Consider the following 57,671-nt stretch of genomic DNA (forward strand, 5'->3'; position numbering starts at 1 on the left):
TCGTGAGGTCCGGGGCGAAAGCCGTGTGCCGAGGCGGTCGCCCCGTCAGACGCGCTTGCCGGCGCGGCGGCGCAGCAGCCAGACCGCGCCGCCGCCGATGGCGCCCGCGGCCAACAGCCCGCCGCCGATGGCCACATCGGCCTTGGTGGCGCCGGTGGTGGTACCGCCGCCGACTCCCCCGTTGACGCCGCCGACGACGGTGAACGCCGCCGGGCGGGTCAGGGAGCGGCCGCCGCAGTCGGCGGTGATGTCGTAGCTGCCGGGGCGGGCGTCGAAACGGATCGTGGCGGTGCCGCGTGCCGTCTCGCCCGCCGCGCCGAAGGGCCTGAGCGGCGTGGGGGCGAAGGCGCGCGAGGACGCGGTGCCGCCGCCGCGGCAGCCGTCGACCGAGATCGTCAGCCGTCCGCCGCGGGCGATCGCGCCGGGCAGGGCGGTGATGTTACGGACGCCGCTCCCGCCGCCGACGCCGCCGCCCGGGCCGCCGCCGGCACCGCCCGCGCCACCGGACCAGCCGCCGCCGTTGCCGAAGCCACCGCCGTGCCCGCCTCCCGGGCCCACCTGACCGTTGCCGAAACCGGACCCCGGACCGGCGCCCTCCTGCCCGTGGCGGAAGCCGTGCCCGTGCCCGCGGCCGTTCTCCACACCGCCCCGACCGTTGCCGGGGCCGTTCCCGAACCCATTTCCCGGTCCGTTCCCGAAGCCGTTCCCCGGTCCGTTCCCGAAGCCGTTCCCCGGCCCGTTCCCGAAGCCGTTCCCCGGCCCGTTCCCGAAGCCGTTCCCCGGCCCGTTCCCGAAGCCGTTCCCCGGTCCGTTCCCGGGTCCCGGGCCGACTCCCCAACCACCGCCCGGCCCGACCCCGGGACCACCGCCCGGTCCGCCCCCGGGACCGCCTCCCGGGACGTTCCCCACGCCGCCTCCCGGAACGCTGCCGACGCCGCCCCCGGGAACGACCGCGACGCCACCTCCCGGCACGTTCCCGAAGCCGCCGACCTGTCCGTTGCCGCCGGCGGGCCCGTTGCCGGGGCCGCCTCCCGCGTTGGCGCCCGGGACGTCGCCGCCCTTGGCGACGGCCGCCGGCGCCGCCAGCCCGACCGCCGCGAGGGCCGCGAGCAGGACCGGCAAGGGGGTACGAGTAGTGCGCATGGTTCCTCCGCGGAAGGCGCCCCGGGACCCGTACCCGGACGTTCGGCGAGAAAGCACCTCCCGAAAGGAACCCTCGGACGCCCTGTTGTCGGCCGCATTTCGGAGCTGGTCCGTCCTGGTGAGCCCCTACCCCGGCGGAATTCACCCCGTTGGCCAACGGCGCAGGTCACGAGTTGCGGAATGCACCCGCCCGGCTCGTCCCGGATGGCGCACGGGAAAGGCGCCCGCCACCCGTTCGCCGCCGTCCCGTCGCCGGTTGCGCGTGCGGGACTTAGCGTTCTCATATGCGCGAGCGACGGGGCGACGGCCGCGTCGAGAGGGGATGGCGAATGTCTGTGAGCGAGCTGTCCGACGGTGCCGGCGAGGCGGAGCACGAGGCGCGGCGCACACGTGCTCCGTGGGGTGTGATAGCGCTGGTTCTGCTCACCGGGCTCGCGCTCATCCGCAACGGTTCCGGGGAGTTCGACGTCGGTCCGCCCCAGCCCGCGAAGGCCGTCGCACCCGACCTCACCCACGCGCCGCCCAGCGCGCCGCCCGCGGTGGGGGGACAGGCGCTGGACCGCTCGGCGCCCGAGCGGGTCAGGATCCCCGTCATCCAGGTCGACGCGCCCGTCACACCGGTCGGCGTGGACGCGGACGGCTGGGTCGCCGCGCCGCCCCCGGACGACCCGAACCTGGCCGGCTGGTTCAACGGCGCGGTCACGCCCGGGGAGAAGGGGACGGCGGTCGTCGTCGGCCACGTGGACAACAAAATGGGGCCGGCGGTGTTCTACGGACTCGGCGCCCTGAAAAAGGGAAATCACGTCGAGGTGAGCCGCCAGGACGGAAAGACGGCCGTGTTCGAGGTGTACGGCGTGGAGGTGTTCGAGAAGGACGACTTCCCCGGCGACCGGGTGTACGGCTCGAAAGGAACTCCGGAACTCCGGCTCATCACCTGCGGCGGCGACTACACCAAACAGACCGGATACCAGGGAAACGTCGTCGTCTTCGCCCGTCTGATCCAGACCCGCTGACCGTTCCGGCCCGGCGGGTCAGGTGTACGTGCGGCGCGGCACGGTGAAGCGGAAGCCCTTGTCCAGGAGTTTGGGCAGGTATTTCTTCAGCGCCTTGACGGTCTGTGTGCGGTCGCCCCCGGCGTCGTGGGAGAGCACCACGACGCCGGGGCCCGCGCCGCGTTCGACCCGGCGGACGATCGTGCCGGTGCCCGGGGTGGTCCAGTCGAGGCTGTCGACGCTCCACGCCAGCGGTTCCATGCCCATCTGGGCGTTGAGCTGGAACACGGTGCGGTTCCAGGCCCCGTAGGGGGCGCGGAACCACAGCGGCCGGGAGCCGTACGCCTTCTCGATGACGTCGCTGGTGCTCTCGATCTCGTCGCGGATCTCGCTGCGGCTGAGCTGGGTGAGCAGCGGGTGGGTCCAGGTGTGGTTGCCGACGACGTGCCCCTCGTCGGCCATCCGGGCCAGCAGGTCGCGGTTCCAGTCGGCCATCTCGCCGCACACCATGAACGTCGCCCGGATGTCGTACTTGGCGAGGGTGTCCAGGATGTGCGGGGTGTACTCGGGGTTGGGTCCGTCGTCGAACGTCAGCAGCATGGTGTTGCCACGGCCCGGGAAGCGCAGGATCGGCGCGGTGCGCACCTTGGTCGGCAGCGGCTGGGCGCGCTGCGGTACGTCTCCGGTCAGGGGACGCAGCCGGTAGGTGGAGGACTTGAGCGGGACGCGCGCCTGGGGGCCGGCGGCGGGAGCGGCGGACCGGGTGTCGGAGGAGCCGGTGAGCAGCAGGCCGGCCGTGCCTGCCGCGCCCGCCCCGAGAGCGGCGGCGCCGGCGAACAGCATCCGGCGCCGTGTGAGCAACTGATCCTTCTGCATGACTCATCAGTGACCGGAGCGTCACTCCCGCACCGGCACGGCGGCACGAAAGCACCCGCCCGGCCCATTCCCGGCGAACCGTTTCGCGAACCGCCCGGCCGGGGCCGTCCCCGCGCCCGCCGGCGCCGCCCCGGACCTCAACGGGAAGGCTTCCTTCCGATAACCTCGCGGCGTGACGGAACAGCACGAGGAGCACGAGCGGCAGGAACACCGTTTCGAGCGGGGCACGGACGGGCCCAAGGTCATCGTCGCCGGGGTGGACGGTTCGGAGTCCTCGATGCGGGCCGCCGCGTACGCCGCCGGACTGGCCCGGCGCCAGGGCGCGTTGCTCGCTGTGGTGTACGTCCAGCCGGTGATGACGGCGGGGGCCGCGCTCGGCGCGCCGGTGGCGGAGACGACCGACGAGATCGCCGAGGACCTGGTCCAGCAGATCCGGGAGTCCGCCGAGCGGCTGAAGGGGATATTCGCCGTGCGCTGGGAGTTCCACACCTTCCGCGGCGACCCGTACAACGGTCTGGTGAAGGCGGCGGACGAACTGACGGCGGACGCGGTGGTGGTCGGCGCCTCGGAGCAGGCCGGCCATCGGATCATCGGCTCGGTGGCGGTCCGCCTGGTGAAGGCGGGACGATGGCCGGTGACGGTGGTGCCGTAGACCGGGGCGTCCGGCCGGGCGCCGGGTACGGCGGTCCGGACGTGCCGGGGTCTTCCGGGTCCCGCGGCCCCGGGCCATCATGATCCGCCGTCAGCCGACTGCCGTCTGCGAAGAGGTGAGGCTCATGGCCCGACTCCGGATGGGTGAGGGAATCCTCCGCCGTAAACCCATCGAACACATCGAGGAGACGGAAGCCGCCGAAGGCCCCCGGCTCGAACGCACGCTCGGGCTGTTCCAGCTGACCGCGATCGGTGTGGGCGGCATCATCGGCGCGGGCATCTTCACCCTGGCGGGCACGGTCGCCAACGGCACGGCCGGTCCCGCCGTGCTGGTGTCCTTCCTCATCGCGGGCGTCGCGAGCGCCGCCGCTGCCCTGTCCTACGCCGAGTTCGCGGGCATGATCCCGAAGGCGGGCTCCGCCTACACCTACGGCTACGCGGTGCTGGGCGAGTTCGCCGGCTGGTTCATCGGCTGGGACCTGCTGCTGGAGTACACGGCGATCGTGGCGGTGGTCGCCATCGGCATCTCCGGCTACTTCAGCTTCCTGGTCCAGGACATGGGCGCGCAGCTGCCCGCCTGGATGCTGGGCGCGCCCGGGACCGGCCCCGGACACAAGGTCGACCTGTTCGCCGCGATCCTGTGTCTGCTCATCGCCTGGCTGCTGACCCTGGGCATCCGCAGCGCCGCCCGCTTCGAGACGGTGGTGGTGGCGCTGAAGGTGATCGTGGTGCTGGTGGTGATCATCGTCGGCGTCTTCCACATCAACACCGCCCACTACCACCCGTTCTTCCCCTACGGGATCGGCGGGGCGTTCACCGGCGCGGCGACCGTGTTCTTCGCGGTGTTCGGCTACGACGCCATGTCGACGGCGGCCGAGGAGTCCAAGGACGCGCAACGGCACATGCCGAAGGCGATCATCTACTCGCTGGTGATCGCGATGGTGCTGTACGTGGCGGCCTGCCTGGTGCTGACCGGCATGCAGAACTACAAGGACATCGACAAGGAGAGCGGCTTCTCCACCGCGTTCAAGTCGGTGGGGCTGAGCCGGCTGGCGGACGTGATCGCGGTGGGCGCGATCATCGGCATCCTCACGGTGATGTTCACCTTCATGCTGGGCGTGACCCGGGTGTGGTTCGCGATGTCGCGGGACGGGCTGCTGCCCCGGTGGTTCGCCAAGACCCACCCCACCCGGCACGTGCCGACCCGGGTGACCTGGATCGTCGGGGTGGCGTCGGCGGCCATCGCCGGGTTCCTGCCGATCGCGGAGGCGGCGGAGCTGACCAACATCGGCATCCTGCTGGCGTTCGTGGTGGTGTGCGTGGCGGTGATCGTGCTGCGCTACCGGCGGCCCGACCTGCCGCGCGCCTTCCGCACGCCGTGGATGCCGTTCGTGCCGGCGCTGGGCGTGGTGTTCTCCCTCTGGCTGATCACGTTCCTGCAGTGGCAGACGTGGCTGCGGTTCGTGGTGTGGTTCCTGATCGGGTGCGTGATCTATTTCGGGTACTCGTACAAGCGGTCGGCGCTGGCCGGCCCCCGGCGCACCGGCGACTGACCGGCCGCCGCGCCCCGTCCCGAACCGGCCCGCGCCCCGTCCCGAACCGGCCCGCGTCCCGTCCCGAACCGGCCCGCGCGCCGCCCCGCCCGGCCGCCCGCTTCACCGTCCCATCAGCAGCCCGTCCTCCGCCGCGCCCCGGGCGAGCACCGCGGTGCGGATACGGTCGCGTACGCCCTCCAGGTCGGCGCCGCGGGCGATGGCCTCGTCGAGGTTCACCACCCGGCCGGCGTCGCTGTCGTACAGCGCGGGGACGAACTCGGCGCGGGTCACCTCCCAGCGGCCGCCCGGCCGGACGGGCGGGGCGAAGGTGAAGCGGGCGAGGGCGCTCTCGCCCGCGCGCGGGTCGGCCGCCCGGGGGTCGTCGGCGCTCGGGCCGGCGATCTGGTCGCCGGTCCCGTAGACCACCCAGGTGCCGCCGACCTTCTCCCAGGGCTGCGGCAGGCGGGCGCCGCCGCCGAGGATCAGGTCGACGGCGGGGCGGTCGCCGGCGCGGGCGGCGGTCAGCCGCCGGGCCAGGTCCAGTTGGCCCGCGTCCGGGGCCTCCTGCCACCGCGGGCCCCACCGCAGGAGGACCACGACCACGTCGGCGCCGGCCTGCCGGGCGGCGCGGGCGTCGGCGACGATCCGGTCGGCGTCGATCAGGTTCAGCGCCCACGGCTGTCCGGGCGGGAACGGCCGGTCCGTGCCGTCGCCGTAGGACAGCGGGGCGACCAGGGCGCGCCCGGCGCGCAGCAGCGTGACGCCGCGCGCCTCGGCCTCGGCGCGCGCCGACCCGGCGTGCCGTACGCCGGCCCCGTCGAGGGCGTCCAGGGTGCCGCGCACGCCGTCCGCGCCGCCGTCCAGGGTGTGTTCGGAGGCGGTCGCGCAGCCGTCGTAGCCGGTCTCCGCCAGGGCCTGCGCCAGCTCGGGCGGCGCGCCGCCGCCCGTCCCGGGGGCGCCGTCGCCGAGGACCGTGTCCAGCTGGCACAGCGCCAGGTCGGCGCGGGCGACCGCGGGCCCCACACCCGCCAGCATCGGCCGGAAGTCGTGCCCGGCGCCGCCCGCGTCGAAGGCGGCCCGGTCGACGACGGAGCTGTCCGCCAGGATGCCGCCGGAAGCCAGCAGGGTGAACGCGCCCGCGGCCGGGCGCGATCCGGGCGCCGCCGGCGCGGGCCGGGGCGGTGCGGCGTCCCGGTCCAGGAGTTCGGCCCGGCAGGCGGCGCCCGCGGCGAGGAGGGCCGTCACGGTCAGGGCCAGCCGGTGTCTGCGGGCGATCATCGGTTCACCTCACTGCGAGCGTGCGCCGGGGCCCGGGAGGGGGCGCGCGGACGGGCGATGTAGGTCATATGGACAGACAATGGGTACGAAGTCGTCCGCCCTCGCAAACGGTCCGGGCCCCGCCGTTGGCCCGTCCGGGTCAGGGCGCGGTCCTGACGGACCGTTCGTCGTACCGGCTCGTGGCGCCCCGTGCGTCGTACCGGGTGCTGACGGACCGTTCGTCGTACCGTTCGCCGACGCCATCGACCGTCCGCCGCACCGCCGCGTCCGCCCCCTGTCCCCGCGCGGCCGGCTGCGATGCCATACGGCCATGACGGCCGGAACCACCCTCTCCCGGGTCCCCACCACCGCCGAGCACGAGCTCGCCGCGCTCCAGCGCGAGCACGGCAGGCCCCTGTTCGCCCTGCTGCTCAGGCTGTGCGACGGCGACCGGCAGCGCGCGGAGGACCTCGTGCAGGAGACCCTCGTACGGGCCTGGCAGCATCCGGAGGCGCTGCGCGCCGACGCGTTCGACTCGGTGCGGCCCTGGCTGCTGACCGTCGCGCGCCGGCTAGCCATCGACGCGCGCCGGGCCCGGCGGGCGAGGCCGCCGGAAGTCGGCGACGCCGTCCTGGAGAACGCGCGGGTGATCGCCGACCACGCCGAACGGTCGGCCGCGACGCTCGACGTGCGCGAGGCTGTGAAGACACTCACGCCGCGCCACCGTGAAGTCCTGGTGCTGGTGTACTTCCAGGGGGCCAGTGTGGCGGAGGCCGCCGCAACCCTGGGCATTCCGCCCGGTACCGTGAAGTCCCGCGCGTATTACGCGCTGCGCGCCCTGCGCCGGGTGCTGCCGGGTTACGCGGCCGACCTGCGGTGAAACCGGGGACACCGTCAAGCCTTCGCAAAGCGCCTTGCTGTGGACCACGGTTGAGTAATCGGCTGTCCTCAGGCGCGTTCCGGACGGGGTCCCAGGAGCCGGGGCCGGGTGACGCGCACGCACCGGAGGAAGGCGGGAAGGGATGCTGCACAGAGGTCACGAGAACACGGACGGCGACGGCGACGCGGCCGTCCCGATGGCCTGGTTCTACGCCGAGTACATCGCCGACGAACTGCTGCGCACCGGCGACCTGATGCCGCCGGCGTCGGTGGAGTTCCGCGCGGGGCGGGACGCGCTGGCGCTGACCGTCTTCCTGTCCGACACCGGCGGCGAGCTGCCCGGCATCCGGGTGGTGTCGCAGCTGGAGACCTGGCTGTCGCTGACGGCGTACGACCAGCCGTGGCAGGACTGGGTGGGCGAACGGATGGCCGCGCTGGCGGCCGGCCCGCGCGGCGCCGGGTCGCCGGACCTGGCGCTGGCCGAGGCGGCCTGGCGGTGGCTGGTGGAGACCGAGCTGCTCGCGCCCGACCTGGACGCGGTGCCGGACGGCGCGGGCGCGCTGGGCGAGGACGAGGGCCCGAAGGTGTGGACGCCCGCCTGGCAGCTCGGGCTGCCCCTCGGCCATCTCGCCATCCACCTTTTCTAGCCTCCGCTCCTGGCCTCCGCTTCTGGCCTCCGCGGCCCGCTCCGCCGCGAGGTGGAGCACGGGGGCCGGGGCCGTGCGTCCGGTTCCGCTCGCGGCCTCGGGGCGCGGCTCGCGGGCCGGTCGAGGCCGCGGCCGGCCCGGGGGCGGGACCGGCGCGCGCCCGCAGGTCACGATTCGGTGCGTGGCTTGAGTGATTCGCCGGTGCGGCGCGTACGGGTGGGAGCAAGGAGTAACCCCGCCCGCACCCACCGCGAGGAATCGGCATGAGGTCCCTGGAACGGCATCGCGACGTCGGCGCGTACGCGCTCGGCGTGCTGGACGAGGCGGACGCCTTCCGCTTCGAGGACCACCTCGCCGAGTGTCCCGGCTGCGCGGCGCACGTCACCGGATTCGGTCCCACGGCGCGGCAGCTGCTCCTGTACCGGCGCGCGACGCCGCGTTTCGTGCACCCGGCGGCGCGGCCCGGTCCCCGGCTGCTGGAGCGGCTGACCGGCGAGGTGGCGCGGCGTCGGCGGGCCGGCCGGCGGCGGCTGCTGTGGGCGCTGGCCGCCTGTGCGGTGCTCGCGGTGGGCGGCCCCGCGGCGACGGCCCTCGCCCGGCACACAGGCGGCGCGGGACCGCTGTCGGCGGCCGCGACCGACGCGCGCACGGGGGTGCGGGCCGAGGTGCGGGCGACGGACGCGGGCTGGGGCAGCGAGGTGTGGCTGCGGGTCGCGGACCGGACGGGACCGCACGCGTGCCGGCTCGTGGCGGTCGGCCGGGACGGATCGGAGCAGACGGTGGCGACCTGGGCCGTCCGTCCGGGCGCGGTGCGGCCGGCCACCATGACGGGGGGCGCGGCGCTGCGGCCCGGGCAGATCGCCCGCTTCGAGGTGCGCACCACGGACGGGCGGCGCCTGGTGACGCTCGGCCCGCCCTGAGCGGCGGCCCTGAGCGACGGCCCGCCCCGCTCCTACTTGAGCAGCCGGGACAGCCGGCGGTCGGCCAGCGGTCTGCCGCCGGTCTGGCAGGTGGGGCAGTACTGGAGCGAGGAGTCGCTGAAGGAGACCTCGCGGACGGTGTCGCCGCACACCGGGCAGGGCTCGCCGGTGCGGCCGTGCACCCGCAGGCCGCTCTTCTTCTCGGCCTTCAGCCGCCCGGCCGCTACGCCCCGCGACCGTTCGACGGCCTCCGTCAGCGTGCGGCGCAGCGCCGCGTACAGGCCCGCGACCTCCTCGGGGGTCAGCGAGGCGGTCAGCTTGAACGGGGACATCCGCGCGGCGTGCAGGATCTCGTCGCTGTAGGCGTTGCCCACGCCCGCGATCAGTCCCTGGTCGCGCAGGGCGCCCTTGATCTGCCGCCGCTCGCCCGCGAGCAGGCCGGCGAAGCGCTCCTCGTCGAAGTCGTCGGCCAGCGGATCGGGGCCGAGCCGGGCCACGCCCGGCACCTCCCGAGGGTCCCGGACGACGTGGACGGCCAAGCGCTTCTGGGTGCCCGCCTCGGTGAGGTCGAAGCCGGCGCCGTTCTCCAGGGCGACGCGCAGCGCCAGGGGGCCCTTGCCGGGGCGGGGCACGCCGTCCGGGAGGCGGTCCTTCCACTGGAGCCAGCCGCCGCGGGCGAGATGGGTGACCAGATGCGGGCCGCCGGCGGTCCCGACGTCCAGGAACTTGCCGTGCCGGCGCACCGCCGTGACCTCATGGCCCTCCAGGGCGGTGACGGGAGGGTCGTACGTCTTCAGGACGCTGACGGCGACGGGCAGCACCCGTACGATCTCGTGGCCTACCAGGTTGTCGGTCAGGAAGTCCCTGAGCGCTTCCACCTCGGGCAGTTCGGGCATGCCTCCAAGAGTGCCACCCGGCGCCGACGACGGCCCGCCTCTCGTCCGGTCCCGTCCCGCGCCCGGCGCGGCCGGTCAGTCGCGCTCGGGCACCACGAACTCGCACCACAGACACTTTCCGCCGCCGCGCGCCTCCACGCCCCACACGTCGGTGAGCCGGTCGACCAGGAGCAGGCCGCGGCCGGAGACGCCCTGCTCGCCCGGCTCGCGGCGGCGCGGCAGCGCGCTGGAGGAGTCCTCGACCTCGACGCGCAGCCGCCGGTCGGTGCCGCTGAGCACGCGCAGGGTGACCACGGCCGCGCCCTCGGTGTGCATGAGGGCGTTGGTGATCAGCTCGTCTGCCACCAGTTCGATCTCGTCGGAGCGTTCCCGCGCGCCCCAGGAGCGCACCGCCGCCCCGACCATGTGCCGGGCCTGGGTCAGGGCCTCGGGGTCGCCGGGCGCCACGTGCTGCTGGAGCCGGCCGACGGGCCGGCGCTCGGTCAGCGCCCGGCGGCGCAGCACCAGCAGGGCCACGTCGTCGTCGCCGCCGCGCGCCTCGGCCAGCGCGATCAGCCGGTCGGCGAGCGCGCGTACGTCGTCGGGGCCCGCCGCCACGGACGCGGCCAGCGCCCGCATGCCGTCGTCGAGGTCGGCGCCGGGCTGTTCCACGAGCCCGTCGGTGCACAGGATCAGCGACTGGCCGGGGTCCAGCTCCATGGCGCACACCGGGTACTCCAGGCTGCCGAACTCCGCGGACAGGCCGAGCGGCAGCCCGCCCTCGACCTCGACGCGGCGGCAGGCGCCGTCGCCCGTGCGGACCAGCGGGTCGATGTGCCCGGCGCGGACCACCTGCACGACACCGGTGGACAGGTCGGCCTCCGCGTACAGGCAGGTCGCGAAGCGGTCGGTGTCGAGTTCGCGCAGGAAGATCGAGGCGCGGGCCATCACGGTGGCCGGGGCGTGGCCCTCGGCGGCGTAGGCGCGCAGCACGATGCGCAGCTGGCCCATGACGGCGGCGGCGTGCGTGTCGTGGCCCTGGACGTCGCCGATGACGGCGCCGACCCGGCCGCCGGGCAGCGGGATCAGGTCGTACCAGTCGCCGCCGATGTCCCGGCCGAGCGAGCCGCCCGCGTAGCCGGAGCGGTAGCGCACGGCGACGTCGGCGCCGGGGACGCTCGGGATGGTGCGCGGCAGCATGGCCTGCTGGAGGCCCTGGGCGAGGTCCTTCTCCTGCTCGTAGAGCATGGCCCGTTGCAGGCTCTGCGCGATGCTGCTGCCGAGCGCGACGAGGACGTTGCGCTCCTCGGTGCTGAAGCCGTGCCGGCCGCTGTAGAGCAGGCCCATGCCGCCGATGGGGCGGCCCTGGGCGATCAGCGGCAGGTAGGCGGCCGAGGTGATGTCCAGGCCGGTGATGTGCGGCCACAGGATCGGGTAGAGGTCGGCGAAGTCCTGGGCGGACTCGATGAAGCGCGGGCTGAGGGTGCGCACCGCCTCGCTCATCGGATACGGCTCGTCGATGCGGGTGATCCGGGTGCCGGGCACGGAGGCGCCCTCGGGGCCCTCGGCGACGAGTCGGATCCTGCCCGCCTCGACCAGCCCGAGGACGAGGCTGGTGGAGCCGAGCAGGGGCAGGCCGTGGGTGTCCTTGACGACGTCGATGACGTCCTGGACGGTGTGCGCGTGGGCGAGGGCGGCGGTGGTGATCTGCACGACGTTGGTCTGGTCGCGCCGGGCGGCCTCGCGGGCGGCGCGCTCCTCGCGGCCGGCGATGTCGTCGAGTTCCTCGGTGGCGTCCCGGATGATGCCGAAGACCCGGCGGGGCCGGCCGCTCTCGTCGCGGCGGATGTAGCCCTGGGTGTAGACCCAGCGCAGGGTGCCGTCGCGGCGGCGCAGGCGGATGTAGGTGCCGTAGTTCTCGCGGCCCTCCTTGATCGCCCGGGCGACCAGGGCGTCCAGCCGGTGGCCCTCGCCGCCGGGGACGCGGGGGGCCAGGCTCACGGCGTGGCCGTCGTACTCCTCGGGGGTCACGTCGAAGATCTCGTGGGCCTGGGCGTCCATGCTGAGCAGACCGGTGTCCAGGTCCCAGTCGAAGCTGCCCATGCGGTTCAGCGCGAGGATCGGATCCCGGTTCGCGGGCCAGTCGGCCGGGAGTGACAGGGTGGGCGCTCCCCGTTCAGCCATGGGGCCACCTTGCCAGGATTTGTCTGATTCTTCGAGCGGGGAGCGGGGTAACCGGAGCCCGTGGCCGGTGCCCGCCTTCACGCACCGGTCCTCACGCACCGGCGCCCCGCGGTCCGGGCGGCGGGCGCGGACTGCGCGGCCCGCGACCGGCGGCACCGTCGTCACCAGGGAGTGCACAGCGTGGGTTGGTTCACCGCACCCGAGTACTGGCTGAGCCGGCTGGTCTTCCAGCGGGCGCTGGCCGCGGTCTATCTGGTGGCGTTCCTGACGGCGGCGGTGCAGTTCCGGGCGCTGCTGGGCGAGCGCGGGATGCTGCCGATCCCCCGGTTCGTGGCGCGGGTGCCGTTCAGGCGGGCGCCGAGCCTGTTCCACCTGCGCTACAGCGACACTCTCTTCGCCGTCGTCGCCTGGACGGGCTGCGCGGTGGCGGCGGCGCTGCTGGCGGGGCTGGACGCGTGGCTGCCGCTGTGGGGCGGCATGCTGCTGTGGCTGGTGCCGTGGGCGCTGTACCTGTCGATCGTGAACGTCGGGCAGACCTGGTACGGCTTCGGCTGGGAGTCGCTGCTGCTGGAGACCGGGTTCCTCGCGGTGTTCCTGGGCAACGACGAGGTGGCGCCGCCCGTCGTCGTGCTGTTCCTGCTGCGCTGGATCCTGTTCCGGGTCGAGTTCGGCGCCGGGCTGATCAAGCTGCGCGGCGACGAGTGCTGGCGCAAGCTGACCTGTCTGCACCACCACCACGAGACCCAGCCGATGCCGGGCCCGCTGAGCTGGTTCTTCCACCGGCTGCCCGGACCGCTGCACAAGGCGGAGGTGGCCGCCAACCACGTCACGCAGCTGCTGGTGCCGTTCCTGCTGTTCGCCCCGCAGCCGGTCGCCACGGCCGGCGCCGCGCTGATGATCCTCACCCAGCTGTGGCTGGTGCTGTCGGGCAACTTCGCCTGGCTGAACTGGCTGACGATCGTGCTCGCGCTGTCCGCGGTGCGCTTCCCGGCGAGCGCGCCGCCCCTGCCGGCGGCGCCGCCGTGGTACGAGGCGGTGGTCCTCGCGGTCGCCGCGCTGGTGCTGGTGCTCAGCTACCGGCCCGCGCTGAACCTGGTCTCGCGCCGCCAGGTCATGAACCGCTCCTTCGACCCGCTGCACCTGGTCAACACCTACGGCGCGTTCGGCAGCGTCAGCCGGGTGCGGTACGAGGTGGTGGTGGAGGGCACCCTCGACGACACCCCGCGCCCGGACTCCGACTGGCGGGAGTACGAGTTCAGGGGCAAGCCGGGCGACCCGCGGCGCCAGCCGCGCCAGTTCGCGCCGTACCATCTGCGTCTGGACTGGATGATGTGGTTCGCCGCGCTGTCCCCGGCGTACGCCGGCGCCTGGTTCGGGGCGATGGTGGAACGGCTGCTGGAGAACGACCGCCCCACCCTGCGGCTGCTGCGCCGCTCCCCCTTCCCGCCCGACCGGCCGCCGCGCTACGTGCGGGCGCGCCTGTTCCGCTACCGCTTCACCACCTGGCGGGAACGGCGCGAGAGCGGCGCGTGCTGGCACCGGGAGTACGTCCGCGACTTCCTCCCGCCGACCCGGCTGGACCGGGCGCCGCGGGCGGACTGAGCGGGCGCGGTGCGGCGGACCGAGCGGGCGCGCGACGGGGCGGACCGCGTGGGGGCCCGGGGGCGGACCGAGCGGGCGCGACGGCGGCCGGGGTCGGAGCGGGCGGTGGCCGGGTGTGTCCGCCGGAGTCTCGACGTACGGCTCCGGGCCGGGCAGAGTGCTCCTTACCTACTCGCGAGTACGACCCCGGTGCGGGGTCGTACGTCCCGTTCCGAGGAGCACCCGTGACCCGTTGGGCCGGCCGCAGTGCCGCCGAGATCGCCGCCGCCGTCCGCGAGAGGCGGGCCGCGCCCCGCGCGGTGGTGGCCGAGCACCTGGCGCGGATCGAGCGGCTGGACGGCCGGATCGGCGCTTTCCGCACCGTGCGCGCCGAGGCGGCGCTCGCCGAGGCCGACGAGGTCGCGGCCCGGCCCGATCTCGGCGAACTGCCGCTGGCGGGCGTGCCGGTGGCCGTGAAGGACAATCTCGCGGTGCGCGGCGAGGCCACCCGCGTCGGCTCGGCCGCGACGCCGGACACGCCCGCCGCCCAGGACCACGTCACCGTGGCCCGGCTGCGGGCGGCGGGCGCGGTGGTCGTCGGGCTGACCAACGTGCCCGAGCTGTGCGTCTTCGGCACCACCGAGGGCGTGTTCGGCGCCGCCCGCAACCCGTGGGACCGCACCCGCACGGCGGGCGGTTCCTCGGGCGGCAGCGCCGCCGCGGTGGCCGCCGGGATGACGCCGGTCGCGCTCGGCAACGACGGCATGGGCTCGCTGCGCATCCCGGCCGCCAACTGCGGCCTGGTCGCGATCAAACCGGGCTACGGGGTGGTGCCCGCGGGCATCGGCGAGGGCGACTGGTTCGGCATGTCGGAGAACGGTCCGCTGGCCACCACGGTCGAGGACGCGCGGCTGACGCTCTCGGTGCTGGCCGGCGCCGGGTTCGAGCGCGGCAGCGCGGGCGGCGCGCCCGCCGTCGCCGTGTCCGTGCGCAGCCCGCTCGCCGGGACCGCGGTGAGCAGGCCGTACGCGCGCGCCGTGCGGGACGCGGCCCTGCTGCTGGCCGGGTCCGGTCTCCTCGTGCGGCGCGCCGACCCGCCGTACCCGCTCTCGCTCGGACTGACCGCGGTGCGGCACTGGACGGCCGGCACCGCCGTCGACGCGGCGGCCCTGGACCCGCGCCGGCTGGCCCGGCGCACCCGGGTGCACGCGGCCGTCGGGCGGCGGTTCGTGGCCGGGGTGCGCACCGGCGGCATGCGGGAGCGGCTGCGCGAGCGGCTGGAGCCGTTCTTCGCCGAGCACGACGTGCTGCTGACCCCGGCGCTCGCCCGCCGCTCCCCCGCGGCCGGGCCCTGGCACGAGCGGGGCTGGCTGCGCAACGTGCTGGCCAACACCGCCTATTCGCCGCTGACTCCGCCGTGGAACCTGACCGGCTGGCCGGCGATGGCGGTCCCGTCCGGCACGCTGCCCTCGGGCGCGCCCTGCGCGGTGCAGTTGGTGGGGCGCCCCGGTTCGGAGGCGGTGCTGCTGGACGTCGCGGAGCGGATCGAGCGGCTGCGGCCGTGGCGCAGGATCGCCGAACCGGTCGGCGCGTAGGGGGCGTTGCGCACGGCCGGAGCGTCCGGCCGCGCGTTCAGAGGGGTTACAGGGCCTTGTACGTGATGTGCAGGCCGACCGGTCCGTGCCGCGGGTGCTCGTAGGCGCGCGGCACGGTGCCGAGGACGGTGAAGCCCAGCGAAGTCCACAGCGCCACGGCCGGGTTGGTCTCCACCACGGCGTTGAAGACCATGCCGCGGTAGCCGTCGGCCGCGGCGGCGGCCAGCACGTGTTCGGCGAGGGCGCGGCCGGCGCCCTCGCCGGTGCGCTCCGGGTCGACCATGAAGCCCGCGTTGGCGATCCGGGCGGCGCGCGGCCAGTCGTCGGCCGCGGCTTCCCTGATCAGCATGGGCGTGCGTCTCGCACGGTCACACGCCCACGCCGTCGGCGAGAGGGGGTGGCGCCGGTCAGTCCACGCTGGGCAGGATGTGCGGCTCGGCGAGGTCCTCCTCGTAGCCCGCCAGGCGGATGGGGGCGGACCGCGCCCACACGTCGAGGATGCCGAGGTCCGAGGACCGTCGTCCCGGACGCTCCACGCGTTCGCTGGTTCCCTGTTCGAGTTTCGTCTTCTCCGGTGTCACCGCGCACTCCTTATGTGTCGGTCACCCTCGGGGCCTCCCGGCCACCGTGCGCCACGGCGCCTGGGTCCCGCTCGGGTATGGGTCAAGCAGGTCGGACGCGGTGGCGTCGGCAACCGAGGTCCGATCCGGCCGTTGTGCACCGGCTCGCCCCGGGACGGACCGTGGGTGTGGTGGGAACCCTTCGGTGCTGTCCGTCCGCTCCAGATTAACCAAATGAGCGGCCCCCTGCTCGATGGGGCTGCAAAGAGCGGGTAACTATCTGGAGTCAAGCGTGTTGCTTGTGCGGCTTCGCGGCGATTTGTCACCCGGGGCAGTGACCGAAGTTCACCCGTTCGGTCTACGTCCCGCCGTTCAGGTCCCGTTGGCCGCGGCGAAAGCCGGCCATGATCTGCTGAGGTGCCGAACGGCTGTCTCGCGGGAGGACTGACGCATGGAGCTGCGCAGTGTCGAGGAGCTGATGGACCTGCTGTACGCCTGCCGGGGCGCGACCGTCGCACCGGCCGGGCGCGGACGCCCCGCCGATGTGCACGACCACGCCCTGCGCACCGCCGCACTGCTGCGCCGGCGCCACCCGGCCGACAAGGAACTCCAGGTGGCGGGCCTGGTCCAGGGCATCGGGCGGCTGCTGGGGCCGGGCCCGGGGGCCGGGCCGGGCGACCGCGCGGCCGACGCGGTCCGCCCGCTGCTCGGCGCGCGCGTCGCCCGGCTGGTGCGGGCGGGGGCCGGCGGCGGGGCGGACGAGGACGCGGCCGCCCTGCGCCGGGCCGCCGAGGAGGCCCTGACCGACGAGGGGGACGCGGGCGTCCTGGAGGACTGGCGCACCCTCCTCGCGCTGGTCGCCGACCGCGCCTCCCGCCTCAGGGCCGCCGACTGACGGCCCGTCGGGCGGGAGAGGCGCTCACCACTTGCCCGGCGCGTAGTCCTTCATGAAGACGCCGTACAGGTCCTCGCCGGCCTCGCCGCGCACGATCGGGTCGTAGACCCGGGCCGCGCCGTCGACCAGGTCGAGCGGGGCGTGGAAACCGGCCTCGGCGAGACGGACCTTGTCGGGGTGCGGGCGCTCGTCGGTGATCCAGCCGGTGTCGACGGCCGTCATCAGGATGCCGTCCTCGTCGAACATCTCCTGGGCGCTGGTGCGGGTGAGCATGTTCAGGGCGGCCTTGGCCATGTTGGTGTGCGGGTGGCCCGCGCCCTTGTAGCCGCGCTCGAAGACGCCCTCCATGGCGGAGACGTTGACGATGTACGTCCGCCGGGCAGCGGCGGCGGCCATCACCGGGCGCAGCCGGCTGATCAGGATGAACGGCGCCGTCGAGTTGCACAGCTGGACCTCCAGCAGCTCGACCGGCGTGACCTCCTCCACCGTCTGGATCCAGCTGTTGGTGTCGTGCAGGTCCGGGACCAGGCCGCCCGCGTCGATGGCGGTGCCGGCCGCGATCCGCTCCAGGGACGCCGAGCCGGACACCAGGGCCAGGTCGGTGACGTCCTGGGCGGTGAGCGCGCCGGAGCCGGCCTCCGGCAGCGCGGCGACCGCGCCCGAGCCGAAGGTGCCGATCACCTCGGCCGCGGGCAGCTCACCCGCGGGCAGCGGGGCCGACTCGGCGGCGAGCAGCTCGCTGTAGGCCTGCGGGGAGCGCCTGACGGTCTGGGCGGCGTTGTTGATCAGGATGTCCAGCGGGCCCTCGGCCGCGACCGAGTCGGCGAGGGCGACCACCTGGGCGGGGTCGCGCAGGTCGATGCCGACGATCTTCAGCCGGTGGATCCAGTCGGCGCTGTCGGGCTGGGCCTTGAAGCGGCGGACGGCGTCGCTCGGGAAGCGGGTGGTGATCGTGGTGTGGGCGCCGTCGCGCAGCAGCCGCAGCGCGATGTACATGCCGATCTTGGCGCGGCCGCCGGTGAGCAGGGCCCGCTTGCCGGTCAGGTCGGCGCGGGCGTCGCGGCGGGCGCGGTTGTCGGCGGCGCACTTCTGGCAGAGCTGGTGGTAGAAGTAGTCGACCTCGACGAAGCGCTGCTTGCAGACGTAGCAGGAGCGCGGGCGCCGGAGCACGCCGGCGATCGTCCCCTCCTCGGTGCGGGAGGAGGGCAGGATGCCCTCGGTCTCGTCGTCGACGCGCTGGGCGGAGCCGGTGGCCGTGGCCTCGGTGACCGCCTTGTCGTGGGCGGTCTTGGCGGCCCGGCGCTCCTGGCGGCGGCGCTGCTTGACCATGCGGTAGACGTGCGAGGTGGCGCGGCGCACCGCGATGGCGTCGGGGTGGTCGACCTCTATCCGGTCCAGTTCCTGGAGCACGTCGAGGCAGACGGCGAGACGGCCGGGGTCGATGCCGGGGCCGCTGCCGGGGCCGTGCGCCGCCTCGTCGCCCGGCTCGTACGCCTCGGCGCCGCCCGGTGCGTACACCACCTCGTCCGTGGCCGTGGAGCCGTCGTCTGTCACCGTCATCGCGCTGCCGTTTCCCTGGTCGCCACGCGGCGCGTGGAGTCGCGCTCGCTTTCGAACGGGGGATTTTACGGCAGCGGCGCGGCGTACCGCCAAACGCGCGACGATCAAGGCGCGCAGACCGTGAGAAGGGTCTCCACCTCCTCGGACAGGGCGCGGGCCAGCCGGTTGAGATCGGGTACGGCGCGGGCGTCGGCGACCAGGCCGTAGTGGACGTGGCCGCGGTAGGTGGACACGGCGATCGCGAGGGACTGGCCGGGGGCGAGCGGCGCGAAGGGGTAGACGGCGGTGAGCGGGTGGCCGCCGAGCCTCAGGCCGAAGCCGGGCAGCGGGACGCTGGTGACCAGGATGTCGAACCAGAGCCGGGCGGCCTGGGCGACCAGGGGGCCGCCGAGCCGGTGGCCGAGGGCGGGGACGTGGTCGGCCAGCAGGGCGACGGCGCCCGCGCCGCGGTCGGGGCCGGCGTCCTTGTTGCGGTCCATGGCGGTGCGGACGGCGGCGAGCCGGCGCAGCGGGTCGGCGACGCCGACGGGCAGTTCCATCAGGTAGCCGGAGAGCCGGTTGCCCTGCGGGTGGGCGGTGCGCGGGCGGCGCCGGGAGACCGGGATCAGGGCGCGCGGGGCGGCACCCGCGCTGGAGTCGCCGCGCTCGTCGAGCCAGGTGCGCAGGGCCCCGGCGACGACGGCGATCAGCACGTCGTTGACGGTGCCGCCCACGGCCTTGCGCACCAGGTGCACGTCGTCGATGTCGAGGACGACGCCGGCGGTGCGGCGGGTTCCGGTGGGTTCGGCGGTGAGCGCGGGGACGGGGCGGGTAGTGAGGGTGGAACGGGCGACGGAGGCGCCGATGTCCAGGGCGCGGCCGACGTCGGCGAGCGCGCCGCGCACCAGCCGGGGCAGCCGGCGCACGTCGGGCAGCGGTCCGCGGGCGGGTGCGGCGGGGCGCGGCCGGCGCTCGGGCAGGTCCATCGGGTCGAGGATCGCGGCGGCCAGGCTCAGGGCGCGCAGGCCGTCGGCGAGGGCGTGGTGGAACTTGAAGAGCACCGCGAAGCGGTCGCCCGCCTCGCCGGGCAGCACATGGGCCTCCCACGGCGGGCGGTTGCGTTCCAGCGGGCGCTGCATGAGCCGGCCGGACGCCGCCTGGAAGTCGCGGGCGGGGGCGTGCAGGCGGACGTGGTGGAGCGGGTCGAAGCAGGGGTCGGGTTCGCGGGCGGCGCCGCCGAGGCCGAGCGGCCGGCGCAGTCCGTCGCGCAGTCCGCGCGGGAGGGGGTGGCGCAGGTCGAGGGGACGCCAGGTGTCGCGGATGCGCATGCGCAGCCCGGGGACGGCGGCGGCGCGGGCGGCGAGCAGGTCGGCGGCGTGCGCGGCGGCGGTGGGCGAGTGCGCCGAGAAGATGCCGAGCGCGCCGAGGTGCATGGGGTGGTCGGCGGACTCGATGTTCCAGAACGCCAGGTCGAGGGGAGCGAGCGGATCGGAAGTCATGGCTTGCCTCGCGTCGGCGGTGAGTGAGTCTCAGTCAAGCGCTCCCGACCGATTACGGTCAAGTACGATCACGCTACGCTCAGTTAACAGCGGATTAAAGTCCCGCCCCGCGATCCCCACCGGGACCGCGGGGCGGAGGGACCGTTACGGACAGGTCACCTGAGGGCGGGCGGCGCGGCCTGCGCCGACGTCCCCCAGGACGAGGGCCGCGGGCCCACGGTGTAGTGGAGGGTGCGCAGCGAGCGCAGCGCGGCGGTGGTCAGATACGTCCGTTCGTACGTCACTCCGTCGGCGCGCACCGTCTGGACGTACCGCGTGTCGCGGGAGGTGCCCGGCGCGGTGATGGTGAGGGCGCCGCGCGGGTGGTAGCGGCGGTCCAGCCGGAGGTCGACGCGGTCGAAGACCGGCGTGGACAGGCCCCAGGTGGGATAGCCGGGCTGCACCGGGTACAGGCCGATGGACGACAGCACGTTCCAGGCGGACATGGTGCCCAGGTCGTCGTTGCCGGTCAGTCCGGTCGGCCCGTCGGTGAACAGGGTCAGCGCGGCGTGCACCACGTCGGTGGTCTTCCACGGCTGCCCGGTCGACAGATACGTGTAGGGGGCGATGAGGTCGGGTTCGTTCTGCGGGTTGTACTTGTCGGTGTCGTAGTAGGCGTACGGCCCGTTGACCCACACCTCGCGGGCGGTGCGCTCGGGGTCCTTGAGCAGCTGGTCGTAGGCGAAGAACTCGTCCAGCCGCTCGTTGGCGAGGCGTTCGCCGCCGATCAGGCGCACCACGCCGGGCAGGTCCTGCGGCACCAGCCACTGGTACTGCCAGGCGGTGCCCTCGTGGAAGCCGACGGACTGCGCCGGGCTCCACGGTCCGGTGAAGGCGCCGGAGGTGTCGCGGGAGCGGAAGAAGCGGGTCGAGGGGTCGAAGAGGTTGCGGTAGTTCAGCGACCGGGCGGCCCAGCGGTCGGCGTCCTCGCGGTGGCCCAGGGCGCGCGCCATCTGGGCGAGCATGGCGTCCGACAGGGCGTACTCCAGGGTGGCCGAGCCGCCGAAGGCGTAGTCGGAGTGGCCGGCCTTGGTCGGTTCGTGGCCCTTGAGGTAGGGGGCGTAGCCGCGGGCGAGGTAGTCGGGGACGGCGTCGCGGCCGACCGCGGGCGAGGTGGCCGGCGGCAGCGAGTCGGCGTTGCGCTTGAGCGCCCGGTAGGCCCGCTCCTCGTACCCCTTGAGCAGGCCGTGGTGGAAGGCGTTGGTGAGGAACGGGGTCACCGGGTCGCCGGTCATGATGTTCGTCTCGACCGTGCCGTAGCCCCATTTGGGGAGCCAGCCGCTCTCCTCGGCGATGTGGACGACGGAGATCGCCATGTCGCGGGACTCGTGCGGGGCGAGCAGGGCCAGGAACTGGGCCTGGGTGCGGTAGGTGTCCCACAGCGACCAGTTCTGGTAGTACGTGAACCCGTCGGTGCGGTGCACGCGCCGGTCCCAGCCGGTGTACCGGCCGTCGGCGTCGCTGCCGACGTTGGGCGCGAGGAAGGCCCGGTACAGCGAGGAGTAGAAGGTGCGCCTGAGCGTGTCGCCGCCGCCGTGGGCGCGTACGTCGCCCAGCCGGTCCTCCCAGGCCCGCCGGGCGGCCGCGCGCACGGCGTCGAAGCGGCGGCCGCCCTCGGCGCGCAGGTTGCCGGCCGCGCCGGCCGCGTCGACGTAGGACAGCGCGGTGGTCGCCTCGACGGTGCGGTCCTCGGTGGTGTCGAAGCGCAGGTAGGCGCCGCCGTGCCCGGTGCGCGCCCCGGGGGTGACGGTGGCGCCGTCCCAGGTGCCGTACGCGGTGAAGGGCCGGTCGAAGCGGGTGATCGTGTAGACGGTGTACGGCAGGGTGTCCTTGCAGAAGCCGCGGCCGGTGATCGCGGTGCGCACCGTGTGGTCGTCCAGGATCTCCACCGTGCTCGCGACCATGCGGTGCAGCGCCTGCCCGGCGTCGAGCAGGACGTTGGCCTTGTCGGTGGCGGGGAAGGTGTAGCGCTGCACGCCGGTACGGGCGGTCGCGGTCAGCTCGGCCCGGATGCCGGAGTCCAGGCCGACCCGGTAGTAGCCGGGGCTCGCGCTCTCGTCCTCGTGCCGGAAGCCGGCCGCGTACCTGGCGTTGTCGGTCCGCGTCACCTCGCCCGTCGTCGGCAGCACGGGCAGGTCGCCGCCGAGGCGGCAGCCGACGCCGGAGAGGTGGACCAGGGAGAAGCCGCGGACGTGGTCCTGGGTGTAGTCGTAGCCGGTGCTGTGGCCGGTGTCCGGCGAGAGCTGCACCATGCCGAACGGCACGGCCGCGCCGGGGAAGGTGTTGCCTTCGTTCGCCGTTCCGATGAACGGGTTGACCAGGTCGGTGAGGCGGGCGTCGCGCGGTTCGGCGGCCCGTGCGGTGACGGGGGCCGCGGACAGCGCGGACGCTGCCACCGCTCCCGCCAGGCACAGGCGCAGGCGCCGGGTCCATCTCATGCGGGCAGTCCTTAGGAGGAGACGTCGTTGCCTGCATGATCACGTCTGCGGGCCGGTGAGCCGGGCATCCCGCGGGTGTCGCGTGCACGCGTCGCGGAGATCCAAGTGGACCCGCGGCCCGCGGGGCGCGCACCATGGGGACGTCGCTTCCGCGTCGTGCCGGACCTCCGGCGGCGCGCCCGACCCGCGGAAGGGAAGTGGTCCCGATGCCCAAGGTCTCCCGGGACACCGCCACCCAGGGCGGCGACTACGGCCCGGTCGTCGAGCAGTCCGAGGAGCTGGAGCCCTACACGGTGGACTTCCGCAGCTACCGCGAGGACGTCGACCTGACCCCGCTGCTCAGGGAACTGCCGGACGGCCGCTGCCAGTGCCCGCACTGGGGGTACGTCTTCAAGGGCGAGCTGCGGCTGCGCTACCCCGACCGCGACGAGGTGTACACGGCCGGGGAGGCGTTCTACGCCCCGCCCGGGCACGTCCCGGTGCACACCGCGCCGGGCACGGAGTACGTCCAGTTCAGCCCGGCCGACGAGGTGCGCCGGGCCAGCGCGGTCACCCTGAACCACTTCCCGCCGCTGAGCGGCTGAGAGCCCGGCCCGTGCCCCCCGGCTCCGCCGTCACGGCACGCGCTGGCCCTTGCCCAGGGCGATCACGCCGCCCTTGGAGACGGTGTACAGCTCGGCGTCCCGCTCCGGGTTGACGCCGATGGTCGCGCCCGGCGGCACCTCCACGTTCTTGTCCAGCACCGCCCCGCGCACCACCGCGCCCCGGCCGACGTGGACGTTGTCGTGCAGCACCGAGCCCTGCACCACCGCCCCGGGATCGACCCGGACGCCCGGGGAGAGCACGGAGCGGGTGACCTGGCCGCGGATCAGACAGCCCGCGCTGATGATCGACTCGCCGGCGATGCCGCCCGCGTTGAACCGGGCCGGCGAGAGCTGATTGGAGTGCGTGTAGATGGGCCAGTCGCGGTTGTAGAGGTTGAACGCGGGCCGCTCGGCGATCAGGTCCATGTGGGCGTCGTAGTACGCGTCGAGGGTGCCCACGTCCCGCCAGTAGCCCTGGTCGCGGCTGGTCTCGCCGGGCACGTGGTTGGCGCTGAAGTCGTAGAGCTGGGCCTCGCCGCGCTCGGTGAGCTGGGGCAGGATCGAGCCGCCCATGTCGTGCACCGACTCCGGGTCCTCGGCGTCCCGGTGCAGCGCCTCGATCAGCGCCTTGGTGGTGAAGAGGTAGTTGCCCATGGAGGCGAACACGCAGTCCGGGGCGTCGGGCAGGCCCGGCGGGTCGGCGGGCTTCTCCAGGAAGCGTTCGACGGTCAGCCCGTCGGAGGCCGGTGTGATCACCCCGAAGGAGGAGGACTCGGTGCGCGGCACCCGGATGCCGGCGACCGTCACCCCCGCGCCGCCCTCGATGTGCTGGCGCAGCATCTGCCGCGGGTCCATGCGGTAGACGTGGTCGGCGCCGAACACCGCGACGTACTCGGGCTGTTCGTCGTGGACCAGGTTGAGGGACTGGAGGATCGCGTCGGCGCTGCCCAGGTACCAGCGGGGCCCGAGCCGCTGCTGCGCGGGCACCGGGGTGACGTAGTTGCCGAGCAGGCTGGACATCCGCCAGGTGGTGGTGATGTGCCGGTCCAGCGAGTGCGACTTGTACTGGGTCAGCACGCAGATGCGCAGGATGTCGGCGTTGACGAGGTTGGACAGCACGAAGTCGACCAGCCGGTAGGTGCCGCCGAAGGTGACCGCGGGCTTGGCGCGGTCGGCGGTCAGGGGCATCAGACGTTTGCCCTCTCCGCCCGCAAGGACGATTCCGAGGACCGAAGGCCCACCACGACGCATGGCCGCTCCCCTCACCCGATTGCACCACTACTGCCCTGGCACCCGGCAGACTAAGCCTGCTTGCGGATCTCCTCGTACAACCGCGCGGTGCGCCGCGCGACCGCGTCCCAGCCGAACTCCTCGACCGCCCGCCGCCGCCCGGCCTCGCCCATGCGGCGCGCCGCCGCCGGGTCGGCGAGCACCGCGTCCAGGGCCCGGGTCAGCCCCGCCTCGAAGTCGTCGCCGAGGTCCACGAGCAGCCCGGTGCGGCCGTCCTCGACCACCTCGGGGATGCCGCCCACCCGCGAGGCGACGACGGGGGTGCCGCAGGCCATCGCCTCCAGGTTGACGATGCCGAGCGGCTCGTACACCGAGGGGCACACGAAGACGGTGGCATGGGTGAGCAGCTGGACCACCTCCGGGCGCGGCAGCATCCGCGGGATCCAGTGCACGCCCTCGCGGGCCCCGCTCAGCTCCTCGTACAGCTCGCGGAACTCGCGGTCGATCTCGGGGGTGTCGGGGGCGCCCGCGCACAGCACGACCTGGACCGCCGGGTCGATGCCGCGCACCGCGCGCATCAGGTGCGGCACGCCCTTCTGGCGGGTGATGCGGCCGACGAACAGCACGTAGGGGCGGTCCGGGTCGACGCCGGTCCGGGTGAGGGCGTCGGTGCCGGGGTCGGGCCGGTACAGGCCGGTGTCGATGCCGTTGTGGATGACGTGCACGCGCGCCGGGTCCAGCTCCGGGTAGCAGCCGAGGATGTCCGCGCGCATCGCGCCGGAGACGGCGACCACCGCGTCGGCGGCCTCGAACGCGGTGCGCTCCGCCCAGCTGGAGAGGGCGTAGCCGCCGCCGAGCTGCTCGGCCTTCCAGGGGCGCAGGGGTTCGAGGGAGTGCGCGGTCACCACGTGCGGCACGCCGTACAGGAGCTTGGCGAGGTGGCCGGCGAGGTTGGCGTACCAGGTGTGGGAGTGGACCAGCTCGCGGCCTTGCAGGGCGGCGGTCATGGCGAGGTCGACGGAGAAGGTGCGCAGGGCGTCGTTGGCGCCGTCCAGCGCGCGCCAGGAGCGGTGCCGTACGACGCCGGCGGCGCGGTCGCCGGTGGAGGACTCGCCCCAGCAGTGCACCTCCAGGTCGACGAGGGGCCTCAGTTCCCGCGCGAGGAACTCGACGTGGACGCCGGCGCCGCCGTACACGTCCGGCGGGTACTCCCGGGTCAGCAGTCCCACTCGCACGCGCAACCCCCTGGATCCTCGGGCGGCCGGCCGCCGCGGCCGGTCCCTTTCATGGTCACCCGGACGAGCCGTGTGCGGAAGAGCGCGGGGCTCGTGCGAAACAACAGTCACCGCAGACGCCGCCGCCGGGCACCCGGTAGTAGAGGCAGCAGCTGCGGCGGCGGAAGTCGAGGACTCCGGCGCCGGCGCCGGCGAGCAGGGGGTGGGCGAGGAGGCGTGCGGCCAGGGCGCGGGCGCGGTCGGCGGCGTCGGGCTCGTCGTTCTCCCGCGCCCACCGGGCGAGCTGGCGGGCCGCTCCGGCCAGCGCGGAGGCCGCGTTGCCCCGGAGCAGACCGGCGGCCAGGCGGTGGCGGGCGCGCAGGGCCGCCGCCAGGGGCTCCAGATGGCCGTGCAGGACGGCGTCGGCGAGCGGAACCGGTCCGGCGGGCTCGCGCACCTCGGTCAGCCACAGGTCCTCCGGGGCGCCGCCGGCCGGGTCCCAGCGCAGCAGCCGCGGATCGAGGTCGGGGACGCGCCCGTAGCGTACGGCGCAGCCGAGCGCGACGGACCACAGCCGGGCGGCGAGGGCCTGGTGCGCCACCGAGGCGGCGACCCGGGGTTCGGCGGCGCCGACGCCCGCGGCGACCCGGCGCACGCGGGCGTCCAGCGGGTGCGGGCGTCCGGGGCCGGGCGGGGTACGGTCGTAGGCCTCGGCGAGGGTGGGCAGCGGGCCGTGCGGCGGTTCGCCCGTGCGCAGGGCGAAGAAGCCGCCGAGGGGGGCGAGCGCGGCGAGTCGGGTGTCCAGGTGCACGAGGAGCAGTCCTACCAACACCCGTCGGGCGTACGCAGCGTCGGGGTCCGTCGCGGCGTCGGTCCCCAGGTGGCGGCGGCCCCCTAGGGGATCCCTGGAGGGTTCCGGTCAGGGGCCTCCTCCCCTGTCGCCCACCCAGGGGAGGAGGGGGCGACGAGAGTACTCCGTCGGTAGGAGGACTCATTGGGTGCTCAGGGACGACGACGGAACGGGCCCGGCACGGCAGGCTGTTGAACCATGGAAGCCGACCGTTCGCAGCGCCGGGCCGACCGCCCCCGCCGTCCGCAGAGGAGCAGCCGATGAGCGCCCTGGCGTTGTCCGTGCTGCTGTCGTTCGTGTCCGCCGTCGCCTACGCGGGCGGCGCGATCGTGCAGGAGCGGGTCGCGGTCACCTCCCCGGGCAAGCGATACGCGCCGCTGCGCCGCCCGGCCTGGTGGGCGGCGGTCGCGCTGAACGGCCTGGGCGCGCTGCTGCACGTGGTGGCGCTGGCCTACGGCCCGCTCAGCCTGGTGCAGCCGCTGGGCGCCCTCACCATCGTGTTCGCGCTGCCCATGGCGGCGCTGTTCGTGGGGCGCCGGGCGGGCGGCACCGCGTGGCGGGGCGCGATCCTGGCGACGGTGGGCCTGGCGGGCCTGCTGTCGCTGGTGGGCTCCTCCGACGGGCAGTCGCTGAGCGGGGCGCACCGGGTGACCCTCGCGGTGATCACCGGCGGCGCGCTCGCGGCGCTCACGGTCGCGGGCCGGGCGGCCCACCGGCATCCGGCGGTGCGCAGCGTGCTGCTGGCCGTCGGCGCGGGTCTCGCGTTCGGCATGGCCTCGGTGTTCACGAAGACGGTCGCGATGGACTGGACGGACGGGGTCGCGGCCGCGGAGCTGCCGTCGCTGGCGGTGATCGGGGTGCTGGCCACGGCGGGCATGCTGCTGTCGCAGGCCTCCTACCGCGGTGGCGGCCTGGCGGCGCCGCTGGCGACGCTGACCGTGGTGAACCCGGTGGCGGCGGCCGCGGTCGGCGTCACGATGTTCGGCGAGAGCTTCCGGTACGGCGTCACGGGCACCGTGCTGGCACTCGGCTGCGGTGTGCTGGCCGTGGGCGGCCTGATCCTGCTGACCACCGAGCGCATCGAGCGCACGGCGGGGCCGGCGCGGTCCGGACCGGCCGCCGTCCCCGGCGAGGACGCGGCGGACCCGGCGGGCCCCGAGGAGCCGCCGTCCGCCGTGGCGGCGGCGGTGGCCGCGGCCGTGCGGACGCCGGTTCCGGCGGCGCTCGTGGCCTCGGTCCCCGGACAGCTGGGCGGCCCGGCGGGCGCCGTCGCGCTGCCCGAGCGGACCGCCGCCGGGAACGCCGGGCCCGGACCCGGACGTGAGCCGGGCGGACCGCCGTCGGTGCCGGCGTCGCTCCGGGGCGAGGCGGCGGGCGCCGTGCCCTTCCGGATGGTCGCGTACATCCCGATGCCGGCCTCCCGGCCGAAGCGGACGCCGGTCTGACCCGCGGGACCGCTCCGGCCCGCGCGGCTCATCGCCGGTGTGACCTGGGGGTGCCCCGGCCTGTTCCGGCTCGTCGTCGCCGCTCGGGCCGGGGGCGCTCCGGCTTGTCCGGGTCCGCACCGGTCCGCCCTGGGGCCGCTCTCCGGGCTGTCCGGCTCATCACCGGCCCGCCCCGGGGGCGCTCCGGTCGGTCCGACGCTCCTCATCGATCCGCACCGGGGCCGCTCCGGCCTGTTCCGGATCGTCGCCGCCCTGCCGCGGCGGGTCGGCACCGTGACCGACGCCGTGGTCGGGCGCCGTGGTCCCGTGGGGGCGGAGCGGTGGCCGTCACTCGTACCGGTACTTCAGTGACTCCGCCTCGGCCCGCTCGATGTCGGCGATCGTCAGCTCCGGCATCCGCAGCTGGGCCAGCGTCACCTCGGCCGAGGTCGGCTGCGCGTCCGCCGGGAGCCACTGCTCCGGCTTCCAGGCCCCGCTGCGCAGCAGCGACTTGGGGCAGTGCGGGTAGACCTCCTCGATCCCCAGCACCAGCGCGCTGGCCGGCGGCTTGCCCACGGCGGTCAGCTGCGACAGCAGCTCCGGGCGGGTGGAGACGCAGGCCCGGCCGTTCACCCGGAGCGTCGTGGTGCGCCCCGGAATGACGAACAGCAGCCCGGCCCGTCCGGTGGCGATGACGTTCTGCGCGGTGTCCAGCCGCTTGTTGCCGGTCGCGTCCGGTATCGCCAGCGTGTGGGCGTCCAGGACGGCGACGAACCCGGCGGGGCCGCCGCGCGGGGAGACGTCGCAGTTGCCCTCGGCATCCGCGCTGGCGACCAGGACCAGCGAGGAGCAGGCGATCAACCGCCGGGTCTGGTCGGTGAGTTCGGTCATCTGCTTGCGCAGCGCCGCGGCACTGGGGACGTCGTAGGCCCGACGCAGCGCCTCCTGGTCGGTCACGGCGTCGAGGCGGAGCGAGTCGAAGGCACTGCCGGCGAGGGTTGGCGTCATGCCCCGACCCTAACGGGCCCCGCCTCGAACGACCTTGGGCGGTGACAGGCCCCGGCATCGCGCCCGCCCGCCTCAGAGCCGGATGCCGCCGGCCCGGAGGTAGGCGAGCGGGTCGATGTCCGAGCCGAAACCGGGTCCCGTCCGCACCTCGAAGTGCAGGTGCGGTCCCGTCACGTTGCCCGTGGCGCCCGAGCGGCCTATGCGCTGCCCGGCGCCGACCGTCTGCCCGGCGCGCACGGAGATCGCCGACAGATGGGCGTACTGGGTGTAGCGGCCGTCGGCGTGCCGGATGACCACCTGGTAGCCGTAGGCGCCGCCCCAGCCGGCGCTGACCACGTGGCCGGCGGCGGCCGCGTGCACCGAGGTGCCGGTGGGCACCTCGAAGTCGACGCCCGTGTGGTAGCCCTTGGACCAGTGGGAGCCGCTCACCCGGTAGCCGGTGCCGATCGGGGCCTGCACGGGGGCCACCAGGGTGTGCGCGGTGGTGCTGTGGCTCTTCTCGGTCCGCGTCGCGGACTCGGTCTTGGTCTTGGTGTGCGGTCTGGACTGCGTCTTCGGTCTGGCCTGCGTCTTCGGTCCGGCCTGGGTCTTCGGCTCGGGCCGCGCCTTCGGCTTCGCGGCCGGGTGTGCGGCGGTGGAGCCGCTCTGGTGCGGCGCGGTGTGCGTCGTGCGCAGCGAGAGCCGCTGGCCGGGCAGGATCAGGTCCGGGTCGTCGCCGACGGTGACGCGGTTGGCGGCGTACAACTGGTGCCAGCCGCCGTGGACGTGCCGGTCGTCGGCGATCCCGGAGAGGGTGTCGCCGTGGACCACCGTGTACATCTCGGCGGTGCCGGCCCGCGACTGCGGCGTGGTCTGCGGCCGTACGTCGTGCGCCGAACTCTTCGCCTTCGGGGCGCTCCTGGCGCTCTGCGTGTGCACCGGCCGGCCGGCCGCGCCGTCCGGGTGCACCCCGGGGTCGCCGCCGCCGCGGGTCAGCCCGGCGCGCACCGAGCACACCGGCCAGGCGCCGGGCCCCTGCCCGTCGAGCACCTTCTCGGCGACCGCGATCTGCTGGTCGCGGGTGGCCAGATCGGCGCGCGGCGCGTACCGCGTGCCGCCGTACGCCGCCCAGGTGGACCGGGTGAACTGGAGGCCGCCGTAGAAGCCGTTGCCGGTGTTGACGCTCCAGTTGCCGCTCGACTCGCAGGCCGCCACCTTGTTCCAGGTGGCGGCGTCGGCCGCGTGCGCGACGCCGGCGCCGATGAGCGGGATGGCCATTCCGGCGCCGCCCGCCGTGACGGTGAGGGAGGCGCGGTTGATCCTGTTCGGCTGGTACCGGCGGTGCCGGCCGCGTGCGGCCATGTCTGAAGCCCCTTCGCCCTGCGTCAGGAGCGGCAAAAGTAGGCGCTGCCAACAAGCCGTGACAAGGCGGCTATCGGCCGCTTCACGCCGCAAGTGGCCGATAAGGGGTTTCCGTTGGCCGGTTCGTCCGGTTCGGCCCGTCCGCGCTGAGGCGGCGGGGGCGGGTGGTGCGTAAGGGAGGGCGTCGGGGCACCCGCCCCAGGGCGCGGGCGCCCGCAGGACGCGGGCGTCCGCGGCCGACGGGACCGCGGCGGCCGCCCGAGGCGGGGCGGTACGGATGTGCGGTCGCCGTACCGGCGCGCCAGGATGGTCCAAGACGTCCCAGCTGATGATGATCCACCGGATTCTGGAGGAACAGGCGGTATGAGCACTACAGCCCAGATCGGCGTCACGGGGCTCGCGGTCATGGGCCGCAACCTCGCCCGCAACTTCGCGCGCAACGGCTACACGGTCGCGCTGCACAACCGGACCGCGTCCCGGACGCACGATCTGGTGGCGGAGTTCGGGGAAGAGGGCATCTTCGTCCCGACCGAGGCCGCGAAGGACTTCGTGGCGGCGCTGGAGCGGCCGCGCCGCCTGGTGATCATGGTGAAGGCGGGCGAGCCGACCGACGCGGTGATCCAGGAGTTCGCCCCGCTGCTGGAGCCCGGCGACATGATCATCGACGGCGGCAACGCGCACTTCGCCGACACCCGGCGGCGCGAGCGGGAGCTGCGCGAGCAGGGCATCCACTTCGTCGGCACCGGCATCTCCGGCGGTGAGGAGGGCGCGCTGCACGGGCCGAGCATCATGCCGGGCGGCTCGGCCGAGTCCTACGAGTCGCTGGGCCCGATGCTGGAGAAGATCTCCGCGAAGGCGAAGGACGGGGCGCCGTGCGTGACGCACGTGGGGCCGGACGGCGCGGGCCACTTCGTGAAGATGGTGCACAACGGCATCGAGTACGCCGACATGCAGCTGATCGGTGAGGCGTACCAGCTGCTGCGGGACGTGGCCGGCTACTCCCCCGGGCAGATCGCGGAGATCTTCCGCACCTGGAACACCGGGCGGCTGGACTCGTACCTGATCGAGATCACGGCTCAGGTGCTGTCGCACGTGGACGCGGCGAGCGGCGAGCCGTTCGTGGACGTGGTCGTGGACCAGGCCGAGCAGAAGGGCACCGGCCGCTGGACGGTGCAGATCGCGCTCGACCTGGGCGTGCCGGTCTCCGGCATCGCGGAGGCGGTGTTCGCGCGGTCGCTGTCGGGGCACGCGGCGCTGCGGGCGGCCTCGCGTGACCTGGCGGGCCCGAAGGCCGCGCCGCTGTCCGAGTCGGAGGCGGCGGCCTTCGCCGACCGGGTGGAGCAGGCGCTGTACGCCTCGAAGATCGTGTCGTACACGCAGGGCTTCCACGAGATCGCGGCGGGCAGCGAGGAGTACGGCTGGGACATCGACCTCGGTGCGATCGCCGCCATCTGGCGGGACGGCTGCATCATCCGCGCGGCCTTCCTCGACCGTATCCGCGCGGCGTACGACGCCCGGCCGGACCTGCCGAGCCTGCTGTCCGACGAGACGTTCGCGCGGGAGATCGCGGCGGCCCAGGACGACTGGCGCGAGGTCCTGGTCGCGGCCACCCGCCAGGGCGTGCCGGCCCCCGGCTTCGCCGCGGCCCTCGCCTACTACGACGCCCTGCGCGCCGAGCGCCTCCCCGCCGCCCTCACCCAGGCCCAGCGGGACTTCTTCGGCGCGCACACCTACCGGCGGGTGGACCGCGAGGGCACGTTCCACACGTTGTGGGGCGGGGACCGGTCGGAGGTGGAGGCGTAGGAGACGGGTGTGGGGGGCACGGCCGGGCGGCCGTGCCCCCCACACCCGTCCGGGCCGCTCAGGGGCGTCTCAGGTCAGGGGTGGCCCCGGCTCCGGGCTCGGGGTCGGGTCCGGGCCCGGCGGGATCGGGGACGGGGGCGGTTCGGGGGCCGGGTTCGGGGGCGGCGTCGGGACCGGGCCCGGCGGTGGCACGGGGGCCGGGGGCGGGGTGGGCGCCGGTGGGGTGGGCCCGGGCGGCGGTGGTGGCGCGGGCGTCGGCGGCCCCGGCACCGGGGACGGCTCGGGGGCCGGGTGCGGTGCGGGCGTGGGGACCGGCTCCGGGTACGGCTGCGGCGGATCGGGCGTGGGCGCGGGATCCGGGTGCGGCTCCGGCGGCTGCGGGTCGGGACCCGGGGTGGGGCCCGGGGTGGGCCCGGGCGGTACGGGGTCGGGGTACGGGTTGGTCATTGTCCTCTCCCGCCAGTCGGTCGGCCTCGGCTCTGGACTACCTCCCTCGCCTACCCGACACCCGCACGGCCAGTCACCCGAGGGCGCCCCGCCGAGGACCCGCCCGGCCCCGCCCGGGCGGCCCCGCGGCCGCGGTCAGACCGAGACGGCCTGCGGGCTGCGCCGCTGGTCGGTGCCCGGCACCGGGGCGGACGCGTCGGCGCCCAGCTCCACGACCCGGTTGCCCGCGTCCACGTGCACCACCCGCGGCTCCAGCGCCCGCGCCTCGGCGTCGGTCACCTGGGCGTAGCTGATCAGGATCACCAGATCGCCGGGGTGCACGAGGTGCGCCGCCGCGCCGTTGATGCCGATGACCCCCGAGCCGCGCTCGCCCTCGATGACGTACGTCTCCAGCCGGGCCCCGTTGGTGATGTCCACGATGTGGACCAGCTCGCCGGGCAGCAGGTCGGCGGCGTCCAGCAGATCGGCGTCCACGGTCACCGATCCCACGTAGTGCAGGTCGGCCTGGGTGACGGTGGCGCGGTGGATCTTCGACTTGAGCATGGTGCGCAGCATTCAGTGCTCCTTGAGATAGCTCCCTGCCTGCTCTGTGCAGGTCAAAGGCGTGCGCTCACTCTACTAGGGCGCACCGTCGGAGCCCTGTGGGAGATGCCTCACGCGCGGGGGCGGGCGCGGGCCGGGAAGCGGGCCGGGAATGCGCCGGGCGCGTGACTCGGCAGTGTTCACCATCAGGTCGGCGGCCGTTCATTTACGGGCCATGGAAAACATTGGGAGACGGATAGCATGCGCGGGTTCCTGGAATGAAATCCCCGGGGGGATCCGCGTATGTCCACGCTTTCCGTTGTCGTCCCGTGCCACAATGTCGAGGCCTATGTGGCGGAAACGGTGCGCAGTCTGGCCGTCAACGCGGACCCCGCGTTCGAGTTCCTGCTGATCGACGACTGCTCGACCGACCGCACCGGCCCGATCATCGAGGACATGATCGGCACGCTGCCGAACGCCCGGCTGATCCGGCACGAGACCAACCAGGGCGTGGCCCAGGCCCGCAACACCGGCCTGGACGAGGCGAGCGGCGACTACGTGACGTTCCTGGACGGGGACGACTGGTACGCGCCCGGCCATCTGCGCGCCATGGTGGACCGCATATCGCGTCTCGGCTGCGACTTCGCCCGTACCGACCATGTGCTGGCCACGGGCCGCAAGCGGCAGATCCGGTACGCCCCGGCCCGGCTGCGGGACGTGGTGATGGACCCGCGTGACGGCATCGCGCCCGCCCACATGGCCACCATGGTGGACTATCCCTTCGTGCCGTTCGGCATCTACAGTTCCCGCCTCTTCGAGAACGGCGAAGGACGGTTCGAGACGCGGCTGCGCACCGCCGAGGACCGCCTGTGGGTGTGGCGGCTGCATCTGCGGGCCCGCAGTTACGCGGCGCTCGGATTGCAGGGCGCCTTTTACCGGCGGGGCGTGGAAACGTCGCTCACCCAGATTTCCGACACCCGCCAGCTGGATTTCATTCCGGCCTATGACACCGTTCTGCGGGAAGTGACCGCCGATCCGGAGGGCGACCGTTTTCTGCCGAAGGCGATCCGCACCTACTGCGCGATGATCGCGTTCCACATGAACAAGGCCGACCAGTACGAGACCGCGGTGGCCCGGCAGCTCAGGAGCGAGTCGGCCGCCGCGCTGCACCGGATGCCGCAGCAGGTCCTCGACGAGACCCTGGCGACGCTGGACGACGAGCGGAGCGCGCTGCTGCGCCGCCTGCGCGACACGGGCGAGGGCCGCCCGGGCCGACCGGCCCCGACGGTGGTCGGCCCCCCGGTCTTCCGCACGCCCCGCCCCGCCGCCGCCCCTGCCGCCCCCACCGCCCCGCGCTCCGCGGACTCCCCCGGCCGCTCCCGAACCGGATCGTCCGCGGTGCGCCCGGAGCCGGTGCAGATCTTCCAAGCCTCCACCCTGTACGGCGCCGCCACCCTGGCCGCGGCCCTGGACGCCGGGCAGTTCGGCCCCGCCGGGCGGGCCCGGCGGGTGCTGCTGCTCACCAACAACGCGGCCGTCCCCGAGGTCACGCCGCTCATGTCCGACATGGCGGGCTACCGGGAGATCGCCGCCCGCTTCGACCAGGTCGAGGACTGGAACGAGGCCATCGCCCCGCACCACCCGGCCGGCTGGCAGCCCCGGCCGGACGACGCGCCCCTGTGGGAGCGGGTCCTGCGCGCCAGGTGGGGGCTCGGCGCCGGAGCGGTGACGCTCGTGGTCGAGTCGATCCAGGTCAGCCCCGCCCGCAGCCTCGCCGCCGTGTTCGCCGGCGCTCCGGTGCACGTCTACGCGGACGGCCTGATGAGCTACGGACCGACCCGTGACGAGCCGCCGCACTCCGTCGCGGTGCGGGTCCGGCGGCTGCTCCACCTGGACCTGGTGCCGGGACTGCGCCCGCTGCTGCTCTCGGAGTTCGGCGTCGAGCCCGAGGTCGTCCCGCACGACGCCTTCCGCGCGGTGCTGTCCGAACTGTCCCTGGCCGCCGCCGACGACCCCGAGATGACACGGGCGGCCGAGGCGGCGCCGACCGCGCTGCTGCTCGGGCAGTACCTGGCCGCGCTGGGCATCCTCACCGACGAGGAGGAAGAGGACCTGCACGTGCGGATGCTGCGCGCCGCCGCCGCTGCCGGTCACCGCTCGGTGGCCTTCAAACCGCACCCCACCGCGCCGGTCCGCTACGGCGAGGCCCTGGAGCGGGAGGCCGCCGCGGCCGGAGTGCGGCTGACGACACTGCGCGGGACGCTGCTCGCCGAGGTCTTCTACGCCCGTCTGCCGCTGGAACTGGTGGTCGGCTGCTTCTCCACCGCGATGCTCACCGCCACGGCCTACTTCGGCATCCCCACCGCCCGCGTCGGCACCCGGACGGTGCTGCGGCGGCTGACGCCCTACGAGAACAGCAACCGCGTGCCGCTGGTGATCGTCGACCACGTGGTCCCCGACCTCGAAGCCGCGGACGCCACCGCGCCGTCCGAGGCGCCGCCCGCCCTCCAGTCGCTGCTGGCGGCGGTCGGGTACTGCATGCAGTCCGCCCGCTACCCGTGGCTGCGCGCCGAGGCCGAACCGCTGCTGGCGCGGGCCGCGCACGCCTCGGAGGCCGGCCAGGAGGGGGCGTACGCCGCGTACTTCGGCGCCGAGCGGCCGGCCGGGCTGGATCTGCCCGGCGGTCACCGGCGGCGGCCCCTGCTGCGGCAGGCGCTCGCCCGCGGCCGGCGCGAGGCGGCCTCCGGCCGCTGACCTGCGGTGCCGGCCGGCCACCGACGACTTCCGGCCCCGCACCCACCGGCCGACGGCGGCCGACCGCAGCGACGTCCCGCAGCCCGTGCCGGAGGCTTCCGCGCGAGGCGGCCCGCACCAGACTCCCGAGGAATCGTGTCCGCTACCGTCAGACCCCCGTACGGCTCCACGGCGTCCGAGGGCGGCGACACCCCGCCCGGCGGCTCGCGCGCCGGCCGTGTCCTCGCCCGCCTCGCCGCCCTCGCCCCGTCCCGCGCACGCGGCAGCGTGCCGCTGCGCGCGGCCCTCGGCGCCGGCCTCCTGTCGTGCGCGGTGTTCTGCCTGGGGACCCTGCTCGCCGGGAGCCACCCGCTGGGGCCGCACAGCCGGAACATCGTCGACATGGGCACGCAGTACGTGCCCTTCCACGCCTACTGGCGCAAGGAGCTGCTCGGCGGCGCCGACGGCGACCTGTTCCTGAACTGGAACTCCGGATACGGCTCCAACTTCCTGGGCGACCTCGGCACCTACCTGAGCAGCCCCTTCGATCTGCTGGTCGTGCTGTTCCCGGCCGACCGCGTCGAACTCGCCCTCTTCGTCGTCAGCACGGCGAAGATCACCGCGGCCGGGGCGGCGATGGCCGTGCTGCTGCTGCGGCTGCGCCGCGGTCCGTGGCCGGTGGCGGCGGTGCTGGGGTCGGCGTACGCGCTGTGCGGCTGGACCCTCGACAACGGCGCCTACGTGCCGATGTGGCTGGACGGGCTGCTCGCCTTCCCGCTGCTGTGCCTGGTCGGCGAGTGGGCGCTGAGCGGGCGGCGCCCGGTGCTGGGGCCGCTGGTGGTGGCGCTGGCCTGGACGTCCAACTTCTACACCGCCTACATGGCCACCCTCGGCGCGGGCATCGTGCTGCTGGTACGGCTGCTCACCGGCGAGAGCGGCGAGACCGCTGAACGGGGTCGCCGGTGGCCGGCCGGCGTGCTGCGCGCCGCCCGGAGCGTACTGATCGGTGTCGGACTGGCCGCCCCGCTGGTCCTGGTGATCTACGCGGCCACCAAGGTCGCCCATCCCACCCCGCCCGTGGCCTTCGCGCCGGCCGCCTGGCCGGACGTCTTCGCCCGGCTGCTGCCCGCCACCAGCGGCACGGAGTCGCCCGCGCTGTACATCGGCACCCCGGCGCTCGCCCTCGCGCTGGCCATGCCCTTCCACCGCCGCCTGCCGGCCCGCACCCGGTACGGCTGGCCGGCCGCGGTCTGCCTCGTGGCGCTGTCGCTGCACTGGCGGCCCACCCATCTGCTCTGGCACGCGGGCGCCGAGCCCAACGGCGTCACCGACCGGCAGGCGTTCGTGCTGTGCGGCCTGCTGCTGATCGCGGCCTGGCGGTCCACCGCCGACGGACTTCCCCGGCCGCGCGCGCTCGCCGCGGGCCTCGCGGTCCTGGCCGCCCTGGCGCTGGCGGCGCGCGGCACCTACGCCGTCGACCGGTGGTCCTACCCCGTGTTCGCCGTCGCGCTGCTGCTGGGTCTGTCGGCCGCGGCCGCGGTGTTCCTCGCGGCCCGCTCCGGCAGCCGGGCCCGCGTCGCCCGCGTGCTGTCGGTGCTGGCCGTGGCGCTCCTGGTGACCGCCCAGGCGGGCGAGACGGCGGTGGCCGGGATGCGGGTGGCGCGGCTGGAGCGGCAGCACAGGTCCTGGTCGCCGCCGCTGGGCCGGGAGGAGCGGGAGACCGCGGCCGTCGTCGCCGCGAAGGACGACTGGCCGCGGGTGCGCACCGACCCCGGCGCGGAGCCCGGCCGCAACGATCCGATGCTCGTCGGCGGCCAGAGCGGCAACTACTACAGCAGCCTGACCGCCCAGACCACCTACACCACCCTGACCGCGCTGGGCTACGGCTACTTCGCCAAGGGCCGGCGCCTGATGAGCCTCGACCACCCGGTGACCGACGCGATCTTCTCCGTCGGCACCCGCGTCCGCCTGGTCCAGGACCCGGCGGGCGGTCCCGGCAGGGTGCCGCGGGCCGCCACCGGCCCCGTGCCGCCGCTGGTCACCGTCCGTCCCGACGTGCGCCTGCCGGACCCGGCGGCACGCTTCGGCGCGTCCGTCTTCGCCAACCAGGAGCTGCTGCTCGGCGCCCGCGTCTACGATCCGCCGGCCCGGACCACCGAGGTCCGCCACGGCAAGGAGCGGGTCACCCTCGCCACCACGTGCACCCCCGGCAGCAGGGTGTACCTGTCGGCGCTGACGTTCATCGGCTCCGCGACCATGGACGGCAGCCGGCCGGTGGACTTCAACGGCAAGCTGCCCGCCACGCGGCCCGCGTTGCAGAGCCTCGGCGTGACGCCGGCCTCCGGGAAGGTGCGGGTGGAGCTGCGCCACACCGGGTGGCTGGGCCTGCCGAAGCAGCCGATCGGCTGCCTGGTCGAGAACCGGCTGGAGCGGGCCGTACGGCAGCTGAGCGCCGGCGGCGCCACCGAGGTGCGGGTCGGCGGCCACTCCGTGACCGCGCGGATACCGGCCGGCAGCACCGGCACCGCGCTCCTCGCGGTCCCGCGGATCAAGGGCTGGTCGTGCGCGGCCGGCGCCGGCCCGGCCCGTCCGGCGCAGAGCTACCTCGGCCTGATCGCGGTGCCCTTGGACGGCACGGCCACCTCCGTCAGCTGCCGGTTCCGTCCGCCCGGCCTGTTGCGGGGCGCGGCCGTCGGCGCGGGCGCCCTGGTCTGTCTGGTGGCCACCGCGCTGTGGTGCCGGCGCGGCCGTCGGCGGGCGGCGCGGGCCGCGGCGGAGCCGGTGTGACGGCGGGGCCGTCCCGGCCGGGACGGCCGCAGGGGGGCGGGCCCACGCCCCGGCCGGGGCCGCTACGCCATCGCCTCCTGGGGCGCCGGGGCGGCCGGGGCCTGCTGCGGGCGCGGTGCGAACTGGGTGCGGTACAGCTCGGCGTAGCGGCCGCCGGCCGCCAGCAGCTCGTCGTGGGTGCCGCGTTCGACGATGGTGCCCGCCTCGACGACCAGGATCAGGTCGGCGGTGCGCACCGTGGACAGCCGGTGGGCGATGACCAGCGCGGTGCGGCCGGCCAGGGCCTCGGTGAGGGCTTCCTGGACGGCGGCCTCGGAGGAGTTGTCGAGGTGGGCGGTGGCCTCGTCCAGGATGACGACCCGCTGGCGGGCCAGCAGCAGCCGGGCGATGGTCATGCGCTGGCGTTCCCCGCCGGAGAGCCGGTAGCCGCGCTCGCCGACGACCGTGTCCAGGCCGTCGGGCAGGGCGCGGACCAGGGCGTCGAGGCGGGCCCGGCGCAGCGCGTCCCACAGGTCCGTCTCGCTCGCCTCGGGGCGGGCCAGCAGCAGGTTGGCGCGGACCGAGTCGTGGAAGAGATGGCCGTCCTGGGTGACCATGCCGACGGTGGCGCGCAGGGCGGCGGCGCTCAGGTCGCGCACGTCGACGCCGCCGACGCGCACGGCGCCCGCGTCGACGTCGTACAGGCGCGGCAGCAGCGCCGCGACGGTGGACTTGCCGGCGCCGGAGGAGCCGACCAGGGCGACGGTGCGGCCGGGTTCGGCGCGGAAGGAGACACCGTGCAGGACCTCGGCGCCGCCGCCGGTGTCGAGGCTCGCCACCTCCTCCAGTGAGGCGAGGGAGACCTTGTCGGCGGCCGGGTAGCCGAAGCGGACGCCGTCGAACTCGACCGCGACCGGTCCGTCCGGGACCTCGCGGGCGGCCGGCTTCTCCTCGATCAGCGGCTTGAGGTCCAGCACCTCGAAGACCCGCTCGAAGCTGACCAGGGCGCTCATCACCTCCACGCGGGCTCCGGCGAGCGCGGTGAGCGGCGCGTACAGGCGGGTCAGCAGGAGGGAGAGGGAGACGACGGCGCCCGGTTCCAGGGAGCCGCGCAGCGCGAGGAAGCCGCCGAGGCCGTAGACGAGGGCGAGCGCGAGGGAGGAGACCAGGGTCAGCGCGGTCAGGAACACCGACTGCGCGGTCGCCGTGCGGACGCCGATGTCGCGGACCCGGCCGGCGCGGGCGGCGAACTGGGCGGACTCCTCCTCGGGGCGGCCGAAGAGTTTGACGAGGGTGGCGCCGGGGGCGGAGAACCGCTCGGTCATCCGGGTGCCCATGGCCGCGTTGAGCGTGGCCGCCTCCCGTTGCATGCGGGCCATCCGGGCGCCCATCCGCCGGGCCGGGAGCACGAACACCGGCAGCAGCGCCAGGGCGAGCAGGGTGATCTGCCAGGACAGGGTGAGCATGACGGCGAGGGTGAGCAGCAGGGTGACCACGTTGCCGACCACGCCGGACAGGGTGGTGCTGAAGGCGCGCTGGGCGCCGATGACGTCGTTGTTGAGCCGGGAGACGAGCGCTCCGGTGCGGGTGCGGGTGAAGAAGGCGACGGGCATGCGCTGGACGTGGTCGAAGACGGCCGTGCGCAGATCGAGGATGAGTCCCTCGCCGAGCGTCGCCGACAGCCGCCGGCCGAGGATGCCGAGCGCGGCCTCGGCCACGGCGATCGCCGCGATCAGCAGGGCCAGGCGTACGACGACGGCGCGGTCGCCGTGCGAGACGATCGCGTCGACGACCCGGCCGGCGAGTACGGGGGTGGCCACCGCGAGCAGCGCGGTGACCACTCCGAGGGCGACGAACCGGACGATGCGGGGGCGGTGGGGGCGGGCGAACGCGCCGATGCGGCGCAGCGTGTCGCGGGCGAAGGGGCGGTGGCCCTGCTGGGCGTCGATGACGCCGCGCAGCTGCGTCCAGGCGGTGGTCTCCATGCTCATGGAAGGAACGTAGGACCTCAAGCTTGGTTGAGGTCAATCGTTCGCGGGGCGGCGGGACGACCGGGGAGTAACCTGCCGTTCCCGTCCCGCCGAAGGAGGCCGCCGCCCATGCCGGTACGTGTCGAACGCCAGGGGTACGTCACCACGGTCGTGCTGTCCCGGCCGGCCGCCCGCAACGCGGTGGACGGTCCCACCGCCGCCGAACTCGCCGCCGCGTTCCGGGCGTTCGAGGACGACGGGACGGCCAGGGTGGCGGTGCTGTGGGGCGAGGGCGGCACGTTCTGCGCGGGCGCGGACCTGAAGGCGGTCGGCACCGAGGGCGGCAACCGGGTCGCCGAGGACGGCGACGGCCCGATGGGCCCGACCCGGATGCGGCTGTCGAAGCCGGTGATCGCGGCGGTGGCCGGGCACGCGGTGGCCGGAGGGCTGGAACTGGCGCTCTGGTGCGATCTGCGGGTGGCCGAGGAGGACGCCGTGTTCGGGGTGTTCTGCCGGCGCTGGGGCGTGCCGCTGATCGACGGCGGCACGGTCCGGCTGCCCCGGCTGATCGGCGCCGGGCGCGCCATGGACATGATCCTCACCGGGCGTCCGGTGCCGGCCCGCGAGGCGTACGGGATGGGGCTCGCGAACCGGGTCGTGCCGACCGGGCGGTCCCGCGCCGAGGCGGAGCTGCTGGCCGCCCGGATCGCCGGGTTCCCGCAGGAGTGCCTGCGCGGCGACCGGGCCTCGGCCCTGGACCAGGAGGGGCTGTCCGAGGAGGAGGCGATGCGCTGTGAACTGCGCCACGGAGTGGCCGTGTTGGCGGCCGGCATCGAGGGCGCGGCCCGGTTCGCGGCGGGGGCGGGACGGCACGGGGCGTTCGGCGAGGAGTGAGGGCCGGGGCGTTGAAGTGCCGCCGGGCGGTGAAGTGCCGCCGGGCGGTGGGCCGTCGGGGGGGGACGGGCCATCGGGGGCGGGCGCGGGGTGGCCCGGGCGGGCGCGGGGTGGCCCGGGCGGGCGCGGGGTGGCCCGGGCGGGCGCGGTGCCGACCGCGCGGTCGGATGCGGCAGGATGAGCGCTCGCGCCGTATCCGGAACACCCGGGTCACCCGGCAAACCGGCGGCGCGTTCGCACATCCCGCAATCGAGCAGGTGACCACGTGACGCAACCTCACATCCGGCCGTCGGCGGCCTCGTACGCCGCGGCACGTCCCCGGGGAGGCCGCCGGTGAACCGCGCCATGACCCTGGACGATCTCACCCTGGCCGGCATCGCCGTGGCCGCGGGGCTGGCCGCGGCGTTCCTGTCCCGCTCGCTGCTGCGCTGGCTGGCCAAGCACGCCAAGCGGACCAGATGGAGCGGCGACGACGTCATCGTGGACGCGCTGCGCACGGTGGTGCCGTGGGCGGCGATCGCGGGCGGCGCGGCGGCGGCCGCCGCGATCCTGCCGCTGCACCGCGGCGTGCGGCACCACGTCGACCAGATCCTGACCGTGTGGGTCATCTTCGTGGTCACCCTCTCCGCGGCCCGGGTCGTGGCCGGCCTTGTGCGGACGGTCACGCAGTCCCGCTCCGGGGTCGCCGGATCGGCGACGATCTTCGTCAACATCACCCGGATACTGGTGCTGGCGATCGGCTTCCTGGTGGTGCTCCAGACCCTCGGCATCTCGATAGCGCCGCTGCTCACCGCCCTGGGCGTGGGCGGTCTCGCGGTCGCCCTCGCCCTTCAGGACACCCTCGCCAACCTCTTCGCCGGCGTCCACATCCTGGCCTCCAAGACCGTCCAGCCCGGTGACTACATCCGGCTGAGCACGGGCGAGGAGGGCTACGTCGAGGACATCAACTGGCGCCAGACGACGGTACGCCAGCTCTCCAACAACCTGGTCGTCATCCCCAACGGGCAGCTCGCCAAGACGAACATGACCAACTTCACCCGGCCCGAGCAGCGGCTGACCATCCTGGTGCAGGCGGGCGTGGGCTACGACAGCGACCTGGAGCACGTCGAGCGGGTGACGCTGGAGGTGGTCGCCGAGGTGATGCACGAGATCAGCGGCGCGCTGCCGGAGCACGAGCCCGCCATCCGCTTCCACACCTTCGGCGACTCCCGGATCGGCTTCACGGTCATCCTGGGCGTGGGCGAGTTCAGCGACCAGTACCGGATCAAGCACGAGTTCATCAAGCGCCTGCACCGCCGCTATCGCGACGAGGGCATCACCATCCCGGCCCCCACCCGCACGGTCGCCCTGCACCAGGGCACGGTGGCCATACCGCACCAGCGCGGCGGCACGGACGTGGAGGCGGGCACGGGGGTCGCCTGACGGCGCGGGCCGGCGGCGCGGGCCGCGGGGCGCGGACGGTCCTATGCTCGAAGGAGCATGACTTCCTCCTCCGACGCCCCCATCCCGTACGCCGCCCTCGACCAGCGGCTCGACGCCATCGGGCGGCAGCCCTTCCGGGCCAGGTTCCAGCTGCGCGGCCGGGACCTCGTCACGGCCGAGTCGCACGGGCCCGCCACCCTGCGGTGGCACGCGCGCGATCTCGTCGCGAAGCGGCTGGCGCCGGCCGAGCCGTACAAGGACGGCAAGCAGACCCCCTACCGCGGGCACCCGGTCTTCGTCGCCCAGCACGCCACCGCCACCTGCTGCCGCGGCTGCCTCCAGCGCTGGCACCGCATTCCCAAGGGCCACGAGCTGACCCGCGGCGAGCGGGCGTACGTGGTCGACGTGATCTGCCGCTGGATCGAACGCGAGGTGGCGGGCGGATGAACCGGCCCGCCCGGCGGGCGCCCGGCACCGGCCCCGGAGCGGCCCGCGACCGCGTCCCGGCGACATCCGTCGCCCACCCCTGTCGAGCCGGGGCCCATCACGAGATATCTTGATGTCGAGCAATGTTGCAGACGTGGACGTGGAGCGGAGCACCCGGTGACTGACTCGAGCATCATCTACACACACACTGACGAGGCCCCGGCCCTGGCGACGTATTCCTTCCTGCCGGTGGTCAAGGCGTACGCCTCGCAGGCGGGTGTGCCTGTGGAGACCCGCGACATCTCGCTGGCCGGGCGCATCATCGCGGTGTTCCCGGAGTACCTGAACGAGGACCAGCGGATCCCCGACGCGCTCTCCGAGCTGGGCGAGCTGGCCAAGACGCCCGCCGCCAACATCATCAAGCTGCCGAACATCTCGGCCTCCATCCCGCAGCTGAAGGCCGCCGTCGCCGAGCTGCAGGCCCAGGGCTACGCGCTGCCGGACTACCCGGACGACCCGAAGACCGACGAGGAGCGCGAGATCCGCGCCCGCTTCGACAAGGTCAAGGGCTCCGCGGTCAACCCGGTCCTGCGCGAGGGCAACTCCGACCGCCGGGCCCCCGCCTCGGTCAAGAACTACGCCAAGACGCACCCGCACCGCATGGGCGCCTGGTCCTCCGAGTCCAAGACGAACGTGGCCACCATGGGCGTGGACGACTTCCGCTCCACCGAGAAGTCCGTGGTGATCGCCGAGGACGGCGCGCTGCGCATCGAGCTGGTCGGCGACGACGGCACCACCACCGTGCTGCGCGAGTCCGTACCCGTCCTCAAGGGCGAGGTCGTCGACGCCTCCGTGCTGCACGTCGCGCCGCTGCGCGAGTTCCTCACGGCGCAGATCGCCCGCGCCAAGCAGGAGGGCGTGCTGTTCTCCGTGCACCTGAAGGCCACGATGATGAAGGTCTCCGACCCGATCGTCTTCGGCCACGTGGTGCGCGCCTTCTTCCCGAAGACGTTCGCGCGCCACGGCGAGCAGCTCGCCGCGGCCGGCCTGACCCCGAACGACGGTCTGGGCGGCATCTTCAAGGGCCTGGAGAACCTGCCGGAGGGCGCCGAGATCAGGGCCTCCTTCGACGCCGAGCTGGCCGAGGGCCCGGAGCTGGCCATGGTCGACTCCGACAAGGGCATCACCAACCTGCACGTGCCCTCCGACGTGATCGTGGACGCCTCCATGCCGGCCATGATCCGCACCTCCGGCCACATGTGGGGCCCGGACGGGCAGGAGCACGACACCCTCGCGGTCCTCCCGGACTCCTCCTACGCGGGCGTCTACCAGGCCGTCATCGAGGACTGCCGCGCCCACGGCGCCTACGACCCCTCGACCATGGGCTCCGTCCCGAACGTCGGCCTGATGGCGCAGAAGGCCGAGGAGTACGGCAGCCACGACAAGACGTTCGAGGTCGCCACCACCGGCACGGTCCGCCTGGTCGACCAGGCCGGCGACGTGGTGCTGGAGCAGACCGTCTCGGCCGGCGACATCTTCCGCGCCTGCCAGACCAAGGACGCGCCGATCAAGGACTGGGTGAAGCTGGCCGTCACCCGCGCCCGTGCCACCGGCGACCCGGCCGTCTTCTGGCTGGACGAGACCCGCGCCCACGACGCCAACCTGATCGCCAAGGTCCGGGAGTACCTGACCGAGCACGACACCGAGGGCCTGGACGTCCGGATCCTCACCCCGGTCGAGGCCACCGAGCTGTCGGTGGAGCGCATCCGCCGCGGCGAGAACACCATCTCCGTCACCGGCAACGTGCTGCGCGACTACCTGACCGACCTGTTCCCGATCCTGGAGCTGGGCACCAGCGCCAAGATGCTGTCGGTCGTCCCGCTGATGGCGGGCGGCGGCCTGTTCGAGACCGGCGCCGGCGGCTCCGCGCCCAAGCACGTGCAGCAGCTGGTCAAGGAGAACTACCTGCGCTGGGACTCCCTCGGCGAGTTCTTCGCCCTGGTGCCGTCGCTGGAGCAGTTCGCCGAGGCCACCGGCAACACCCGCGCCAAGGTCCTCGCGGACACCCTCGACCGCGCCACGGCGACCTTCCTCAACGAGGACAAGTCCCCGACCCGGCGCGTCGGCGGCATCGACAACCGCGGCAGCCACTTCTACCTGTCCCTGTACTGGGCGCAGGAGCTGGCGCGGCAGACGGACGACGCCGACCTGGCCAAGGCGTTCGCGCCGCTCGCCGAGACGCTCGCCGGCGCCGAGCAGAAGATCGTCGAGGAGCTGATCGCCGCCCAGGGCAAGCCGGCCGACATCGGCGGCTACTACCAGCCCGACCCGGCCAAGGCGGCCGAGGTCATGCGCCCGTCGGCCACCTGGAACGAGGCCCTGGCCGCCCTGAACTGACCCGCCCGGCGCGCCCCGTCCCCGACGGCGGCGCCGCCCGCGCACCCCGCTCCGCCCCCGCCCGGCGCCCCGCCGGCCGGGGGCGGAGCCGCAACCCGGCGCACCTCGCCGCAGGTCCGAACCGGGCGCCGGCCACTCGTATGGCTCCCCGCCGGAGTGGTTCCGCGCGACAAGCGGGTGACGGGCGGTGAGGGTGGGTGTATGACGCAGGAGATCACCACGCCCTCGCCCGACCGGGTGGCGCCGCGGCCTGCCGCCCCTGCCGCCCCTACCATTCAGGTCACTCCGCCGGCCCCGCTCCCCGAGGAGACGGCGCCCCCTCCCCCACGCGACTGGCCCGCCCTCGAACTGGCGGGCACGGAATTCGACCCGGTACTCCGGGAGTTGATGCGGGAAGGCCCGCTCACCCGAATACGCCTGCCCCACGGTGAGGGCTGGGCGTGGCTGGCCACCCGCTACGACGACGTGAAGCTCGTCACGAACGATCCGCGCTTCAGCCGCGCGGAGGTCACCCGGCGGCAGGTGACCCGGCTGGCGCCGCACTTCAAGCCGCGCCCCGGCTCGCTCGCCTGGGCCGACCAGCCCGACCACAACCGGCTGCGCAAGCCGGCCTCGGCGGCCTTCACCGTCGGCGCGATGAAGCGGCTGCGGCCCCGCGCCCAGGAGCTGCTGGACGAACTGGTGGACGCGCTGGTCCGGCAGGGACCGCCCGCCGACCTGGTCGAGCAGGTGCTCGAACCGTTCCCCCTCGCGGTGGTCAGCGAGGTGATGGGGGTGCCGCCCGCCGAACGCGAGCAGGTGCACGCCTGGACCCGGCAGATCATCTCCATGTGCGGCGGCGCCGAGGCCGCCGACCGCGCCAAGGAGGGCATGTACGGCTGGATCGGGCGGACCGTCCGCGCCCGCCGGGACAGCCGCGCCGAGGACGTCCTGTCACTGCTCGGCGCCGCCGTGGGCCGCGGCGAGATCAGCGAGGAGGAGGCGGTGGGCCTGGCCGGTCCGCTGCAGATCGGCGGGGAGGCCGTCACCCACAACTGCGGCCAGATGCTGTACCTGCTGCTGACCCGGCCCGAGCTGATGGCGCGGACGCGGGAGCGGCCGGGCGAGCGCGGCCCCGTCCTGGACGAGCTGCTGCGGCACATCCCGCACCGCAGCACCGTGGGGCTGGCCCGGATCGCGCGGGAGGACGTGGAGCTGCACGGGGTGCGCATCGCCGCCGGCGAGCCGGTCTACGTCTCGTACCTGGCCGCCAACCGCGACCCGGCCGTCTTCCCGGACCCGGACCGCATCGACCCCGACCGCGCCGCCGCCCCGCACCTGTCCTTCGGCAACGGCCCGCACTACTGCACCGGTGCGGTCCTCGCCCGGTTGCAGACCGAGCTGCTGGTCGACACGCTGCTGGACCGGCTGCCCGGTCTGCGGCTCGCGGTCCCGGCCGCCCAGGTCGCCTGGCGGCGCAAGACGATGATCCGCGGCCCGCGGACGCTGCCGGTCACCTGGTGAGCGGGGGTTGATACTGGTGGGCTCGCGTATTCAACTGTCACGGGTTCCCCGAGGAACCCAGCCCGCCGGTGACCGGGTGTGATTGCCAGCGGTGTATCGGGGACTGGATCTTCCCAAGGGCAAGGCCGGCTCCACCTGCCTCAAGTACTGTGGTTTCGCGTGATCGAATCCGAGATTGAGATCAGCGAGGATCTGGTCCGCGACCTGCTGCGGGAACAGCATCCGGACCTGGCCGAACTGCCCATCCGTGAGGTGGAGGGCGGCTGGGGCAACCAGATGTGGCGCCTCGGGGACAAGTTGGCCATCCGGATGCAGCGGATGGACAAGCTCCCCGATCTGCAGCTCAAGGAGCGCCGCTGGCTGCCGGTGCTGGCCTCGCGGCTGCCGCTTCCGATCCCAACTCCGGTGCGGAGCGGAGCACCGTCCGAGCGTTTCCCCAAGATCTGGACCGTCGTGACATGGGTTGACGGCACCCCGCTGGACCATGGCTCGATCACCCGCGGGGACCACGCGGCCGACACGCTGGCGGCCTTCCTCAAGGCGCTGCATGTGGAGGCGCCCGCCGACGCGCCGGACGCCTCGGACCGCGGCGGCCATCCCAAGGAGTGCACGGACGGCTTCGAGCACTTCCAGCGGGCCGTGGACCTCGGGCACTTCGCCGAGGACGACATCCGGGCCGTGTGGGACGACGCGGTTGCGGCTCCCGAGTGGGAGGGCCCGCGGATGTGGGTGCATGGTGACCTGCATCCCGCAAACGTCGTCGTCGCGGACGGCACACTGGCGGGCGTCGTCGACTTCGGCGACGTCTTCGCCGGCGACCCGGCATGGGACCTCGCCGCCGCCTGGGTGTTGCTGCCCACGGAGGGCGCCTCACGGTTCTTCAACAGCTACGCACAGGCGGATGAGGCAACGATCCGACGGGCGCACGGGCTGGCCGCGATGAAGAGCCTGTTCCTGATACTGGTGGGGCAGAACGGGGACCACGGCCTACCCGGCGGCAAGCCGCACTGGGGGCCCGCAGGCCGGTCGGCACTTGATCGTGTTTTGAAGGGCCTTTGACTGGGGGCAATACTGGTGGCTCGCGTTTTCAACTGTCGCGGGTTCCCCGAGGCACCCAGCCCACCGGTGACCGCGTGTGATCGCCCGCGGCGTATCGGCTCCAGCTCCCGCCGCCTTCTCTGAGGAGGCGGCTGATGGTTTTGTCGTGGTAGCCGAGGGCGTCCGCGACGACGGGGGCGGGCAGTTCGAGGAGTTGTTGCCGGATGGCGGCGCCGCGGGCGGCTGCGACCGGGATGCCGATCTCGCCCAGGAGTGAGGACATGTGGTCGGGACGGGCCGGCCGTTCGGCCCGTCGGCCGGGGAAGAGCCAGCGGGACGACTGATTGGTGGCGGTGTTCATGTTGTCGCGGTCCGCGATGTATGCCAGTAGCAGGGCTGCCGCTGGTGCGGGGACGGGGGAAGCGGGCTCCCCGAGCCGTAGAAGCGTTGTCTCTCCGTCGCGGAGCACGTCGTCGACCATCAGCTGGACGATCCGGGTCAGGGGTTGCGCGTAGAGAAGGACGATGACGCCGGCGACACGGAGGCGCAGCGGGGTGTCTGCGTCGGTCAGCAACCGGCCGAGTGCGGCCAGGCGCTCGGTCTCGCTCAGCGCGGGCCGTCGGGAGACTTTCATGGTGGGGATGGACAGGGAGCGTGAACAACGGCGGCTCTGCCTGGCCCAGTTGAGGAGGGGCCTCAGGCAGGTGCGGCTGTGTTCGGTGTTCTGGGCGAACCAGGCGTCGATGTCGAGCTGGCCGCAGGACGAGAGGGTGCTGTTCCGGGTACTGAGCCACCGCAGGAAGGTGGTCGCGTGCTTGATCTGCTCGGCTGCGAAGCGGCGGACGCTCGGCGTGATGTGACTCCGATCGGCCCGTTGCCGTAGGTGGGGAAGGACGTGCCAGGTCGCGAAAAGCTTGATCGTCTTGACGTGCTCGGGATCGGCGATGTCTGCCAGGTGGACGGGCAGCCATCGCTGGAAGGAGCAGATGTACTTGTCGACGGCGGGCAGGACCCCGCTGGCCATCAGGAGTTCTTCCAGGTGAGCTGCTGCCCGCCAGGGCTGGAGCTCGTGGAAGGCGTCGTGGGTCAGAGGGATCTCGCCGAGCCCGAGCCGCCGCAGTAGCTGCGAGGCGTTTCCCGGCTGGCCGCGGCGCATCTCCAGCCAAGCCAGGCCGCTTCTGGGCTTGTCCATCGCCATCAGCAGGGTGAGCAGGGGCGTCAGCGCGAGGCGGACGCGGCCTGTGCCGTCGTCCAGCAGGGCGGTCAGCCGGTCGGTGAGGGTGCAGCGTTCGCAGAGTCGGCCGCCGAGGAGTTGGCCCTCGAAGCCGCAGCGCGAGCAGTCGAAGGTCTGGGAGAAGCCGGCGCAGGTCGTGCAGATCGCGCAGCCGTCGACGGGGTGGAGTCCGGGGAGGGCCCGGTCCTGGCCGCATCCGGGGCAGGTGCCTCGTGTTCGCACCGCGCGGTCCGAGCAGGTCCGGCAGACGTAGCCGTCCGGCCATGTGCCGGACTTGTGTCGACGCTGGCCGCAGCGGCAGCACTCGGCCATGTACCAGCGTTCGTACTGCTCGTCGGTGGCGTAGGTGTGGCTCATGCGTCGGGCAGGATGCGGGCCGCGCGGGGCCGGAGCTTCGCGACGTTCGCGGGCGGGGTGGGCAGGTCGCCGGTGGCGGTCTTGCGGACACCGGCGTTCTCGGCGGTGGTGGCCACCAGGTCGGCCGGGGTGCAGGACAGGATGTCGCAGAGCGCGGACAGGACCTGCAGCGACAGCCGCTCCGGTGTCCCGGAGACCATGCGGTGGACCTGGGAGGCGGACAGGTCGATGCCGCGTTCGCGCAGTAGCGGCACCAGCTCGGTCGCGGTGAAGATGTGGTGCTGGGCCATCAGCTCACGCAACCGCCAGGTGTAGCCGACCTTGCGCTTCATGCCTGCCTTCCGTTCTGGGCCTGGAGGGCGGCGGCGACGGTGGCGTCCAGGTGCCGGCGCAGGGTGCGGGTGCGGAAGTCCGAAGAGACGCAGGTGTAGATGGACGTGGTGCTGGCGTGTTCGTGACCGACCTGTTCCTGGACGAAGCGGGGATCCCAGCCGTCCTCGATGAGGTGGGTGACGTAGGACCTTCGGAAGGAGTGGTAGTCCAGCCCGTCGTCCAGGCCCAGGGCCTTGCGGTAAGTGATGAAGCGGGAGTTGATGCGCTGGCAGCCGATCCGCATCCCGCGCTCGGACGGCCAGGCCGCGGGGTTGCCGTCGGTGCCCAGCAGCGGGCGGACCTCGGTGAACCACTCGTCTAGGAGATCGGGGGTCCAGCCGAACACGGTCAGCACGCTGCGGCGCTTGGGCGGGGAGCCCTTCTTGGCCTTGCCGAACCGGACCTGGCAGCGGCCGAACTCGCCGTACTCGGCGCCGTGCGGGTTGCGGCCGAAGTCGGCGGCGTCGAGCATCCGCGTCTCGTTGCGCCGCAGCCCGTAGCCGTACGCGGTCTTGAACAGGGTGGCGTCGCGGAAGGCCGGCAGCCAGCCCTTGCGGCCGAAGGCCCTGATCCGGGCGACCTCGTCGTCGCAGTGCTCGAAGAACGCGTGCAGCTCGGCCTTGGTGAACGCGCGCTTCTTCGCGTCGGCCTCGTAGTCCTGGACGTGCACCGCGGCGTTCCACTCGTGCACGACCTGGACCGGGTGGGTGCCGAACCGCTCCTCGCACGTGGCCGCCCAGTCGTAGAGCGGGTCGGTGACGAAGTGGCAGAACGCGCGGACCGCCTCCGAGTAGGACCGGATCGTGGAACGGCGCAGGTCCCGCAGCGATCGCAGGTCGCCGAGCCACTCGTCCACCATCGCTGGCGTCCAGTGCCACGGGTAGGTGTTCACGTACGCGGCGAACGTCTTGACCGTGCTCTCCCGGCCCTCCACCGTCGTCCGGGCCAGATTCCGCGCGAGCTGCTGGTTGGCGAACCCGGTCAACATCGCGGTGAAGACCTGTTCCTCCGGCCGCAGCAGCGCGACTCCGTCCACCAGGTGCAGCCGTGCCGCACCTGGAACCGACCCATTGAACCCCACCGGTCCACCACCCTCCGTCACTCGCGTCGTATGCGAGAAAACCGCATCTGATGCGAGTCGACGGACAAACCGCAGTTCAGTCAGCCGGACGAGTGACACCAGCTGGCGTCGTCCTTACGTCCGTCGCTACCGTCGCTGCCAGCAGGCCGGGCCAAATTCGATGGTCAGCACGCTGGTGGGCGCCGTTGGTCACGACGATTCGCGAACCGTCGCGAGTTCGCATCAGATGCAATTGGCGGCGCTTGGAACATCGGAACGAAAACCGGCGCTAAGCCTTGATCGGCCCTGGTGGGCGGCTGACGGAGCGTCGGCGGCCGGACCCGTCTGAAGTTGTCCCGCAGATAACGCCCTATTATCTGCGGGAAGGCTGATCGCGACCTGCGGGAACGGCCGCCAGGCCGTACATGAAGCGGCCCTGTTATCTGCGGCAAGGGGGAAACGGTGCCCGCCGTCATACAGTTGCCCGCCGGGAAGGCGCTGACCGTCCGCGCGGCGGCCGATGTCTTCCTCGACTCGCTCGGCAACCCGAACACGGTCCGCAACTACGCGATCGGGGTGGGCAAGATCGCCGAGCGGCTCGGCGAGGGCCGGCCGCTGGTGTCCGTGGCGGACGACGAGATCGGCGAAGCCCTGGAACTGCTGTGGGGCACCTCTGCGGTGAACACCTGGAACGCCCGGCGCGCGTCGGTGCTCTCGTGGCTGGGGTGGTGCGGTGAGCGCGGGTACGACGGCCCGGCGGTCCCTGTCTGGGCGAAGCGGCTTACCCCGCCGGACTCCGAGACGCCGGCCCGCTCGAAAATGGCGATCGATCGGCTGATCGCGCGGCGGGAGGTGCACCTGCGGGAGAAGACGCTGTGGCGGATGCTTTACGAGACCACCGCCCGCGCCGAGGAAATCCTGGGTGTCAACATCGAGGAGTTGGACCTCGCCGGACGCCGGGCCCCGGTGAGGGGCAAGGGCGCCCGCCCTCGTACGCGTCGGCGCGGCGCGATCCGCGAGGACTTCGTCCTGGAGACGGTCTACTGGGACGCTGGTACCGCCCGGTTGTTGCCTCGCCTACTCAAGGGGCGTACGCGCGGCCCGGTGTTCGTCACTCATCGCAAGCCCGGCCCTGGCAAGGTCGTCAGCGCGCGCGATATCTGTCCGGACACCGGACTCGCGCGCCTTTCGTACGGGCAGGCCCGGATGCTGCTGGACGAGCACACCGCCCTCGGTGGTGGGCCGGGCACGGGCTGGGATCTGCACGAGTGGCGGCACTCCGGCCTGACCCACCTCGGCGAGGGAGGGGCGAGCCTGCTGATGCTCATGGCCAAGTCGCGGCACAAGAAGCCGGAGAACGTCCGACGCTATTTCCACCCTTCGGCAGAGGCGATCGCCGAGGTTACGAGTTTGCTCGCGCCGAGCGATGGCAGGCGTTGAGTTCGGCGGTACCCGGCCTGTCGGCGCTGTCGCGAGGGCGAGCGGGGCGCATCCCCCGATGCGCGGGGTTCGGCAGTGTGCTGGTACCCCGCTTGGAGGCTGCCGACCGCTGGTTAACAGGCGGCGCGAACGCTCATCCCTGGCTGTGGCTCAGCCAATGGGCGATGTCGGCGATGACGGCGAGGTCGACATGCTGCGGAGTTCCGTATTCGGCGGGGGTGGATGGTCCTGCGCCGGGAAAGAACAGGTGGTTGTCGGCTTCGTAGACACGGATATCGGCTTCCGGGCGGTCGGCCAGGCCCGTCCGCCATCGAACCAGGTCGTTGGCGACGGTGACCTGGTAGTCGCGTCCTCCCTGGAGGATGAGCATCGGCTTGCCGAGTTCGGCCGCGATCGCGACCGGGTCGTAGTCACGCAGTTCGAGCCAGTACGGCGCGGACAGGCCGAACGGCAGATCCGCTGCGGGGGTCGAAGCCGTGAGCTCCGCGCTGTCGACCAGGGCGGCCTGCCGCTGGAAGGTCTCGATGACCGCGGGTGGGATCTGGTCGGGAAGCAGGGCAGCGAGGTAGCTGACGACGCGGACAGCGGCGTGGTGCATCGGCTGCGTATCACCGGCCATGATCACCAGGCCCGCCACCGTGGGTGCGGCGACGGCGACGGCGGGGGCAACCTTGCCGCCCATGCTGTGGCCGAGGACAAAGACCCGCTCGGGGTCCACCGAGCGGTGGCTACGGAGCAGGCCGACCGCGTCGACGGCATACGGCACGTATTCCTGCGTCATCGTCAGGTCCGATGCCGCGGCCACATCGCGGTAGGCGTAGGTCGCCTTGTCGAAGCGCAGCACCGTCGTCCCGCGGCTGGCGAGCCCCCAGGCCAGGTCCTTGAGCGGTTTGTTCGGCCCGCTGGTCTCGTCGCGGTCGAACGGCCCCCCACCGGCGAGCAGCACCATGCCGGGGCCGGGAGCCTGCCCGCGGGGGACGCTCACCGTGCCTGACACCGCGAATGGGCCGGTGCCGACGGTGACCTCGTGCTCGCTGAAGCGGCCGGGCTCGGCATAGGGCGGTGGCGTCCAAGCGAGTTCTGAGCCGGTCATGGACTCTGTCGCAGCGCCGTCAGGCATCCCATCACAACCTTTCGCAATGAATGCGAACGGTAGCACGGTGTGAGATCATTACGGGATGGATGCCTTCGAGCTCTTGGCCCACCCGGTGCGGTTGCGAGTGGTTCATGCGATGCGCGGCGGCAGGGAGCTGACCACCGCCGACCTGTGCGACCGCATTCGGGACGTCTCGAAGGCCACGGTCTACCGGCACGTCGACCTGCTCGCAGCCGGCGGGGTCCTGGAAGTCGCCCTGGAGCGACGTGTGCGCGGCGCGGTCGAGCGCCGCTACCGGCTGCGCCGCGACCGTGCGGCGATCAATACAGACATGGCCAATTCGCTCTCGCTCGACGACCATCGCAGGGCGTTCGCCGCCGCTCTGGCGGTCCTGACTGCCGAATTCACCGCGTATCTCGACCGCGACACGGCCGACCCGGTAGCCGACATGGTCGGCTACCGGCAGCATGCCGTCTGGCTCAGCTCTGGGGAACTGCACGGGATGATCGACGGGATGCGGCAGGCGATCGCCCCCCACCTGGCCAACGAGCCGTCACCCGACCGCACGCAGTACCTGATCAGCCCGATCCTCTTCCCCGTCGAAGCGCCGCCGACCGAGACCGGCACAGATAGCACCGCCACGGGCAGTCAGAGCCCGGGGCCCTGTAGCTGAGCAAAGTCCACCACTGTCCCCGTGCCCGGATTGCCCCGAGGCCCCAGCCGCACGGCCAATCGGCCACCGAGAATGCTGATGTACCTCCCTACGCATCATCGGTGGTGTCCGGGGCCCGCAGCGGGCGCAGGCCGCCAGGCAGGTCGGGCAGCTGGAACGAGTAGCGGCCCAGCATGTTGATGTGCTGCCGCACGAACGGGGAGAGGCGGGCGACGTCCTCGTCCCGGACGTCGAAGCCGTCCGCCCGCAGCCGGTTCACCGCGGCGTCCATGTAACGGGTGTTGAAGAGGACGACGGCGTTGAGGACCAGGCCGAGCGCGCCGAGCTGGTCCTCCATGCCGTCCTGGTAGCGCTGGTAGAGCTGCCCCGACCGGCCGTGGAAGATCTTCCGGGCGAGCGCGTGCCGGCCCTCCTGGAGATTGGCCTGCGCCTTGATCTGGCGGCGGTAGCCGGGCTCGTCGGCCAGGCGCAGGATGTGCAAGGACTTGGCGATCCGCCCGTAGTGCGCGATCGCGTCCCCCAGCGGGGTCGGCCGCCCGTCCCTCGACAGCATCCGGATCACGTCATAGGCGCGCACGGCGCCGGTGTGGATGGACCCGATGATCCGCAGGATGTCCTCCCACCATCGCTCGATCCGGGCGAGGTCGACCCGGCCGCGGGCCGCGTCCTGGAAGGCGCCGTAGTCGGCCGTCCGGTCGACGCGCCACATCTTCTGGTCCGGCAGGTCCGCGAGCTGCGGCGCGTACGCGAACCCGGCCAGGGTGAGGAGCCCGAAGACGATGTCGCTGTACGAGGCGGTGTCCGTGACGATCGTCTCCGGGCGCTTGCCGCCGTCGCGGTCGTAGAGGACGTCCAGCACGTACAGGGAGTCGCGCGGGGTGCCGGCCACCACCTTCCCGCCGAGCCCCGCCGCCTGGTCGTTGATCATGTTCAGCCAGGTGGCGCCGCCACGGCGCCCGAAGTACTTGGGGTTGGGGCGGGCGTAGACCGAGGGGACGGGGACGATGAACCGCATGCCGTCCACGGAGGCGACCAGCCCGCCGCCCCACGCCTGCGCGAGGCCGATGGACTCCTGGTGCTCGATGAGGGCGGCGTTCGCGGCCCGGTAGGTGGCCAGCCGCAGATACGTCTGGTCGACGTGGGACAGCGTGCCGTACTTCAGCGCGTCGATCCCGCCGATGACCGGCGTGTAGCCGACGTTGCAGCCGTGCGCGACCAGCAGCGCGGCGACCGTCACGTGCAGGTCCTTGAGCCGGGCCTCGCCGCCGGTGATCGAGGTGAACGCCTGGTCGGCGCCGGTCCACGAGAACACCTCCAGCAGGACCTCCGGCAGGTCGACGCGGGGCATCATCGCCTCCACCGCCTTCCGCAAGTCCAGGAGCGAGGCGGGTTCGGGCTCCGGCTGAAGGGCGGCGAAGTGCAGCCGTCCGTCGTCGTCGAACACGATCTGGGAGTTCGCCGGCACCCGCCCGGCGACCTCCCGGTACGTGCCGTCCAGCAGCGCGGCCCGCGCCGCCAGGTGCTCACCCGCCTCGCCGGGCAGGTTCAGCGAGGCCAGCACGGTCGGGCGGACCTGCTCCCACGCCTCGCCGTCCAGCAGCTTCGCCCGCGGGTCGCCCCACTTCGAGGAGTTCTTCGCGAACACCTCCCGCCGGCGCAGCAGCCGGTGGAAGGACTCCAGCACGCAGAACACGTACGCCTTCCAGTCCACCGTGCCCGCCTCCAGGTGCGGCGCGCTCAGCACGAGGCGCCGCCACGAGCCCACCAGCAGGGACGTGTCGATCTCGTCGGGGCTCACCTTCTTGCGGCCCATCAGATCGGGCAGCGACTTCAGCGCCTTGAGGACCGGCAGGCCCTCCGGGGTGGCGCCGAAGTCGACGACCTGGACGAGGAGCGCCAGGAACGGCCGCACGGTGGGGAACCGGGTGACCAGCATCGACCGCCATGCCTCGTCCGCGTCCGAGTCGATCGGCGGCGCCAGCTCGAACAGCGCGGCGATCGCGGCGGCCAGCTCCTCGCGCGGCACCACCTCCTCGATCCGCTCCCACATCGCCGTCAGCGTCGCCACTTCCGGCGGACTGATCTCCCCGGACTCGGTGTCGACCTGCTCGCTCGTGGTGTCGAACACGACCCGGAACGCGGTCGCCAGCCTGATCCCGGCCCGCTCCATCCTCGGCAGCGTCTTCAGCTTCTGCTTCGCCGTCTCCCGCTCCGCCCGCGCCAGCAGCTTCGTCGCGATCAGCACCTCCAGCAGGTCCAGCGCGTCATCGACCGCCCTGGACGTCAGGTAGACCGCGGTGGCCAGCAGCGTCGCCAGGCGCCGCGAGTCGCCGTGGCGCCGCAGCAGGGACGCCTTGCCGTCCACGCCGTACCGCGACAGCTCCGCCAGCCGCCGCGGCGGTATCCCGGACACGTCCAGCTCACCCATACCGAACGCGTCGATCTCCGCCGCCCGCTCAAGCGCCCACTTCATCTGAGGCCCGGAGATCCGCACAGGGCCGCGCCGCAGCCGGTCCAGCTCCGACACCCGCGCGCCGGGCGGCACCGTCAGCAGGGAGTCGAGGACCGCCCGCTGACCGGTGCTCAGCAGCCCGTACAGGCTGTCCCACAGCCGCTGGTTCGCCGCCTCCCGCACCGAAGCCACCAGCCGCGCCAGCGTCGTCACCCCGGGCAGCAGCACCCGCCGCTCACGCAGCCACCCCACCGACGCGTCGAACAACGCCTTCGGGCCCTCCCCGGTCGTCCACGCCCGCGCGTCCACCCACACCCGCAACTCGGCTTCCGCCTCGGCGAACTCCGTGTACTCCAGGACCTTCCGCAGCTCACGGACGTGGGCCAGCCGGGTGTTCTCCCGTTCCCCGTACGCCTTCAGCGCCGAAGCGTCCGCGATGCCCAGCTGCTCGGCGAGGTAGCCGACGACTTCGGCCGGCACGTCGGTCGGGTCGTCCAGGAACACCCCGAGGTAGCGCGCGGTCGTGAGCTGGGCCGCGAACCCCAACCGGTTGTGGGACCGCCGCTTGCCCTCGATCAGCTCCCGGTCCGCGTCGTCCAGGAAGAAGAACCGCTCCAACTCCGTACGCGACGGCGCCCCGTCGTACGCCGCGTACGCGGCGGCTTGTGCATCCGTCAGAAACTCGACCGGCACCCCGGACCTCCACACAGTCAACGATCAACACGACTGCTGAAGGCTCCGCCCTTGAATAAGTCCAGGTCAAAGCGCTCTCAGGTGCACGGGAGGCTTAGCTCCGGTTTTCGTTCCGATGTTCCTCAACCCCCTGAGCGGCGTGCTCAGGCCCGCAGCCACTCGGTGACCACCACCTCCGCGCCGGTGCGCAGCCGCAGCGCGAACGGTCCGGTGGGCGGGGCGTCGCCGGCGAACCTGCCGAGGTCGTCGGCGACGAGCCGGGCTCCCGGACGGGGGCCGTGCAGCACCTCGACCGCGGCCGGCTGCGGCGGCAGCACCTGCCCGAGCAGACCGTCCCCGGTGACCTCCACGTCGACGGTCAGCTCGCCCGCCTGGAAGGTGAGCATGCGCGGCACGTCCAGGGCGCCCCTGACCGGGAGCGCGTCGAGCAGGGAGTCGAAGGTCAGCTCCGCGACCCGCGCGTCGAGATCGTGCAACGCGTACGCCTCCACGGCCAGTTGGCGCAGATGGGCCGGGACGGGGTCGAGGACCGCGGCGGCCCGCCGCAGCTCCTCCTCCAGCACCGCGTCGTCGAACTCCCCCGGCCCGCCGCCGTGTTCGCCCTCGTGGTCGATGTC

43 protein-coding genes and 3 pseudogenes (1 of these 46 running past the window's edge) are annotated in these 57,671 nt (G+C 73.6%); 23 read left to right on the top strand and 23 right to left on the bottom strand.

Annotation, left to right across the window (positions count from 1 at the left end):
* Positions 1-45: 45 nt before the first annotated feature.
* Positions 46-642: a hypothetical protein gene (locus tag ABEB07_RS10705; protein ID WP_345668056.1), complete on the bottom strand. Its 597-nt coding sequence runs from the start codon at positions 640-642 to the stop codon at positions 46-48.
* 830 nt (positions 643-1,472) lie between these two features.
* On the opposite strand from ABEB07_RS10705, the gene ABEB07_RS10710 reads away from it, so the two are divergent.
* The gene (locus ABEB07_RS10710) at positions 1,473-2,156 is read left to right on the top strand and encodes a class F sortase (RefSeq protein ID WP_176151395.1); all 684 of its coding nucleotides are present in this window, start codon (positions 1,473-1,475) and stop codon (positions 2,154-2,156) included.
* 18 nt (positions 2,157-2,174) lie between these two features.
* Here ABEB07_RS10710 and ABEB07_RS10715 read toward each other — a convergent pair whose 3' ends face one another.
* Entirely contained in the window at positions 2,175-3,011 is an 837-nt protein-coding gene (locus tag ABEB07_RS10715; protein ID WP_345668057.1) for a polysaccharide deacetylase family protein, read from the bottom strand.
* A gap of 172 nt (positions 3,012-3,183) precedes the next feature.
* Between ABEB07_RS10715 and ABEB07_RS10720 the strand changes: the two genes are divergently transcribed.
* Positions 3,184-3,663 carry a universal stress protein gene (locus tag ABEB07_RS10720; protein ID WP_164585505.1) on the top strand — a complete coding sequence of 160 codons (480 nt, stop codon included), beginning with the start codon at positions 3,184-3,186 and terminating at the stop codon, positions 3,661-3,663.
* A gap of 124 nt (positions 3,664-3,787) precedes the next feature.
* On the top strand, positions 3,788-5,215 hold the full coding sequence (locus ABEB07_RS10725) for an amino acid permease (RefSeq protein ID WP_176151393.1): 1,428 nt from the start codon (positions 3,788-3,790) through the stop codon (positions 5,213-5,215).
* 102 nt (positions 5,216-5,317) lie between these two features.
* On the opposite strand, the gene ABEB07_RS10730 is transcribed toward ABEB07_RS10725, so the two are convergent.
* Entirely contained in the window at positions 5,318-6,475 is a 1,158-nt protein-coding gene (locus ABEB07_RS10730; RefSeq protein ID WP_345668058.1) for a CapA family protein, read from the bottom strand.
* 310 nt (positions 6,476-6,785) lie between these two features.
* Here ABEB07_RS10730 and ABEB07_RS10735 point away from each other — a divergent pair, with 310 nt between their 5' ends.
* The 3 genes from ABEB07_RS10735 to ABEB07_RS10745 all read left to right on the top strand — a co-directional run bounded on the left by ABEB07_RS10735 (position 6,786) and on the right by ABEB07_RS10745 (position 8,900).
* Positions 6,786-7,334, top strand: a complete 549-nt coding sequence (locus tag ABEB07_RS10735) for a sigma-70 family RNA polymerase sigma factor (RefSeq protein WP_176151391.1) — start codon at positions 6,786-6,788, stop codon at positions 7,332-7,334.
* Between the two features lie 142 nt (positions 7,335-7,476).
* The gene (locus ABEB07_RS10740; RefSeq protein WP_345668059.1) at positions 7,477-7,980 is read left to right on the top strand and encodes a hypothetical protein; all 504 of its coding nucleotides are present in this window, start codon (positions 7,477-7,479) and stop codon (positions 7,978-7,980) included.
* 263 nt (positions 7,981-8,243) lie between these two features.
* Positions 8,244-8,900, top strand: a complete 657-nt coding sequence (locus ABEB07_RS10745) for a zf-HC2 domain-containing protein (RefSeq protein ID WP_345668061.1) — start codon at positions 8,244-8,246, stop codon at positions 8,898-8,900.
* A 32-nt stretch (positions 8,901-8,932) separates the two neighbouring features.
* On the opposite strand, the gene ABEB07_RS10750 is transcribed toward ABEB07_RS10745, so the two are convergent.
* Positions 8,933-9,796, bottom strand: coding sequence for an Fpg/Nei family DNA glycosylase (locus ABEB07_RS10750; RefSeq protein WP_345668062.1), 864 nt, complete (start codon positions 9,794-9,796; stop codon positions 8,933-8,935).
* 75 nt (positions 9,797-9,871) lie between these two features.
* Positions 9,872-11,959: a SpoIIE family protein phosphatase gene (locus ABEB07_RS10755; RefSeq protein WP_345668063.1), complete on the bottom strand. Its 2,088-nt coding sequence runs from the start codon at positions 11,957-11,959 to the stop codon at positions 9,872-9,874.
* A gap of 180 nt (positions 11,960-12,139) precedes the next feature.
* Here ABEB07_RS10755 and ABEB07_RS10760 point away from each other — a divergent pair, with 180 nt between their 5' ends.
* Complete coding sequence (locus tag ABEB07_RS10760) at positions 12,140-13,561, top strand: lipase maturation factor family protein (RefSeq protein WP_345668064.1); 1,422 nt, start codon at positions 12,140-12,142, stop codon at positions 13,559-13,561.
* Positions 13,562-13,785: 224 nt separating this feature from the next.
* Positions 13,786-15,135 carry an amidase gene (locus tag ABEB07_RS10765; RefSeq protein WP_345668065.1) on the top strand — a complete coding sequence of 450 codons (1,350 nt, stop codon included), beginning with the start codon at positions 13,786-13,788 and terminating at the stop codon, positions 15,133-15,135.
* A 46-nt stretch (positions 15,136-15,181) separates the two neighbouring features.
* Here ABEB07_RS10765 and ABEB07_RS10770 read toward each other — a convergent pair.
* Both ABEB07_RS10770 and ABEB07_RS10775 read right to left on the bottom strand, forming a co-directional pair.
* Positions 15,182-15,445 (bottom strand): annotated as a pseudogene (locus ABEB07_RS10770) (GNAT family N-acetyltransferase); the annotation flags it as partial.
* Between the two features lie 97 nt (positions 15,446-15,542).
* Positions 15,543-15,716 (bottom strand): hypothetical protein, encoded by a 174-nt coding sequence (locus ABEB07_RS10775; RefSeq protein WP_176151384.1) that lies wholly within the window; start codon positions 15,714-15,716, stop codon positions 15,543-15,545.
* 430 nt (positions 15,717-16,146) lie between these two features.
* Between ABEB07_RS10775 and ABEB07_RS10780 the strand changes: the two genes are divergently transcribed.
* The gene (locus tag ABEB07_RS10780) at positions 16,147-16,590 is read left to right on the top strand and encodes a hypothetical protein (RefSeq protein WP_345668068.1); all 444 of its coding nucleotides are present in this window, start codon (positions 16,147-16,149) and stop codon (positions 16,588-16,590) included.
* A 24-nt stretch (positions 16,591-16,614) separates the two neighbouring features.
* Here ABEB07_RS10780 and ABEB07_RS10785 read toward each other — a convergent pair whose 3' ends face one another.
* From ABEB07_RS10785 to ABEB07_RS10795, 3 genes are all read right to left on the bottom strand, one after another.
* Positions 16,615-18,150 (bottom strand): SDR family NAD(P)-dependent oxidoreductase, encoded by a 1,536-nt coding sequence (locus ABEB07_RS10785; RefSeq protein WP_345668069.1) that lies wholly within the window; start codon positions 18,148-18,150, stop codon positions 16,615-16,617.
* Positions 18,151-18,254: 104 nt separating this feature from the next.
* Positions 18,255-19,628, bottom strand: coding sequence for a wax ester/triacylglycerol synthase family O-acyltransferase (locus ABEB07_RS10790; RefSeq protein WP_345668070.1), 1,374 nt, complete (start codon positions 19,626-19,628; stop codon positions 18,255-18,257).
* Between the two features lie 155 nt (positions 19,629-19,783).
* Positions 19,784-22,105 carry a GH92 family glycosyl hydrolase gene (locus tag ABEB07_RS10795; RefSeq protein WP_345668071.1) on the bottom strand — a complete coding sequence of 774 codons (2,322 nt, stop codon included), beginning with the start codon at positions 22,103-22,105 and terminating at the stop codon, positions 19,784-19,786.
* A gap of 206 nt (positions 22,106-22,311) precedes the next feature.
* Between ABEB07_RS10795 and ABEB07_RS10800 the strand changes: the two genes are divergently transcribed.
* The gene (locus tag ABEB07_RS10800; protein ID WP_176151380.1) at positions 22,312-22,689 is read left to right on the top strand and encodes a cupin domain-containing protein; all 378 of its coding nucleotides are present in this window, start codon (positions 22,312-22,314) and stop codon (positions 22,687-22,689) included.
* Positions 22,690-22,719: 30 nt separating this feature from the next.
* On the opposite strand, the gene glgC is transcribed toward ABEB07_RS10800, so the two are convergent.
* From glgC to ABEB07_RS10815, 3 genes are read right to left on the bottom strand one after another with little or no spacing between them, the layout of a single operon-like run.
* On the bottom strand, positions 22,720-23,940 hold the full coding sequence (glgC, locus tag ABEB07_RS10805; RefSeq protein ID WP_176151379.1) for a glucose-1-phosphate adenylyltransferase: 1,221 nt from the start codon (positions 23,938-23,940) through the stop codon (positions 22,720-22,722).
* Between the two features lie 50 nt (positions 23,941-23,990).
* Positions 23,991-25,154, bottom strand: a complete 1,164-nt coding sequence (glgA, locus tag ABEB07_RS10810) for a glycogen synthase (protein WP_345668123.1) — start codon at positions 25,152-25,154, stop codon at positions 23,991-23,993.
* A gap of 55 nt (positions 25,155-25,209) precedes the next feature.
* Entirely contained in the window at positions 25,210-25,962 is a 753-nt protein-coding gene (locus ABEB07_RS10815; protein ID WP_345668124.1) for a (2Fe-2S)-binding protein, read from the bottom strand.
* A 281-nt stretch (positions 25,963-26,243) separates the two neighbouring features.
* On the opposite strand from ABEB07_RS10815, the gene ABEB07_RS10820 reads away from it, so the two are divergent.
* A complete protein-coding gene (locus tag ABEB07_RS10820) occupies positions 26,244-27,428 on the top strand; it encodes a DMT family transporter (protein WP_345668072.1) in 1,185 nt (394 codons plus the stop codon).
* Between the two features lie 327 nt (positions 27,429-27,755).
* On the opposite strand, the gene ABEB07_RS10825 is transcribed toward ABEB07_RS10820, so the two are convergent.
* Both ABEB07_RS10825 and ABEB07_RS10830 read right to left on the bottom strand, forming a co-directional pair.
* On the bottom strand, positions 27,756-28,415 hold the full coding sequence (locus tag ABEB07_RS10825; protein WP_345668073.1) for an MSMEG_1061 family FMN-dependent PPOX-type flavoprotein: 660 nt from the start codon (positions 28,413-28,415) through the stop codon (positions 27,756-27,758).
* A 72-nt stretch (positions 28,416-28,487) separates the two neighbouring features.
* Positions 28,488-29,756 (bottom strand): transglycosylase family protein, encoded by a 1,269-nt coding sequence (locus ABEB07_RS10830; protein WP_345668074.1) that lies wholly within the window; start codon positions 29,754-29,756, stop codon positions 28,488-28,490.
* 363 nt (positions 29,757-30,119) lie between these two features.
* Between ABEB07_RS10830 and gndA the strand changes: the two genes are divergently transcribed.
* Positions 30,120-31,559, top strand: coding sequence for an NADP-dependent phosphogluconate dehydrogenase (gndA, locus tag ABEB07_RS10835; RefSeq protein WP_345668075.1), 1,440 nt, complete (start codon positions 30,120-30,122; stop codon positions 31,557-31,559).
* Positions 31,560-32,141: 582 nt separating this feature from the next.
* Here gndA and panD read toward each other — a convergent pair.
* A complete protein-coding gene (gene panD, locus ABEB07_RS10840) occupies positions 32,142-32,561 on the bottom strand; it encodes an aspartate 1-decarboxylase (protein ID WP_164589282.1) in 420 nt (139 codons plus the stop codon).
* A 270-nt stretch (positions 32,562-32,831) separates the two neighbouring features.
* On the opposite strand from panD, the pseudogene ABEB07_RS10845 reads away from it, so the two are divergent.
* The 3 genes and pseudogenes from ABEB07_RS10845 to ABEB07_RS10855 all read left to right on the top strand — a co-directional run.
* A pseudogene (locus ABEB07_RS10845) lies at positions 32,832-33,779 on the top strand (glycosyltransferase family 2 protein); the annotation flags it as partial.
* Between the two features lie 225 nt (positions 33,780-34,004).
* A pseudogene (locus tag ABEB07_RS10850) lies at positions 34,005-35,282 on the top strand (polysialyltransferase family glycosyltransferase); the annotation flags it as partial.
* Positions 35,283-35,417: 135 nt separating this feature from the next.
* The gene (locus ABEB07_RS10855) at positions 35,418-38,048 is read left to right on the top strand and encodes a YfhO family protein (RefSeq protein ID WP_345668077.1); all 2,631 of its coding nucleotides are present in this window, start codon (positions 35,418-35,420) and stop codon (positions 38,046-38,048) included.
* A 62-nt stretch (positions 38,049-38,110) separates the two neighbouring features.
* Here the strand turns inward: ABEB07_RS10855 and ABEB07_RS10860 are convergent, their stop codons facing one another.
* Positions 38,111-40,012: an ABC transporter ATP-binding protein gene (locus ABEB07_RS10860; protein ID WP_345668126.1), complete on the bottom strand. Its 1,902-nt coding sequence runs from the start codon at positions 40,010-40,012 to the stop codon at positions 38,111-38,113.
* Between the two features lie 114 nt (positions 40,013-40,126).
* Between ABEB07_RS10860 and ABEB07_RS10865 the strand changes: the two genes are divergently transcribed.
* The 6 genes from ABEB07_RS10865 to ABEB07_RS10890 all read left to right on the top strand — a co-directional run bounded on the left by ABEB07_RS10865 (position 40,127) and on the right by ABEB07_RS10890 (position 47,698).
* Complete coding sequence (locus ABEB07_RS10865) at positions 40,127-40,891, top strand: crotonase/enoyl-CoA hydratase family protein (protein WP_345668078.1); 765 nt, start codon at positions 40,127-40,129, stop codon at positions 40,889-40,891.
* Positions 40,892-41,224: 333 nt separating this feature from the next.
* Positions 41,225-42,313 carry a mechanosensitive ion channel family protein gene (locus tag ABEB07_RS10870; protein ID WP_345668079.1) on the top strand — a complete coding sequence of 363 codons (1,089 nt, stop codon included), beginning with the start codon at positions 41,225-41,227 and terminating at the stop codon, positions 42,311-42,313.
* Positions 42,314-42,370: 57 nt separating this feature from the next.
* The gene (locus tag ABEB07_RS10875; RefSeq protein ID WP_176151370.1) at positions 42,371-42,760 is read left to right on the top strand and encodes a DUF4186 domain-containing protein; all 390 of its coding nucleotides are present in this window, start codon (positions 42,371-42,373) and stop codon (positions 42,758-42,760) included.
* Between the two features lie 156 nt (positions 42,761-42,916).
* Positions 42,917-45,136 carry an NADP-dependent isocitrate dehydrogenase gene (locus ABEB07_RS10880; RefSeq protein ID WP_345668080.1) on the top strand — a complete coding sequence of 740 codons (2,220 nt, stop codon included), beginning with the start codon at positions 42,917-42,919 and terminating at the stop codon, positions 45,134-45,136.
* A gap of 201 nt (positions 45,137-45,337) precedes the next feature.
* The gene (locus tag ABEB07_RS10885; protein WP_345668081.1) at positions 45,338-46,639 is read left to right on the top strand and encodes a cytochrome P450; all 1,302 of its coding nucleotides are present in this window, start codon (positions 45,338-45,340) and stop codon (positions 46,637-46,639) included.
* A 159-nt stretch (positions 46,640-46,798) separates the two neighbouring features.
* Entirely contained in the window at positions 46,799-47,698 is a 900-nt protein-coding gene (locus tag ABEB07_RS10890; protein WP_345668082.1) for an aminoglycoside phosphotransferase family protein, read from the top strand.
* A 28-nt stretch (positions 47,699-47,726) separates the two neighbouring features.
* On the opposite strand, the gene ABEB07_RS10895 is transcribed toward ABEB07_RS10890, so the two are convergent.
* The 3 genes from ABEB07_RS10895 to ABEB07_RS10905 are packed head-to-tail and all read right to left on the bottom strand — an operon-like array spanning position 47,727 to position 50,721.
* Positions 47,727-49,268 (bottom strand): hypothetical protein, encoded by a 1,542-nt coding sequence (locus ABEB07_RS10895; protein WP_345668083.1) that lies wholly within the window; start codon positions 49,266-49,268, stop codon positions 47,727-47,729.
* The gene (locus ABEB07_RS10900) at positions 49,265-49,600 is read right to left on the bottom strand and encodes a helix-turn-helix domain-containing protein (RefSeq protein ID WP_345668084.1); all 336 of its coding nucleotides are present in this window, start codon (positions 49,598-49,600) and stop codon (positions 49,265-49,267) included. The genes ABEB07_RS10895 and ABEB07_RS10900 overlap by 4 nt, the downstream gene beginning before the upstream one ends.
* The gene (locus ABEB07_RS10905; protein WP_345668085.1) at positions 49,597-50,721 is read right to left on the bottom strand and encodes a tyrosine-type recombinase/integrase; all 1,125 of its coding nucleotides are present in this window, start codon (positions 50,719-50,721) and stop codon (positions 49,597-49,599) included. The genes ABEB07_RS10900 and ABEB07_RS10905 overlap by 4 nt, the downstream gene beginning before the upstream one ends.
* A gap of 441 nt (positions 50,722-51,162) precedes the next feature.
* On the opposite strand from ABEB07_RS10905, the gene ABEB07_RS10910 reads away from it, so the two are divergent.
* Positions 51,163-52,140 (top strand): tyrosine-type recombinase/integrase, encoded by a 978-nt coding sequence (locus ABEB07_RS10910; protein ID WP_345668086.1) that lies wholly within the window; start codon positions 51,163-51,165, stop codon positions 52,138-52,140.
* Between the two features lie 133 nt (positions 52,141-52,273).
* Here ABEB07_RS10910 and ABEB07_RS10915 read toward each other — a convergent pair whose 3' ends face one another.
* Positions 52,274-53,233 carry an alpha/beta hydrolase family protein gene (locus tag ABEB07_RS10915; RefSeq protein ID WP_345668087.1) on the bottom strand — a complete coding sequence of 320 codons (960 nt, stop codon included), beginning with the start codon at positions 53,231-53,233 and terminating at the stop codon, positions 52,274-52,276.
* 85 nt (positions 53,234-53,318) lie between these two features.
* Here ABEB07_RS10915 and ABEB07_RS10920 point away from each other — a divergent pair, with 85 nt between their 5' ends.
* Entirely contained in the window at positions 53,319-53,909 is a 591-nt protein-coding gene (locus ABEB07_RS10920) for a helix-turn-helix domain-containing protein (protein ID WP_345668088.1), read from the top strand.
* 88 nt (positions 53,910-53,997) lie between these two features.
* Here ABEB07_RS10920 and ABEB07_RS10925 read toward each other — a convergent pair whose 3' ends face one another.
* Positions 53,998-57,054: a Tn3 family transposase gene (locus ABEB07_RS10925; protein WP_345668089.1), complete on the bottom strand. Its 3,057-nt coding sequence runs from the start codon at positions 57,052-57,054 to the stop codon at positions 53,998-54,000.
* Positions 57,055-57,197: 143 nt separating this feature from the next.
* Positions 57,198-57,671, bottom strand: the 3' portion of a protein-coding gene (locus ABEB07_RS10930) for a hypothetical protein (RefSeq protein WP_345668090.1). 9 nt of this gene lie beyond the right edge of the window; the window shows 474 of its 483 coding nt (coding positions 10-483); its start codon lies off the right edge, out of view — the gene reads right to left on this strand; the stop codon is at positions 57,198-57,200.

Source organism: Streptomyces similanensis, from assembly GCF_039543625.1.
In the GTDB taxonomy this organism is placed as follows: domain Bacteria; phylum Actinomycetota; class Actinomycetes; order Streptomycetales; family Streptomycetaceae; genus Streptomyces; species Streptomyces similanensis.

Coding starts and splice junctions, on each gene's coding strand:
- glgC (WP_176151379.1), bottom strand. CDS start 23,940: ATGCGTCGTGGTGGGCCTTCGGTCCTCGGAATCGTCCTTGCGGGCGGA.
- ABEB07_RS10820 (WP_345668072.1), top strand. CDS start 26,244: ATGAGCGCCCTGGCGTTGTCCGTGCTGCTGTCGTTCGTGTCCGCCGTC.
- ABEB07_RS10895 (WP_345668083.1), bottom strand. CDS start 49,268: ATGAGCCACACCTACGCCACCGACGAGCAGTACGAACGCTGGTACATG.
- ABEB07_RS10785 (WP_345668069.1), bottom strand. CDS start 18,150: ATGACGGTGACAGACGACGGCTCCACGGCCACGGACGAGGTGGTGTAC.
- ABEB07_RS10715 (WP_345668057.1), bottom strand. CDS start 3,011: ATGCAGAAGGATCAGTTGCTCACACGGCGCCGGATGCTGTTCGCCGGC.
- ABEB07_RS10900 (WP_345668084.1), bottom strand. CDS start 49,600: ATGAAGCGCAAGGTCGGCTACACCTGGCGGTTGCGTGAGCTGATGGCC.
- gndA (WP_345668075.1), top strand. CDS start 30,120: ATGAGCACTACAGCCCAGATCGGCGTCACGGGGCTCGCGGTCATGGGC.
- ABEB07_RS10800 (WP_176151380.1), top strand. CDS start 22,312: ATGCCCAAGGTCTCCCGGGACACCGCCACCCAGGGCGGCGACTACGGC.
- ABEB07_RS10830 (WP_345668074.1), bottom strand. CDS start 29,756: ATGGCCGCACGCGGCCGGCACCGCCGGTACCAGCCGAACAGGATCAAC.
- panD (WP_164589282.1), bottom strand. CDS start 32,561: ATGCTGCGCACCATGCTCAAGTCGAAGATCCACCGCGCCACCGTCACC.
- ABEB07_RS10730 (WP_345668058.1), bottom strand. CDS start 6,475: ATGATCGCCCGCAGACACCGGCTGGCCCTGACCGTGACGGCCCTCCTC.
- ABEB07_RS10780 (WP_345668068.1), top strand. CDS start 16,147: ATGGAGCTGCGCAGTGTCGAGGAGCTGATGGACCTGCTGTACGCCTGC.
- ABEB07_RS10725 (WP_176151393.1), top strand. CDS start 3,788: ATGGCCCGACTCCGGATGGGTGAGGGAATCCTCCGCCGTAAACCCATC.
- ABEB07_RS10755 (WP_345668063.1), bottom strand. CDS start 11,959: ATGGCTGAACGGGGAGCGCCCACCCTGTCACTCCCGGCCGACTGGCCC.
- ABEB07_RS10740 (WP_345668059.1), top strand. CDS start 7,477: ATGCTGCACAGAGGTCACGAGAACACGGACGGCGACGGCGACGCGGCC.
- ABEB07_RS10710 (WP_176151395.1), top strand. CDS start 1,473: ATGTCTGTGAGCGAGCTGTCCGACGGTGCCGGCGAGGCGGAGCACGAG.
- ABEB07_RS10875 (WP_176151370.1), top strand. CDS start 42,371: ATGACTTCCTCCTCCGACGCCCCCATCCCGTACGCCGCCCTCGACCAG.
- ABEB07_RS10750 (WP_345668062.1), bottom strand. CDS start 9,796: ATGCCCGAACTGCCCGAGGTGGAAGCGCTCAGGGACTTCCTGACCGAC.
- ABEB07_RS10795 (WP_345668071.1), bottom strand. CDS start 22,105: ATGAGATGGACCCGGCGCCTGCGCCTGTGCCTGGCGGGAGCGGTGGCA.
- ABEB07_RS10860 (WP_345668126.1), bottom strand. CDS start 40,012: ATGGAGACCACCGCCTGGACGCAGCTGCGCGGCGTCATCGACGCCCAG.
- ABEB07_RS10920 (WP_345668088.1), top strand. CDS start 53,319: ATGGATGCCTTCGAGCTCTTGGCCCACCCGGTGCGGTTGCGAGTGGTT.
- ABEB07_RS10885 (WP_345668081.1), top strand. CDS start 45,338: ATGACGCAGGAGATCACCACGCCCTCGCCCGACCGGGTGGCGCCGCGG.
- ABEB07_RS10825 (WP_345668073.1), bottom strand. CDS start 28,415: ATGACGCCAACCCTCGCCGGCAGTGCCTTCGACTCGCTCCGCCTCGAC.
- ABEB07_RS10915 (WP_345668087.1), bottom strand. CDS start 53,233: ATGACCGGCTCAGAACTCGCTTGGACGCCACCGCCCTATGCCGAGCCC.
- ABEB07_RS10735 (WP_176151391.1), top strand. CDS start 6,786: ATGACGGCCGGAACCACCCTCTCCCGGGTCCCCACCACCGCCGAGCAC.
- ABEB07_RS10790 (WP_345668070.1), bottom strand. CDS start 19,628: ATGACTTCCGATCCGCTCGCTCCCCTCGACCTGGCGTTCTGGAACATC.
- ABEB07_RS10745 (WP_345668061.1), top strand. CDS start 8,244: ATGAGGTCCCTGGAACGGCATCGCGACGTCGGCGCGTACGCGCTCGGC.
- ABEB07_RS10865 (WP_345668078.1), top strand. CDS start 40,127: ATGCCGGTACGTGTCGAACGCCAGGGGTACGTCACCACGGTCGTGCTG.